62 protein-coding genes and 1 tRNA gene (2 of these 63 only partly in view) are annotated in these 53731 nt (G+C 65.3%); 40 read left to right on the top strand and 23 right to left on the bottom strand.

The genetic code is table 11. The features are described from left to right. The 12 genes in view from EJO66_RS09010 to EJO66_RS08955 are tightly spaced (at most 22 nt apart) and all read left to right on the top strand, a layout consistent with a single transcriptional unit that may run on beyond the window. On the top strand, positions 1-1808 hold the 3' portion of the coding sequence (locus EJO66_RS09010; protein WP_125965072.1) for a phage tail tape measure protein. It extends 910 nt beyond the left edge of the window; the window shows 1808 of its 2718 coding nt (coding positions 911-2718); the start codon falls outside the window, past its left edge; its stop codon occupies positions 1806-1808. Positions 1809-1810: 2 nt separating this feature from the next. Continuing rightward, positions 1811-2206 (top strand): hypothetical protein, encoded by a 396-nt coding sequence (locus EJO66_RS09005; RefSeq protein WP_240648552.1) that lies wholly within the window; start codon positions 1811-1813, stop codon positions 2204-2206. 2 nt (positions 2207-2208) lie between these two features. Then, entirely contained in the window at positions 2209-5793 is a 3585-nt protein-coding gene (locus tag EJO66_RS09000; RefSeq protein WP_125965071.1) for a hypothetical protein, read from the top strand. A 21-nt stretch (positions 5794-5814) separates the two neighbouring features. Then, positions 5815-7029 (top strand): hypothetical protein, encoded by a 1215-nt coding sequence (locus EJO66_RS08995; RefSeq protein WP_125965070.1) that lies wholly within the window; start codon positions 5815-5817, stop codon positions 7027-7029. Between the two features lie 3 nt (positions 7030-7032). Continuing rightward, on the top strand, positions 7033-8535 hold the full coding sequence (locus tag EJO66_RS08990) for a LamG domain-containing protein (RefSeq protein WP_125965069.1): 1503 nt from the start codon (positions 7033-7035) through the stop codon (positions 8533-8535). Beyond that, complete coding sequence (locus EJO66_RS08985) at positions 8532-8933, top strand: hypothetical protein (protein ID WP_125965068.1); 402 nt, start codon at positions 8532-8534, stop codon at positions 8931-8933. The genes EJO66_RS08990 and EJO66_RS08985 overlap by 4 nt, the downstream gene beginning before the upstream one ends. Then, the gene (locus tag EJO66_RS08980) at positions 8926-10818 is read left to right on the top strand and encodes a hypothetical protein (protein WP_125965067.1); all 1893 of its coding nucleotides are present in this window, start codon (positions 8926-8928) and stop codon (positions 10816-10818) included. Before EJO66_RS08985 ends, EJO66_RS08980 begins: the two co-directional genes overlap by 8 nt. 2 nt (positions 10819-10820) lie before the next feature. Continuing rightward, positions 10821-11054: a hypothetical protein gene (locus EJO66_RS08975; RefSeq protein WP_125965066.1), complete on the top strand. Its 234-nt coding sequence runs from the start codon at positions 10821-10823 to the stop codon at positions 11052-11054. A 22-nt stretch (positions 11055-11076) separates the two neighbouring features. Next, entirely contained in the window at positions 11077-11445 is a 369-nt protein-coding gene (locus EJO66_RS08970) for a hypothetical protein (RefSeq protein WP_125965065.1), read from the top strand. After that, entirely contained in the window at positions 11435-11827 is a 393-nt protein-coding gene (locus EJO66_RS08965; RefSeq protein ID WP_125965064.1) for a hypothetical protein, read from the top strand. The genes EJO66_RS08970 and EJO66_RS08965 overlap by 11 nt, the downstream gene beginning before the upstream one ends. Further along, positions 11824-12408 (top strand): glycoside hydrolase family 19 protein, encoded by a 585-nt coding sequence (locus EJO66_RS08960; RefSeq protein WP_125965063.1) that lies wholly within the window; start codon positions 11824-11826, stop codon positions 12406-12408. Before EJO66_RS08965 ends, EJO66_RS08960 begins: the two co-directional genes overlap by 4 nt. After that, a complete protein-coding gene (locus tag EJO66_RS08955; RefSeq protein ID WP_125965062.1) occupies positions 12405-12950 on the top strand; it encodes a hypothetical protein in 546 nt (181 codons plus the stop codon). The genes EJO66_RS08960 and EJO66_RS08955 overlap by 4 nt, the downstream gene beginning before the upstream one ends. A 328-nt stretch (positions 12951-13278) precedes the next feature. Here the strand turns inward: EJO66_RS08955 and EJO66_RS08950 are convergent, their stop codons facing one another. The 4 genes from EJO66_RS08950 to EJO66_RS08935 form a co-directional block, all read right to left on the bottom strand. Beyond that, positions 13279-13545: a hypothetical protein gene (locus EJO66_RS08950; protein ID WP_125965061.1), complete on the bottom strand. Its 267-nt coding sequence runs from the start codon at positions 13543-13545 to the stop codon at positions 13279-13281. A 130-nt stretch (positions 13546-13675) separates the two neighbouring features. Then, positions 13676-13906 carry a hypothetical protein gene (locus EJO66_RS08945; protein ID WP_125965060.1) on the bottom strand — a complete coding sequence of 77 codons (231 nt, stop codon included), beginning with the start codon at positions 13904-13906 and terminating at the stop codon, positions 13676-13678. Then, positions 13893-14240, bottom strand: coding sequence for a hypothetical protein (locus tag EJO66_RS08940; protein WP_125965059.1), 348 nt, complete (start codon positions 14238-14240; stop codon positions 13893-13895). The genes EJO66_RS08945 and EJO66_RS08940 overlap by 14 nt, the downstream gene beginning before the upstream one ends. A gap of 7 nt (positions 14241-14247) precedes the next feature. Next, the gene (locus EJO66_RS08935) at positions 14248-14481 is read right to left on the bottom strand and encodes a hypothetical protein (RefSeq protein ID WP_125965148.1); all 234 of its coding nucleotides are present in this window, start codon (positions 14479-14481) and stop codon (positions 14248-14250) included. Between the two features lie 59 nt (positions 14482-14540). Between EJO66_RS08935 and EJO66_RS08930 the strand changes: the two genes are divergently transcribed. Both EJO66_RS08930 and EJO66_RS08925 read left to right on the top strand, forming a co-directional pair. Further along, positions 14541-14723 (top strand): hypothetical protein, encoded by a 183-nt coding sequence (locus tag EJO66_RS08930; protein WP_125965058.1) that lies wholly within the window; start codon positions 14541-14543, stop codon positions 14721-14723. A gap of 31 nt (positions 14724-14754) precedes the next feature. Beyond that, the gene (locus tag EJO66_RS08925; RefSeq protein ID WP_125965057.1) at positions 14755-15468 is read left to right on the top strand and encodes an SOS response-associated peptidase; all 714 of its coding nucleotides are present in this window, start codon (positions 14755-14757) and stop codon (positions 15466-15468) included. Positions 15469-15581: 113 nt separating this feature from the next. Here EJO66_RS08925 and EJO66_RS08920 read toward each other — a convergent pair whose 3' ends face one another. Beyond that, positions 15582-16166: a hypothetical protein gene (locus EJO66_RS08920; RefSeq protein ID WP_125965056.1), complete on the bottom strand. Its 585-nt coding sequence runs from the start codon at positions 16164-16166 to the stop codon at positions 15582-15584. A 376-nt stretch (positions 16167-16542) separates the two neighbouring features. Between EJO66_RS08920 and EJO66_RS08915 the strand changes: the two genes are divergently transcribed. Together EJO66_RS08915 and EJO66_RS08910 are read left to right on the top strand one after the other, a co-directional pair. Then, complete coding sequence (locus EJO66_RS08915) at positions 16543-18453, top strand: SurA N-terminal domain-containing protein (RefSeq protein ID WP_125965055.1); 1911 nt, start codon at positions 16543-16545, stop codon at positions 18451-18453. Positions 18454-18578: 125 nt separating this feature from the next. Continuing rightward, complete coding sequence (locus EJO66_RS08910; RefSeq protein ID WP_124959265.1) at positions 18579-19253, top strand: histidine phosphatase family protein; 675 nt, start codon at positions 18579-18581, stop codon at positions 19251-19253. Between the two features lie 27 nt (positions 19254-19280). Here EJO66_RS08910 and EJO66_RS08905 read toward each other — a convergent pair whose 3' ends face one another. Both EJO66_RS08905 and EJO66_RS08900 read right to left on the bottom strand, forming a co-directional pair. Continuing rightward, on the bottom strand, positions 19281-19613 hold the full coding sequence (locus EJO66_RS08905) for a hypothetical protein (RefSeq protein WP_124959266.1): 333 nt from the start codon (positions 19611-19613) through the stop codon (positions 19281-19283). Positions 19614-19634: 21 nt separating this feature from the next. Next, a complete protein-coding gene (locus EJO66_RS08900; protein WP_012746934.1) occupies positions 19635-19883 on the bottom strand; it encodes a GlsB/YeaQ/YmgE family stress response membrane protein in 249 nt (82 codons plus the stop codon). Between the two features lie 157 nt (positions 19884-20040). Between EJO66_RS08900 and EJO66_RS08895 the strand changes: the two genes are divergently transcribed. The 3 genes from EJO66_RS08895 (at position 20041) to EJO66_RS08885 (ending at position 21493) form a co-directional block, all read left to right on the top strand. After that, a complete protein-coding gene (locus tag EJO66_RS08895; protein WP_240648551.1) occupies positions 20041-20733 on the top strand; it encodes a YbhB/YbcL family Raf kinase inhibitor-like protein in 693 nt (230 codons plus the stop codon). 75 nt (positions 20734-20808) lie between these two features. Beyond that, positions 20809-20884, top strand: a tRNA-His gene (locus tag EJO66_RS08890). Between the two features lie 264 nt (positions 20885-21148). Beyond that, positions 21149-21493, top strand: coding sequence for an H-NS histone family protein (locus tag EJO66_RS08885; protein WP_012746936.1), 345 nt, complete (start codon positions 21149-21151; stop codon positions 21491-21493). Between the two features lie 87 nt (positions 21494-21580). Here EJO66_RS08885 and EJO66_RS08880 read toward each other — a convergent pair whose 3' ends face one another. Further along, on the bottom strand, positions 21581-22567 hold the full coding sequence (locus EJO66_RS08880) for an NADPH:quinone oxidoreductase family protein (RefSeq protein ID WP_125965054.1): 987 nt from the start codon (positions 22565-22567) through the stop codon (positions 21581-21583). A gap of 128 nt (positions 22568-22695) precedes the next feature. Here EJO66_RS08880 and surE point away from each other — a divergent pair, with 128 nt between their 5' ends. Genes surE through rlmD form a run of 5 tightly spaced genes read left to right on the top strand, consistent with a single transcriptional unit; the run spans position 22696 to position 27643 of the window. After that, complete coding sequence (gene surE, locus EJO66_RS08875) at positions 22696-23454, top strand: 5'/3'-nucleotidase SurE (RefSeq protein ID WP_021006511.1); 759 nt, start codon at positions 22696-22698, stop codon at positions 23452-23454. A 2-nt stretch (positions 23455-23456) separates the two neighbouring features. Then, complete coding sequence (locus tag EJO66_RS08870) at positions 23457-24230, top strand: protein-L-isoaspartate(D-aspartate) O-methyltransferase (RefSeq protein WP_124959270.1); 774 nt, start codon at positions 23457-23459, stop codon at positions 24228-24230. Positions 24231-24241: 11 nt separating this feature from the next. Continuing rightward, positions 24242-25135 carry a peptidoglycan DD-metalloendopeptidase family protein gene (locus EJO66_RS08865; RefSeq protein WP_125965053.1) on the top strand — a complete coding sequence of 298 codons (894 nt, stop codon included), beginning with the start codon at positions 24242-24244 and terminating at the stop codon, positions 25133-25135. A 4-nt stretch (positions 25136-25139) separates the two neighbouring features. Further along, positions 25140-26141: a sigma-70 family RNA polymerase sigma factor gene (locus tag EJO66_RS08860; RefSeq protein ID WP_125965052.1), complete on the top strand. Its 1002-nt coding sequence runs from the start codon at positions 25140-25142 to the stop codon at positions 26139-26141. A gap of 53 nt (positions 26142-26194) precedes the next feature. Further along, positions 26195-27643: a 23S rRNA (uracil(1939)-C(5))-methyltransferase RlmD gene (gene rlmD / locus EJO66_RS08855; protein WP_125965051.1), complete on the top strand. Its 1449-nt coding sequence runs from the start codon at positions 26195-26197 to the stop codon at positions 27641-27643. Positions 27644-27703: 60 nt separating this feature from the next. Here rlmD and EJO66_RS08850 read toward each other — a convergent pair whose 3' ends face one another. After that, on the bottom strand, positions 27704-28405 hold the full coding sequence (locus tag EJO66_RS08850; RefSeq protein ID WP_124959274.1) for a Bax inhibitor-1/YccA family protein: 702 nt from the start codon (positions 28403-28405) through the stop codon (positions 27704-27706). Between the two features lie 165 nt (positions 28406-28570). Here EJO66_RS08850 and EJO66_RS08845 point away from each other — a divergent pair, with 165 nt between their 5' ends. Next, complete coding sequence (locus tag EJO66_RS08845) at positions 28571-28978, top strand: GlcG/HbpS family heme-binding protein (protein ID WP_124959275.1); 408 nt, start codon at positions 28571-28573, stop codon at positions 28976-28978. 178 nt (positions 28979-29156) lie between these two features. On the opposite strand, the gene hemP is transcribed toward EJO66_RS08845, so the two are convergent. The 6 genes from hemP to bfr all read right to left on the bottom strand — a co-directional run bounded on the left by hemP (position 29157) and on the right by bfr (position 32560). Then, the gene (gene hemP / locus EJO66_RS08840; protein ID WP_018903010.1) at positions 29157-29369 is read right to left on the bottom strand and encodes a hemin uptake protein HemP; all 213 of its coding nucleotides are present in this window, start codon (positions 29367-29369) and stop codon (positions 29157-29159) included. Positions 29370-29464: 95 nt separating this feature from the next. Beyond that, positions 29465-29878 (bottom strand): ExbD/TolR family protein, encoded by a 414-nt coding sequence (locus EJO66_RS08835; protein ID WP_125965050.1) that lies wholly within the window; start codon positions 29876-29878, stop codon positions 29465-29467. A gap of 4 nt (positions 29879-29882) precedes the next feature. Beyond that, positions 29883-30599, bottom strand: coding sequence for a MotA/TolQ/ExbB proton channel family protein (locus EJO66_RS08830; RefSeq protein ID WP_125965049.1), 717 nt, complete (start codon positions 30597-30599; stop codon positions 29883-29885). A gap of 22 nt (positions 30600-30621) precedes the next feature. After that, positions 30622-31323 (bottom strand): energy transducer TonB, encoded by a 702-nt coding sequence (locus EJO66_RS08825; RefSeq protein ID WP_420856670.1) that lies wholly within the window; start codon positions 31321-31323, stop codon positions 30622-30624. Positions 31324-31431: 108 nt separating this feature from the next. After that, on the bottom strand, positions 31432-31704 hold the full coding sequence (locus EJO66_RS08820; protein WP_018903007.1) for a (2Fe-2S)-binding protein: 273 nt from the start codon (positions 31702-31704) through the stop codon (positions 31432-31434). A gap of 379 nt (positions 31705-32083) precedes the next feature. After that, entirely contained in the window at positions 32084-32560 is a 477-nt protein-coding gene (bfr, locus tag EJO66_RS08810) for a bacterioferritin (protein ID WP_025569326.1), read from the bottom strand. A 261-nt stretch (positions 32561-32821) separates the two neighbouring features. On the opposite strand from bfr, the gene ahpC reads away from it, so the two are divergent. Next, positions 32822-33385, top strand: coding sequence for an alkyl hydroperoxide reductase subunit C (gene ahpC / locus EJO66_RS08805; protein ID WP_007830764.1), 564 nt, complete (start codon positions 32822-32824; stop codon positions 33383-33385). Positions 33386-33474: 89 nt separating this feature from the next. Next, positions 33475-35046, top strand: a complete 1572-nt coding sequence (gene ahpF, locus EJO66_RS08800; RefSeq protein WP_124959279.1) for an alkyl hydroperoxide reductase subunit F — start codon at positions 33475-33477, stop codon at positions 35044-35046. Positions 35047-35080: 34 nt separating this feature from the next. Here ahpF and ppsR read toward each other — a convergent pair whose 3' ends face one another. Beyond that, on the bottom strand, positions 35081-35902 hold the full coding sequence (ppsR, locus tag EJO66_RS08795) for a posphoenolpyruvate synthetase regulatory kinase/phosphorylase PpsR (RefSeq protein WP_124959280.1): 822 nt from the start codon (positions 35900-35902) through the stop codon (positions 35081-35083). 190 nt (positions 35903-36092) lie between these two features. Here ppsR and ppsA point away from each other — a divergent pair, with 190 nt between their 5' ends. The 7 genes from ppsA (at position 36093) to dnaB (ending at position 42377) form a co-directional block, all read left to right on the top strand. Then, on the top strand, positions 36093-38486 hold the full coding sequence (gene ppsA, locus EJO66_RS08790) for a phosphoenolpyruvate synthase (protein WP_124959281.1): 2394 nt from the start codon (positions 36093-36095) through the stop codon (positions 38484-38486). A gap of 216 nt (positions 38487-38702) precedes the next feature. Then, the gene (locus tag EJO66_RS08785; protein ID WP_124959282.1) at positions 38703-39218 is read left to right on the top strand and encodes a hypothetical protein; all 516 of its coding nucleotides are present in this window, start codon (positions 38703-38705) and stop codon (positions 39216-39218) included. A 114-nt stretch (positions 39219-39332) separates the two neighbouring features. After that, complete coding sequence (gene rpsF / locus EJO66_RS08780; protein WP_012746958.1) at positions 39333-39707, top strand: 30S ribosomal protein S6; 375 nt, start codon at positions 39333-39335, stop codon at positions 39705-39707. Between the two features lie 4 nt (positions 39708-39711). Further along, entirely contained in the window at positions 39712-40029 is a 318-nt protein-coding gene (gene priB / locus EJO66_RS08775) for a primosomal replication protein N (protein WP_223262280.1), read from the top strand. Positions 40030-40050: 21 nt separating this feature from the next. Continuing rightward, complete coding sequence (rpsR, locus tag EJO66_RS08770) at positions 40051-40332, top strand: 30S ribosomal protein S18 (protein WP_007830781.1); 282 nt, start codon at positions 40051-40053, stop codon at positions 40330-40332. Positions 40333-40344: 12 nt separating this feature from the next. Then, complete coding sequence (gene rplI, locus EJO66_RS08765) at positions 40345-40797, top strand: 50S ribosomal protein L9 (protein ID WP_007830783.1); 453 nt, start codon at positions 40345-40347, stop codon at positions 40795-40797. 170 nt (positions 40798-40967) lie between these two features. Continuing rightward, a complete protein-coding gene (dnaB, locus tag EJO66_RS08760; protein WP_018903000.1) occupies positions 40968-42377 on the top strand; it encodes a replicative DNA helicase in 1410 nt (469 codons plus the stop codon). Between the two features lie 13 nt (positions 42378-42390). Here the strand turns inward: dnaB and EJO66_RS08755 are convergent, their stop codons facing one another. From EJO66_RS08755 to EJO66_RS08725, 7 genes are all read right to left on the bottom strand, one after another. Continuing rightward, on the bottom strand, positions 42391-43104 hold the full coding sequence (locus EJO66_RS08755; protein ID WP_124959283.1) for a helix-turn-helix transcriptional regulator: 714 nt from the start codon (positions 43102-43104) through the stop codon (positions 42391-42393). Between the two features lie 55 nt (positions 43105-43159). After that, entirely contained in the window at positions 43160-43627 is a 468-nt protein-coding gene (locus EJO66_RS08750; protein WP_125965047.1) for a GyrI-like domain-containing protein, read from the bottom strand. 23 nt (positions 43628-43650) lie between these two features. After that, the gene (locus EJO66_RS08745) at positions 43651-44100 is read right to left on the bottom strand and encodes an EVE domain-containing protein (RefSeq protein ID WP_124959285.1); all 450 of its coding nucleotides are present in this window, start codon (positions 44098-44100) and stop codon (positions 43651-43653) included. Positions 44101-44108: 8 nt separating this feature from the next. Next, positions 44109-44480 carry a VOC family protein gene (locus tag EJO66_RS08740; RefSeq protein ID WP_125965046.1) on the bottom strand — a complete coding sequence of 124 codons (372 nt, stop codon included), beginning with the start codon at positions 44478-44480 and terminating at the stop codon, positions 44109-44111. 152 nt (positions 44481-44632) lie between these two features. Further along, positions 44633-46417, bottom strand: a complete 1785-nt coding sequence (locus EJO66_RS08735; protein WP_125965045.1) for a PhoH family protein — start codon at positions 46415-46417, stop codon at positions 44633-44635. A 211-nt stretch (positions 46418-46628) separates the two neighbouring features. Further along, on the bottom strand, positions 46629-47105 hold the full coding sequence (locus EJO66_RS08730; protein WP_007830801.1) for a peroxiredoxin: 477 nt from the start codon (positions 47103-47105) through the stop codon (positions 46629-46631). 133 nt (positions 47106-47238) lie between these two features. Then, complete coding sequence (locus tag EJO66_RS08725) at positions 47239-47619, bottom strand: Mth938-like domain-containing protein (protein ID WP_012746966.1); 381 nt, start codon at positions 47617-47619, stop codon at positions 47239-47241. A 102-nt stretch (positions 47620-47721) separates the two neighbouring features. Between EJO66_RS08725 and EJO66_RS08720 the strand changes: the two genes are divergently transcribed. From EJO66_RS08720 to moaD, 6 genes are all read left to right on the top strand, one after another. After that, positions 47722-48951: a pyridoxal phosphate-dependent aminotransferase gene (locus EJO66_RS08720; RefSeq protein ID WP_124959289.1), complete on the top strand. Its 1230-nt coding sequence runs from the start codon at positions 47722-47724 to the stop codon at positions 48949-48951. A gap of 73 nt (positions 48952-49024) precedes the next feature. After that, the gene (locus tag EJO66_RS08715) at positions 49025-50347 is read left to right on the top strand and encodes a homoserine dehydrogenase (RefSeq protein WP_125965044.1); all 1323 of its coding nucleotides are present in this window, start codon (positions 49025-49027) and stop codon (positions 50345-50347) included. 21 nt (positions 50348-50368) lie between these two features. Further along, entirely contained in the window at positions 50369-51784 is a 1416-nt protein-coding gene (thrC, locus tag EJO66_RS08710) for a threonine synthase (RefSeq protein WP_125965043.1), read from the top strand. 83 nt (positions 51785-51867) lie between these two features. After that, positions 51868-52413 (top strand): molybdopterin-guanine dinucleotide biosynthesis protein B, encoded by a 546-nt coding sequence (mobB, locus tag EJO66_RS08705; RefSeq protein WP_124959291.1) that lies wholly within the window; start codon positions 51868-51870, stop codon positions 52411-52413. Beyond that, entirely contained in the window at positions 52406-53683 is a 1278-nt protein-coding gene (locus EJO66_RS08700; RefSeq protein ID WP_164547794.1) for a molybdopterin molybdotransferase MoeA, read from the top strand. Before mobB ends, EJO66_RS08700 begins: the two co-directional genes overlap by 8 nt. 12 nt (positions 53684-53695) lie before the next feature. After that, positions 53696-53731: the start of a molybdopterin converting factor subunit 1 gene (moaD, locus tag EJO66_RS08695; protein WP_124959293.1), read on the top strand. 216 nt of this gene lie beyond the right edge of the window; the window shows 36 of its 252 coding nt (coding positions 1-36); it begins with the start codon at positions 53696-53698; its stop codon lies beyond the right edge, outside the window.

Below are 53731 nucleotides of genomic sequence, written 5' to 3'. Positions count from 1 at the left end.
CGAACCTCAATGGCGCGCTGAATGCCCTGCGCACCGCGTGGGACTCGACGCTCAACGCGCTCACGACGCCCATCCTTCCGGTGCTGAAGCAAGGCGTCGAGCAACTGTCCGGCGCACTCCGTGCCGCGGTCGCTGACGGCACCGTAGGCAAGTTCGGCGCCGCGTTGGCGCTGGCGTTCCAGAACGGCATCAAGTGGGTGCAGGCCTTTGTGGCGAGCGTCGATGTGCCCGCCCTCGTGGCGAAGGCGCAGGCGATCGCTGACCGTGCGGGGGCGCTGCTCGACAGCTTCGGCCAGAAGGCGCAGACCACCGGCAACATCGTGCAAACGGTGTGGGGCGTGATGGTGGCCGGCGCCAACGTGGTGCTGGCGGCGATCTACAAGCAGGCCGAAGGCATGGCAATGGTGGTCAGCGCCGTGCAGACCGGCATCGCCACCATCATTGCTGGTCTGGCAAAGATCACCTTCGGCGACCTCTCGGCGGCGTTCAAGTCGGCGGCCGAAGAGGTGCGCCTCTCGGCCGAGGCCACCGGCGCGGTAGCTGATGCATTCGGCGAGAAGGCCGGTGCTGCCTTCGACCGCGCCGCCGAAGGCGCCGAGCAGGCGCGCGCCGGATGGGCGGGCCTGACCGGCAGCGCCGAAACGACGACGGCCGCGGCCACCAGCGGCGCTGCGGCCTTCGCGGACATGGCCGCGGAGATGAAGGCCGCCGGCGACAGCGCGCAGGAAGCCGGCCAGAAGGCCGCCAGCGCGGCCGAAGCGCAGCGGGCGAAGGCAGAGGAAGCCCGGGCCTCGGTCGAGCGGCTGCGCGGCGAATACGACCAAGCCATCGCCACCGGCAATCTCGAACTGGCCGTGCAGAAGCTCGGCGAGCTGAAGAAAGCGAACCTCGCCGCAGCCGACGCGGCGGGTGCCAACAAAAAAGCCCAAACGGAAGCGGCGGCGGAGATTGCTGCGGCCTTTCAGCGCGCCGGCGTGGAAACCAAAGAGCAGCTGGAGATTGCCGCCAAGACCGCGCTGCGCGACTTCGAGCTGATCCGCGACAGCGGGCAGGCGACGGCCATCGGCCTGGGCGAGGCATGGAAGCGCGCCGCCGAAGCGGCCATCGCCGCGGGCAACGGCGTGGCGCCCGGATGGGTGCAGGCGCAGGCCGCGATGCGCGGCTTCGAGGTCGTGCTCGACAGTGCGGGGCGCTCCACGTTGAAGCTGCGCGACGCGCAGAACGATGCGATGCAGTCGGCGTTTGGCCTGGCCGGCGCGCTGCGCGAGGTCACGAACGCGCGCGAGCGCGACATCGAAGCCCGCGAGAAGGCCAACGCCCTCAAAGAGCGCGAAACCGCGCTGGAGAACAAGCGCCTCGGCCGGGATGCGGCCGGCTTCTCCACCGACAAGAACGGCAAGACCGTCAACGCCGGCAGCGACCTGGGCACCTTGACGGGCATCGCCGCGTTCCTGAAGGCCGCGGGTGTCAGCGACGAGAAGCGGGCGCGCGAGATCGCGAAGGAATTTGCCGACGCCAAGGGCGACATCCCCTTCTTCAACAACCCCGGCCAGAAGAAGTACGGCGGCGACACGCTGAGCTATGCGCTGCTGAAGGCGGCCGAAAAAGAAACCTTCTTCGGCAACGGGAGCAAGCCCACCGCGATCCCCGTGCCCGAATCCAACCGCACCGTGAACCTGCACCTCAACCTCAACGGCCGCGACTACGGCACGGTCCAAACCAATGCCGCCGGCGCCGATGCCATCGAAGACCTGCTCGCGCAGCTCGGCGCCGCGGCCGGCACGTCGTCCAACCGCCCGGGCCGATAGACATGGCCACTTCCAAGTTTCACACGCTCGCCGGCCTGCAGATCCCGCGCGGCATGGTTTGGATCGATGAGTTCGGATGGAGCCGCGTCGAGAAGAGTCTCGAGTTCTCGCTCACCGGCGCTGCGCTCATCGATGCCGGCGTGCGCCTGGCCGGCCGGCCGATCACCTTGCAGGGCGAGGTCGATGCCGGATGGATCCGCCGCGGCGCACTCACGGCGCTGCAGGCCCTGGCCGAGGCCAATGCCATCGGCGTGCACGCGCTGGTGCTGGCCGATGGCCGCACCTTCAACGTGCAGTTCGCGCCCGGCCTGCCCATCGAAGGCAAGCCGCTCGCGCGCCCCGAGCTGCCTGTCGAGGACTACCCCTATGTCGCCACCGTGCGGCTCATCACCGTTTGACCATGACCATTCTCGAATCCGACATCAAGCTCGTCACCACGCAGGTGATGGATGACGTGCCAGAGGGCGGCGGTGCGCCGACCTCGACCGTCATCCCGGATGGCAAGAGCAACGCCATCATGAAGGACATCAGCGAGGTGGACCGCGCCCAAGGCGATGTGTCCATCATGAAGGTGGCCGCCACGGTGCAGACGCTCAACACCGACACGGCCCTCGGCGGAACGGTCGGCATCACCCGGCCGCCGCTCGACCCGAACGTGTCGGTGACCCTGTTCGTCACGAACGACTTCTTCGACCGCCGCGCCGCGATTCAGAGCCGGATTGAGGCCTACACGACGCCCGGCGAGGAATTCACCGGCTACCTGCTGGCGAACCATGTGCAGGGGCAGCGCTCCATGCTGATCTTCCAGCGGCCCGGCGCCACCCCGCCGAACGTGAACAGCACCCTGCAGATCAGCGGCGGCGGCGTGAGCGAGGCCGTGCGTCTCACCGAAGTGAAGGTGGAGGACCGCACCTACAGCTATTCCACGGGCAGCGGCTTCGTGGACTATCAGGCGCAGGTGTGCGTCTGCGAGCTGCAGGACGGCCTCAAGCACGACTACGCCGGCACCGCGGCCAACCGCCTCTTCGAGCGCACCCAGACCGCGGCGACGATCAATCGCATGCTCGTGGCCGATGCGGCGCGCTTCTACGGCGTGTCCCGGCTGGTGGTGAACGCCACCACCGGCGACCTGTCGGTGAAGGTGGACCGCATCGACACCCAGCTTGCGCCGACCTCGACCACCGAGATCTCGATCACCGACACCTCGGCCGCCGGCTCTTCCATCGCGCTCGTGCGTTCGGGTGCCGGCATCGTCACGCTGACCACCGGCGCGCTCTTCGGTCCGAACGCCACGTTCACGCTCGGCAATCCCTTCTATGCCGGCACGCTGTCCATTGCGACCGGCGCCGGCACGATCACCGACGACGGCGGCCGGCTCAAGCTCGGCGCGCTCACCATCGGCACGGCCTCCTATGTGGGCGGCACGTTGACCTTTGCGAGCGATGCGCCGCAGATCGGCGGCACGAAGGCCATCACCTTCGGCCCGGCCGCGGCGCCGATTGAGCTGGCTGACTCGGCATCCATCGCCGTCAATGCAGAAAACCGCCGCGTCAACTATCCGCTGACCATCCTGCCGCCGCCGGCCCCTGGCACCTTGCGCGTGGCCTACCGCGCCGGGGCCAACTGGTACGAGCTGGCCGACGACGGCGCCGGCCGGTTGCGCGGCGCCGATTCGAGCATCGGCTCGGGCACCGTGGACTACACGACGGGCACCGTCGCGCCCACGCTCGGCGTGCTGCCGGACGTGGGCAGCGAGGTGCTGTACTTCTGGGGCGCGAAAGCCAACTACCGCGACCGCAGCGGCGTTCTGCCTTCGGCGGTGTTGATCCGCCTGGCGCTCGACAACCAGGCCGCGCAGGCGAGCACCATCGCGGTGGACTGGAACGACGGCGCGGCCCGCCACGCGAGCGACAACGGCAGCGGTGTGCTCACGGGCGACGCCACCGGCCCGGTCAACTACGCGACCAGCAGCATCGACCTGAAGCCGAACACGCTGCCGGCGTCGTCGGTGGCCTTCACCGTGGCCTACAGCCACGGCCTGCCCGAGGCCAAGGCGTTCCCGGCGCCGGCGCGGGATGTCGATGGCGGCATCACCTTGAACCTCGGCAAGACCAACATTGCGCCGCGCTCGCTGGCGCTGAGCTGGAATCTCGTGCTGATGTCCACCGGCGGCGTGCCGGCCGACCTCTGGGTGCCGCAGAACTTCGCCTCGACGAAGACCATCACCGACGACGGCAGCGGCAAGCTCGTGGATGGACTGGGCGTCGAGTTCGGCACGATCACCTACGCGACCGGCGTCGCCAAGCTCTACCCGGAAGCGGTCGTGACGGTGCCGGTGCCGCAGTGGGCCGTGAACCAGCTGGGCATCCTGGGCACGGTGCTCTCGCCGGCGCTGCCTGGCGCCTTCCGCAACACGCTGACGGGCTACACCTACGTGCCGCTCAATGCCACGCTGCCGGCGGACGCCTCGGCGCTGGTGACGGCCGATTTCCGGGTCGCCGGCGCCGGCACCGCGAAGAGCCAGGTTTTCAATCAGCCCAAGCTTTCCATCCAGCTCCTGCCGAACGCGAGCGAGGTCGGCGTGCCGGGCAGCGTGAATTTCACGGTGGGCGGGAAGACCTACTTCGACCGGGCGGGTGCGCTGTACACCGACCTCGACCCGGCCACCGGCGCGGCCACACAGGCGGGCAGCTACGACTACGCGACCAACACCGCCAGCCTCGATGCGTGGCCGGCTTCGGCATCGAGCACGGTCACGGTGAATAGCTTGCTCACGGCGCTCAGCGGCCAGCCGGTGGAGTACGTGGTGTTCCGCACGCCCGTGGCGCCGATCAGCCCGGGCACGCTGCAGCTCCTGGCAACCAAGCTCAACGGCGGCACGGTCAACGTCACGGCCGACCTCATGGGTCTCATCAGCGGCGCCAATGTGCGCGGCACCGTGGACGCCTCGACGGGCGTCGTCAAGGTGCGTTTCGGGGATTGGGTGACGGCCGCCGGCAATGAGTCGGAGCCGTGGTACCACGCCGATGCGGTCGGCAGCGACGGCAAGATCTGGAAGCCGGTTCCCGTGTTCGCCAGCACGATTCGCTACAACGCGGTCGCGACCACCTCGCTGCCCGTGGATGCGACGTTGCTCGGCCTTGACCCGGTGCGCCTGCCGGCCGATGGCCGCGTGCCGATCTTCCGCAAAGGTGGCCTCGTGGTCATCGGCAACACCAAGCGCCTGCCGGCGGCCGTGGTGTCGAACGGCCAGACGCTCAGCGCCGGCCGCGAACGGCTCTCGCGCACTCGCCTCATCGGGGCCGATGGCCTCGCCATCGAGACGGGGTACACGCGCAATCTCGACGCCGGCGAGCTCACGATCACCGACGCCTCGGCCTTTGCGCAGCCTGTCGTCTACGAGCACACCACCGAGGACATGCTGACCCTCACCGATGTGTCGATCGATGGGCGCCTGTCGTTCGCGAGCCGCCTGTCGCACGACTACACGGCCGGCGACACCTACGTGAGCAGTGTGGTCCGCATGGGTGACGTGAAGGCCCGTGTGTCGCTCCTGTTCGACCAGCAGAGCTGGACGGGCCAATGGTCCGACAGCCTCATCGGCAACCCGGCCGATCCGACCTTCAACGACATCGACTACCCGATCACCGTCACGAACAAGGGCGCCGTCACCGAGCGCTGGCGCATCCAGATCAACGGCAGCGGCACGGCCTACAACCTGGTCGGCGAGCACGTCGGCCAGATCGTGACGGGCCAGAGCCTGACGGCGGACTGCGAGCCGGTCGGCCCTTCGGGCGTGCCGTACATGCGCATTCCCGCGGCCGGCTTCGGCTCGGGCGGCTGGCCCGCCGGCGCCGTCATCCGCTTCAACACCGTGGCGGCCACGTTCCCCTTCGTCGTCATCCGCACCGTGCAGATGGGCGCCGAGACCGTGCTCGATGACTCGTTCGAGTTGCTCGTGCGCATCGGCGTGGACCGTCCCTGATTCAAGAGAGAGCAAATCCGTATGACTTCCCCTGTAGACACCAGCGTCAAATACTTCACGAGCCAGATGTCGGGTGCGCCGGCACTGTCCGGTACCGCCGGCTCCATGATTGCCCTGCTCGATGCATGTCTGAAGGATGGCTTCGACCTCAAGACGCTCGGCTCTCTCACGGTTGCCGGTGGGGTGGCGACGGCTGCATACACCGGGGACCACGCGGCCCTTCCCGATGCCGTGGTGCTGATTTCCGGAGTGACCGGCGGCCCGACTGGATGGGCGGGAATGAACGGCGAGCAGAGGGTAATCGGCAAGCCGAATGCCAACGCCGTGACTTTCGTGACCAGTCTCCCGGACGGCGCATACACCGGGACCATCACGATGAAGATGGCGCCGCTCGGTTGGCTGAAGCCATTCAGCTTTGCCAACGGCGGCGCGTACAGGTCGGCCGATCCCGCCAGCTTCGGCATGTTCCTGCGGGTCGATGACGCTGCGCCGACTTTCGCGCGCGTCATCGGCTACGAATCAATGTCAGATGCCACCACCGGCGTCGGGCCGTTCCCGAGCGCGGCGCAGATTGCCGGCGGCGGCTATTGGCCGAAGAGTGCAAACGCGACAGCGACGGCGGTGGCTTGGACGCTGGTGGGCGATACGCGAGCCTTCTACCTGTTTGTCGCGGTGCACTCTTCTTCAAGCAGCACGTGGAGCTCAGGGTGGGTTCGCGGCTTCGGCGATATGCTGCCGCTGCGTCCCGGTGGGGATCCCTATGCGTGCATGCTCAACTATTCCAACGAGTCCAACTCGATGAGCATGTACGAAGGCGGCATCGATGGTCATACAGGTACCGCTCTGGCTCGTAGTGCATCTCCGCGGGACTTCACCGGCCTTGGCTCGGCTGTGCGTCAGTGGGTCTACAACTACACCGGCGCTTCGGCCCCAATGTCCGGCGCAGATCCGACGCTCGGCCAGTTCCCGAGCAAGATCGACGGCACGCTGAAGCTGTCACGGAAATACCTCACGGCTGACGGCAACCACCCCCGTGCGGATATTCCTGGCCTGTATCACCAGCCGCAGACGCTCGCGTTCGACACTTTCAAGCATCTGGACACCGCTCCGGGCACCGATGCCCTTGCCGGTAGAACCCTCATGGCGCTCCAGACGGGGAACCCGAACACGAACACGCAGCCAAACAGCACCAATTCCGGGTGCCTGTGGGTTGACCGTACAGGGCCGTGGCGCTGAGCGATGGCAGCCCATCGCTATTGGCGCGCGGCAGCGTTGCAGACCTACGGATCTGCAGGCCTCGAGCTGTCCGAGTTTCACCTGCTCGCGGGCACCGTCCGGGTCGATGAGCCGGCTTTGCTCGCGAGTTCCATCGCTCCGAGCGAAGGGGCGCTGCCCAGCTTGAAGGATGACGACCTTGCGACCAGCGCGACTTGGTCGGCCGCCGCGGTGCCCATGTTGGTATTGACCTGGGACTTCGGAGCGGGTGGGGACGTGGAGGTCACCGACATCCGACTCGGCGGGGGCGGATCGGCCGTGCGCTTCTTGCTCGCCGCGCGAATCCAGTACTCCGACGACAGTAGTTCGTGGACCGACTACGCTGTTCTGTCGGGCATTGCGTGGCCGGGGATTCGACACAAAACGGTCAGCCGCCGGCGCCCCATCGATCCTCTGAAGGGGACCGTGCTGATGATGAACTTCGATGGAGGCGTCATCGCCAACGAGGCTCTCGAAGGCGCAACCTTGACCGTTGGCAGCAATGCAGCGTTGAGCGCGAACGCAAGGTTTGGCACGGGCGCCTTGCAGGCTGGTGGCACCACGCCATACGGGTCCAACGGCGTGACGCTGACCAACGTGAAAGACACCTACGCGTTTGGCTCCGGCGATTTCACCGTAGAGACGTTCTTCAAGTCTCGCGTGGCCGGTACCGGGGTTCGAGGTCTCATCATGAACGGATACGCCTTCGGCCCAGGACATTGGCGCTTCGTCCTGGCTGACGGGAAGATGCAGATGCCTGCGCTCAACTCGTCGTTCTTCTCGACCAATACGACCAGTGCGATGGATGGGGCGTGGCACCACCTGGCGTACAGCAGGCAGTCGGGCGTCGGTCGCTTCTTCTTTGACGGCGCAGCAGCGGGAGAGCTCGCCGACACGGCGGTGTATGGCGTCGGCGAAGGCGTCCTCCGCATCGGTGAGTATGTCGAGAGCTATGGCGGAAATCTGAACCCTGCCGACGGCTTCTTCGACTGCGTGCGCGTCACCAAAGGCATCGCGCGATACACCGTCCCGTTCATGCCTCCTGCCGCAGCGCTGCCCCAGGACAATCCGATGCTCATCGACGTGTCTCCGGCGGCGGGCACATCGCTCTCGGGCTTGCTCCGGGTGCCGACCCCCTTGAGCGTGCCGATGCTGTTGGGGCGCACCAGCCTCGAAGCGTTGCGTCGCGGACGAAAAGACTACTTGACCGGGTTCCTCGGGCGAGGTGTCGGCCGCGTGCGCGGTGCCACGCTCGACTATGTGAACCCGCTCAACAAGCCCTATCCCTGCCGCGTTCGCTTGGTGCGTGAGGTCGATGGCTTGGTCGTGCGCGAGACATGGAGCGGCGCAGACGGTTCCTACGACTTCCAGTGGATCGATGAGCTGGAGAGCTACACGGTCCTGGCCTACTACCAGGCGCATGGAAAGCGTGCCGTAGTGGCGGACGGCCTCACGCTCGCGAATGGCAAGGTGGAGGTGATGCCATGAACGTTCTTGCCATCAACGCCATGTTGCAAGGCCTCGTTGGGCTGCTCGGTGAAGCCGCGCGCTTCGTCGTGTGCGATGGCGTGAAGCCGTCGGACGGCGGCGCAATCACGACGCGGCTCGCCGCGGCGGTCCTGGCCGTGCCGGCGGGTGCCATCGAGGCGGGGCAGCTCACGCTCGTGCAGGCCGACGCCGGGGGCGACATGGCCGAAGCGACGGGTATCGCGTCCTGGGGTCGCGTCGAGCTGGCGGATGGCACATGGATCGCGGATTTCACCGTGAGCGGGCCATCTGGCTCGGGTCAGGTGAAGATCGAAGTCATCGACCCGCCGGCGAGCGATCCCGAGGGGAAGATCTATCAGGGCGGGCGCTTCTACCTGGGGAGCGTGGTCCTTGGTTGAAGACCTGATCTTCCGTCGGCCGCCGCCCGGCGGCCCGCCGAACATCCTCATCTTCGGCGAACCTGACGCGCCTTCGAGCGGCGGGGCCGTGGCGAGCGGGACGATTCCGCTGCCGGCGTTCATGGTCGCAGGGAACATCTCTGTTTCGCTGCCGCCGCGCGCGACCGCCTCGGGCGCCATTCCGCTGCCGGCTTTCATGTTGAGCGGCGCGGTGCGTTACGACAGCGCTACGCAGCGCCCGCTCGTGGGCAAGGTGTCGTCGGGGTGGCAGGTGGCGGCGCCGGCGAGCGCCGGGACCGTGGCGCGGCACCAGGGCGCCGCACGCGGGAATGTCGGTCGGGTGTCGCGCTGGCAGCGTGCCGAGCTGCGGGCGGGCGTGGCGGCGTCGGTTTGGCAAGAGGCGGGCCGTGCGCGCAACCAGGTGGCCGTGCGGCACCAGGCGGCCGTATCGGTCTCGACCTCGACCGGACTTCGCTGGCAAGAGGCAGGCCGTGCCCGCAACGCGGCGCGCGTGCGGTGGCAGGCGACACAGCAGCTCGCGCCGGCGGCGCTGGGGGTGCGCTATCAGGAAGCCGAGCGCATGCGGCGCGCCGTGCACTCGCCGTGGCAAGAGGCCGCGAACCTCGCGCATCGTCATGGCGAAGGCTTCGGCGTGGCGCAGCTCATCGAGCGGGGATGGCTGGTGCGCTGGCAGGCGGCCATGGCGCCGCGGCCGGGGCGTTCGGTCCTCGTGCCGCCCGAGGTCGATCCCTGCTATGTGCCCTCGACCAGGCTCGAGTTTCGTGAGCTGCAGAAGCACGCCACCACGCTCATTTTCTTTTGCGAGCGGCACGCGCCGCCGCCTGGCACCGGGCAAACGGTCGTGGTGCCCGTCTTGGAGGTCTATTCCGTGGAAAACAGCATTGCGCTCACGCGCGTGAATGGCGGACAAGTCGTCGAGGCCAGAGGCTTCTCGATGTCACTCGATGCCGACTCGTGGACCTGGCAATGGAGCGCGACGCTGCCGGGCTCGGCGCTGCCGCTGGTGCAGGAGGACAGCAACGGCGATCCGGCCGAATTGCTGGCGATGGTCAACGGCGTGCCTTATCGGCTCGTGGCCGACAACCCGGCGCGCGAGCGGCGCTTTGCGCGCGCGGATGTACGCGTGCGGGGCAAGGGCCGCGCCGCGCTGCTCGACCAGCCTTATGTGTCGGAGCAGAACTTTGCATCCGCCTCGGGGCGCACGGCGGCGCAGCTCATGGCGCTCGCCATGACGATCAACGGCGTGAACAACGGCTGGGCCATCGACTACCGCATCGGCGATTGGTTTGTGCCGGGTGGGACGTGGGCCTTCCAGGGCACGCCGATTGCGGCGGTGCTCGACATCGCCACGGCGGCCGGCGCCATCGTGCAGCCGCACAACACCGAGCCGACACTGCGCATCCTGCCGCGCTATCCGGCCGCGCCGTGGATGTGGCACACGCTCACCCCTGACTACGTGCTGCCCGCCGATGTGGTCTCGGTGGAGGGCATCGAGTGGGTCCGGCGGCCCGCCTACAACCGCGCCTTCGTCTACGGCACCACGAGCGACGGCGTGCGTGGCGACCTCACGCGCAGCGGCACGGCCGGCGACTACGCGGCGCCCATGGTCACACATCCCTTGATGACGCACGGCGATGCCGCCATGCAGCGCGGCCTGGCCGTGCTGAGCGACACCGGCCGGCAGGCGCATGTGAGCCTGCGCATGCCGGTGCTGCAGGAAACGGGCTTGATCCTGCCGGGCTCGCTGGTGCGCTACGACGGCGGCGATGCGTTGCGCCTGGGCCTTGTGCGCAGCATCGCGCTCGATGAGGCCTGGCCGACGTTGCGCCAGACGCTCACCGTCGAAACGCATGTGGAGGTCTGAGCATGAGCCGCAATCCCTACAGCGTCTTCCTTGAACTTCTGCCGGCCACGCCGCTGCAGATCGCGACCGTGACGGCCATCGATGGCGATATCGCGCGGCTGGTGCTGCCTGGCGGCGGCGTGCTCACGGCGCGCGGCGTGGGCGACCGGGCCATCGGCGCCGAGGTGTTTGTCCGCGACGGCGTGATCGAGGGCGACGCGCCCGCCGGCATGCCGCTCGTGCAGTTCGAAATTTAAGACGGAAGAGAAGAGGCACCTCATGGACATGGGCGACATCGCCGGCAATCCGATTGCGCAGTTGGCGTTCCTCATTCTTTCGGCCGCCGGCGGCTATCAGGTGTGGCGCAAGCAGCAGCCCACCGATGCGAAGGAGCGGGCCGACAGCGAAGGGCAGATTGCGGCGCTCGGGACGTGGAAGGAACTGCTCGAAGGCGAGCGCGCCGCGCGCCTGAAGGCCGAAGAGCGGGCGGACAAGTTCGCGGCCGAGCGCAACGAAGCCTTGAAAGAGCTGTGGGAAATGAAGGGGCAGCTTAAGGCCATGAACGAAACCCTCGCCGCGCAGACCGCTGAGCTGGCCTCGCTGCGCGACCAGGTCCGCCAATTGAAGGAGCAACTGCATGCACAGTGATTCGCACATCGATTCGGATCGCGCGCCGCTCGAAGTTCTGCCGCGCGTGCGCCCACCGCGCCAGTGGCGCCGGTTCTTCGAGACCGTGGGTGTCGTGGGAAGCCTCTTCCTTGGCGGCTTCGGCTCCGGCTATTTCTGGGCCGCCCGCAACGCTGAAGCGCAGATGACGCGCCAGCGCGAAGACCACCTCGCCGAGATTGCGCGGCTGCGCGAGGCCTTCGGCGACCGCCTTTCTTCTCTCACTGGCCGCGTCAACCGCGCGGCCGACACCGCGGCGAGCGCTGCGCAGACCGCGGGTGAAGCCGCAAGCACTGCGCAGACCGCCGCACAGGTCGCCAACCAGGCCGCGAAGACCGCGGCGAAGGAACTCAAGAAACCATGATCGACACCCAGACCCTTATCGACTGCACCGGTGCCGCACGCGCCGACGCCGAGCGCTACACCCTGCACCTGGCGGACGGCATGAACCGCTTCGGCATTCACTCCGTCAACGCGATGGCGGTCTTCCTCGGGCAGCTCGCCATCGAATCCGACGCGCTGCAGAAGGTCGAGGAAAACCTCAACTACACGACGCCGGCGCGGCTGCGCGAGATCTTCCCAAGCCTGTTCGTCAAGGGTGGCTATCGGGCCGAAGAGTACGTGCGCAACCCCCGAGGGCTGAGCATGCTTCGCTACAAAGGCTTCCACGGCCGCGGCCTCATTCAGCTCACTTGGGAAGACGCCTACGTCGCCGCGGGCCATGCGCTCGGCGTGGACTTCCGCCGCCATCCCGAGCTGCTGCTGCAGCCGCAATACGCGGCGCACTCGGCGTGCTGGTTCTTCGCGGTGTTCAAGGACTGCATGCCGGCGGCCGAGCGTGGCGATGTCTACGACGTGACCGGGCGCGTGAATGGACCCGCGCGCCTGAAGCTCGCGGAGCGCAAGACGATCACGGCGCGCGCGTACAAGGTGCTGAGCCAATGAAGTTCCTCGACATCGTGCCGTCGTGGCTGTGGGCGCTGCTGCTGGCGTTGGCGCTTGCTGTGGCAGGCGTCGAGCGCACGCAGGTACTCAAGGCGAGGGCCGATGTGTCCAAGGCACAGAAGGCCGTCTCCGATGAAAAGCTTGACCGTCAGGCCGAGAACACCCGCCGCGCGCTGGCCGCGCTCGAAGACCTGCAGCGCGTGCTCGCGATGCAGGCCGCCCATGCCAAAGCCCAAAAGGAAAACGTCGATGCCTACGAAAAGAAACTGGCCGTGCTCGACGGTCGCCGACGCGCTGCTGCTGGTGATGCTGAGCGGATGCGCCAGCAGTTCGCAGCTTTCGCCGCCCGTGATCGGGGCCAAGCCGCAAGTGACCCCGCTGCCTGCCAGCGTATCGCGGATCGATCCACGGTCCTCGGAGACTTGGCTGCGCGAGGTGCAGAGCTACTTCGAAGCGGTCGATTCATCGTTGAGCAGCGAGACGCAGAAGTAGAGCTCCTACTCTCCACGATCAGCAACGACCGCAAGCTGTCCGCGCCCTGACTTTAGGCTGCACGATGCCAAGGGTTGGGCCGCCCGCTTCACATTCAGATGATGAACCACAAAGCGAGGAACACCAGCAAATACGAAGACACCAAGAGCTGAGCGAACTGTTTGGCCATGTGCGTTCTCCAGTGAGGTGGACAACCGGCGCCGCTTGTTTGTCAGTCTTGGAGCAAGGCGTTTCGCCGTGAAGTCACTGTAGAAATTGCGCCGCACGCGCGCATGAGCGGTACGCACCTTTTCCAGGGAGACAAATGCCCTCACTGCTGCTGCCCACGACAAAGAGCCTCCCGGAGGCCGGAATGAACGGAGTCGGAAGATCAGCCTTCTACGAAAGATCGGTGCTCTGCCATGGCTCAAAGGGAAGCAAGCCGAGGATCTTCGCGTCCATTTCGCTGCGCAGCCGGTCGGCCGTGTATTCCAATTTGCGAAGTCTGTCCAACCGCGTGACGGTTGGAGGAATGCCCGCGCCAAAGAGGCACTTGATCAGGGCAACCGTCGTCTCACTGCGCGCTTTGCGAGCGCATCGGTCCGCTTTGTTCCAGCGCAAGTAAAGCTTTTTCCAGGTCTCGAACACTTGGGGATCGACTTCCATCGCGTGCTCCATCGCAAAGCGAGATGCTTCATGCCGCAACTCTCGCGCGAAGCGCTGAGGGCTACCACTATCAGAAGTGATAGGGCTCAGAGCGCGCGAGGTACTGCATTTCCAGGCGCCACGCCCCAACTCAGTCGTGGCAGTGCTTTCCGGTCACGCGCGCGTCGCGCAAGACTTCGACCGGCCCGATGCCGCTGTAGACCGTGGAACCGTCCTTGAGCGAGGTCACCGTCCAGCGTTCCCCTGGCGTGACCTTGTAGTCGCCGGGCGCCAGCGGCAATTCCCGGTCTTCGTGACTGCCCAGCCATGACGGCATGCGAAGGATGGTGGCGGGCCCGGTAAAAAATTCAGTTTGGTTCATGGTTCATTGTCGAGGCCGCTTGCAGCAGTTCGAGGGAGAGAGGGGAGGGCAAGCCATACGCTTCGCAATACCAGACCTGATAGCACCATCGCCCATTGGCTTGCTCAGTCCCGGCAAAACTGATGGTGTCGAATGCGCAGGCGACCAGTTCGGGACGCCAGAGGATGCCCAAAGGCGGCTGCATATCACCCGGACTTGCGTGCCACAGGCCCAGTTGAGTCCGCCCTTCCACGGTCTGCAGCGTCAGCATTCCGCACAGCCACGGCTGATCGACAAATTCCCGCTTGCTGAGCCGGGTGCCTCCGCGGTATCGCGGTCTCATCTTCACTCGCATGATGGTCTCAGTCGCTGGCTCGCGGCTTCGGCATCAATGCAGGGAAGCCGTGCATCACAGCGCGGATGTGGTCGCCGGCATTCCGGTCCCAGTCGCCGTATTGGTCGCCGATCTGCGCGCACTTGCCTGACACTAGATCGGCGAACGCGAGGAGCGTCGGCCGCAGCGGCTCGCCTTCGGCGAGTTCGCCGGCCCGGCGCGCCATTTCGGCGAGTTCTTCTTCAATGGGAGGCTCGGGCATCACGGGCTTTAGTACCTTTGTACTGTACAAATATACAGTATCTGGGTCACAATGAGGCCATGGAAAACGTGCCCGCACCCCTTTGGATTGCCGCCTGCGCGCATCGGCTGCAGCAGCAGTGGCATACCGTCGATCCACTTGAGTTGGAGGATGTCGCGCGCGATCTGTGGCGCGACGAACGGCTGCGAACGTTGTCTCCCGAGGCGGCGGCAGTCGAGTGGCTGAGGCCAATCACCGAGTGACACCGCGCGATAGCGCCGCAAGAATGAGCTGATGTGTACTCGCTACATCAGCCCGGAGCAGCGCGAGATCGAGGCCTTCTGGCGAATCGACCGAAGGTCCAACCAGCGCAAAGATTGGGAGAATCTGCTGACGGTGTTCCCGCTGTCGCTGGCCAGCTTCATCCGGCGGGCCGACGAGGTGGAGTACGCGCGCGAGCTCGTGGTCGGGCAGTGGGGGATGATCCCGCCGTGGTCGAAGACGCACGTGCCGACGACCGCGCGCGGCACGCGCCTGAGCACCGTGAACGCTCGCACCGAAGGCATGGAGAAATCTCCGACCTACAAAGACGCCTGGGCCCGCGGCAAGCGCTGCATCATCCCAGCCGCCAGCTTCGACGAGCCGAACTGGGAGACGGGTAAGAACGTCTGGTGGCGCTTCCGGCGCGCCGACGGTGCGCCATGGGGCCTGGCCGGCCTGTGGAACACCTGGACCGACAAGGAGACGGGTGAGGTGTGGGACAACTACACGATGCTGACGCTGAACGCCGACGGTCACTCGCTGATGGGGCGCATGCATAAGCCCGATCCAAAACTGCCACCTGATCAGCAGGACAAGCGCAGCTTGATCCCGATCGAATCGCACGACTTCGACCGCTGGCTGACCTGCACAGTCGAGGAAGCGAAAGAGATGCTAAAGGTGCCATCGGTCGAACTGTTCGATGCCGGGCCTGTGCCGGCGGCCGGCGCAGAAGCCGACCTTGTTTGAGACACGAGGGGCGGTGCCCGCTACCGATCAGGCGATGCCGTCTCGAAGAAAAAGAGGATGCCCGGCGTCGGCGTCCGTTCGATCTGCTGGCGTAGCGCGCAAGTTGCGTGATTTCAGATTGGCACGGTCCTGAGCACTAGGAGTTGGACTAAGACAATGAATCCGTAGACCAGTGTCGCTAATCCTAAAAAGCACAGGAACTGCACAAAGGTGATGCGCCATTGCGGAACCCATCTCGTCCAGCGCATGCCAACCACCTGCGCGACGCACTGGTCGCTTCTAACTGAAACTATTTCGGGCAGAGCGGCGTTGATCGACATCACCTCAAACCCGCCTTCTTCTTTCGGCGCGAAAGAAGAAAACGTGAACGTGCATCGGCCATCCGGATCGACAGACTCTTCGTACTTGCGGATGGGCCATACATTTACGTAGCGCGGTTTCCAGTTGAAAACCACCTGAACGTTGGTCGCAGCTTCTCTTCCGGTGTTCACCAAGCGGTATGACGCCGTGTACACATTTTGCAGATCGGCGACCTTCTGCCCATCAACAATTTGGGGTTCGGCGATGAGAAAGGTAAAGCTATGTGGCTTGGCCCAGAGGAGTTTTGCTTTGGACTTGATTCCTACGTTCAGGATCCAAGTCACTACCGGAACCAGCAGCGCGACGACTTCTTTCCCCCATGATTCCAAGAACGTCATTCCGACTCCCCATTTTTCTCAAAATGTTACGGGGGGGAGCATAAATCATGCTGAGCGATGAGCGTCAACAATGGGGCGCGAATCCTGCGGGTGCGCCATCTGCGATTTTGCCGGCGGCGCGTTGGGCGACTCGGCGCTGCAACGGTCTTCCCCATGCAGGCCGCCGAGTAGAATCGCCTTTCGCGCATCGCGCCAGTTGGTGGTGATCGGCTGGCAGTTTGCCTAAGTCTTTGATAGGTAAGGATATTCTTATCCCTTACAAGGCGTAGGTCGGGGGTTCGAGCCCCTCAGCACCCACCACCACCCGATGCAAAGGCGAACACAGGTTCGCCTTTTTTATTGCCGTCCGACATCCGTCGCTAAAGAGTGTTCAAGCATGTTTGATTTCTTCCGCAGGTACAACAAGATCGTCCTGATTTTCTTGTTCTTGCTGATCATTCCCTCGTTCGTCCTCTTTGGCGTGGAGCGCTATCAGGGCTCCGGCGGCGAAGAGAAGGTTGCGCGGGTCGATGGCCAGAACATCACCCGGCCCGAGTGGGATGCACAGCATCGCCTCGAGACCGACCGCATCCGCCAGCAATCGCCCAACGTCGATCCGACGCTGCTCGAATCCGACGTGATGCGCTATGCCACGCTGGAGCGCATGGTGCGCGATCGCGTGCTGGCCGCGGCGGCGGCCAAGTCGAACGTGACGATCTCCGAAGAGCGGCTGTCACGGATCTTTGCGCAGGACGCGGGTCTTGCGGCGTTCCGCACGCCCGACGGCAAGTTCGACCGCGAGAGCTTCCAGCGCGTCACCGGCCGCACGCCGGAGCAGTACGAGGCGTCGATGCGCGCCGAGCTGGCCACGCAGCAGATGCTGCTGGGCATCACGAGCACGGCGTTCACGCCGCCTGCACTGGCTGCGGCAACCATCAACGCCTTCTACGACCGGCGCGAGATCCAGGTCGCGCGCTTCAACCCCGAGAGCTTCGCGTCGAAGGTGACCGTGAGCGACGCCGACGTCGAGACCTACTACAAGGACCATGCGGCCCAGTTCCAGGCGCCCGAACAGGCCAGCATCGAATACCTCGTGCTCGACCTGGAAGCGGCCAAGAAGAACATTTCGGTCAACGAGGCCGACCTCAAGACCTACTACGAGCAGAACACGGCACGCTTCGGCACCAAGGAAGAGCGCCGCGCAAGCCACATCCTGATCACCGCGCCGGCCAGCGCATCGGCAGCCGACCGCGCCAAGGCCAAGGCCAAGGCGGAGCAACTGCTCGCCGAAGTGAAGAAGGCGCCCGCCACCTTCGCCGACGTCGCGCGCAAGAATTCGCAGGATCCTGGATCGGCGGAGAAGGGCGGCGACCTCGACTTCGTGACCCGCGGCGCGATGGTCAAGCCTTTCGAAGACGCGATGTTCGCGCTCAAGAAGGGTGACATCAGCGACGTGATCGAAACCGAGTTCGGCTATCACATCATCCGCCTCACCGACATCAAGCCGGCCGTGGTGCCGCCATTCGAGCAGGTGCGCGCCACCATCGAGAATGAAGTTCGCGCGCAGCAGGCAACGCAGGAATTCGCGAAGGCCGCGGAAACCTTCACCGATGCGGTCTACCAGCAGCCCGACAGCCTCAGGCCCGCGGCAGAAAAGCTGAAGCTCACGATCCAGACGGCGAGCAACGTGGTGCGCACCCCGGCACCGGGCGCCACCGGCGTGCTGGCGAACCGCAATTTCCTGAGCGCGCTGTTCGCGGCCGATTCGCTGAACCGCAAGCAGAACACCGAAGCCATCGACGTCGGTTCCAACCAGCTCGCGGCGGGCCGCGTGACCCAGTACACGCCCGCGCATCCGGTGCCCCTGGCCGAAGTCAAGGAAAAGATCCGCGCGCAACTCGTCACCGAGCGTGCCGCGGTGATGGCCAAGGCCGAGGGCGAAGCCAAGCTTGCCGCCTGGACCGCGAAGGCCGACGGCGCCACCTTTGGCGCGCCGGTCACGGTTTCGCGCCGCGAGGTGCAGGCCCAGCCCATTGCCGTCATCGATGCGGCGCTGCGCGCCGACGCGTCCAAGCTGCCCGCGCTGATGGGCGTGGACCTGGGCACGCAAGGCTACGCGGTGGTTCGCGTGACCAAGGTCGTTCCGCGCACGCCGTCGGCGCCTGAGCAAGCGCAGCAGGAGAACGCGCAGGTCGGCCAGTCGGTGACCGCAGCGGAAGAAGTTGCGTACTACAACCTGCTGAAGGAACGCTTCAAGGCGGAGATCCTGGTGCCGAAGCCGGCGGAGACGCTGCCTGTGGCCCGTTGACCTGGGCCTGCTGAACCGGGCGTGATGCACGCCGTGTCGCGTCCGGGTCAGCGGCCAGCACCCGACCGCGCGTTTCGTCGCACGTGGGACAAGCGCAGGATGCGCTTGTCGCCAGAATCCCATGCATGGGAACCCTCTATCTCGTGCGCCACGGCCAGGCCAGTTTCGGCGCTGCCGACTATGACAACCTGAGCGAGCTCGGGCACAGGCAGTCCGTGCGCCTCGGCGAGTACTGGAGGGAGCGCGGCATGCATTTCGATGCCGTGATCACCGGCACCCTGAAGCGCCATCGCCAGACCTGGGAAGGCATTGCCGAGGGGCTCGCGCTGAAGCGCGACGATGTGCTCCCGTGGCCCGGGCTCAACGAGTACGACAGCGAAGCGGTCATTGCCACTATCCACGAGGGCAAGCTCGAAAAGCCCGATTCGCCGGAGATGTACCGGCACCACTTCCGCCTCTTGCGCGATGGCCTCGGCGCCTGGATGCAGGGCCGGACGCAGCCCGTCGGCATGCCGAGCTATGTCGACTTCCTGGCGGGCGTGACGACGGCCCTCGACCATGTGCGCGACCGCCACCACGGCGCCAAGGTGCTGGTGGTGTCGAGCGGCGGACCTATCAGCACGGCGGTCGGCCATGTGCTGGGCACGAGCCCCGAAACGACGATCGAACTGAATCTGCGCATCCGGAACACCGCGGTAACGGAGTTTGCCTTCACGCCCAAGCGGCACATGCTTGTCACATACAACACGCTGCCGCACCTGGACGCTGCGGCTTACGAGAACTGGATCACCTACGCCTGAGGCCTCGGCCCAGGGGAGCTATCGGCCTCAGGCCTGCCAGACACCGTAGCCGCTCTGGCGCAGCGCGATGCCGAGCTCGACCTCCATCGAGCGCGCATCCTCGTAGCTCATCGGGTTGTAGCGTTCGTAGAGGGCGGGCAGCAGCCTGAGGCCGAAGGCCTGAACGAAGCTGTTGGCCTGGATGCCGGCCTTGTGCTTGTCGAAACGGATGTCGGGGTCGAGCCCGGTCATTCCGACGTAGACAAAGGGCTTGCCGAGCTGGTAGCCGGGATTGGCGCGCCTGAACCGGCCATGATTCCAGACGCGGTCATCGAGTTCGACCACGTAGACGTGGTGCCTCGCCCGTGGTTTGCGCGGCATCGATCCGCACTGCCGGCCGGATCAGCTCTTGCGCTTGATCAGGCCGTACAGGATCAGCAGCACGATCGCGCCCAGCACCGAGGCGATGAAGCCCGCACCCTGGCCCGCCGTATACCAGCCGAGTGCCTGGCCGACATAGGTCACGATCAAGGAACCCGCCACGCCGATCAGCGTGGTCACGATGAAGCCGGCGGAATCGTCGCCTGGCTTGACGGCCCGCGCCACGAGACCCACGATGAACCCGATCAGGATGGTCCAGACGATGCTCATGAAGAAATTCCTTTGGCGGTGAATTGGAAAGTGGCGGTCGCGGCGAAAAGCGCGAACCGTCGAAGCAAGCGGCGCTCATGATAGCGGAGCAACGCCATAGCCGAAGCCGGCTGAATTCACATGCGGCCCGAGTCCGAGAACTTTGGCGCAGACGGCCATGTCGTGGTTGCTGTTGTGTCCTACAGGGTATTTCGCGGTGCAGCGCTATACCGGAGCCATGCTGGAAAAACTGCCTGAAGTCATCGGCCACGCGCTGCAGGGGATGCGCGCGGGCTTGGACAAGATCGTCTTCAATACGCTGGGCATGCGGCAGGGCATGGCGTCGATCGCCTTGAGCAGCGTTGCGTTCGCGGACCACGCACCCTTGCCGTCGCGCTATACGGCCGATGGCGAGGGCCTGTCGCCGCCGCTGCAATGGGCCGAGCTTCCGGCGGGCACCGAATCGTTGGTGCTGGTGGTCGAAGATGCCGATTCGCCGACGCCGAATCCGCTCGTGCATGCAATCGTCGTCGGCCTGCGGCCGAACGAGGGCAAGCTCGACGAGGCAGCCATACCGAGTCGGGACAATGCCGGCGCTGCCGGTATGCGCGTGGGGCGCAACTCCGGGCTGCAGGTCGCTTGGCTGCCCCCCGATCCGCCTCCGGGACACGGCGCTCACCGCTACGCCTTTCAGCTGTTTGCGCTCGATGACACGCCCGCGTTTTCCGCCGCGCCAGGGCGGGACGAGGTGTTCGACGCCCTGCGGGAGCACGCGCTCGCGAGCGGCCTGCTGATCGGCATCTGCGAAAGGCCGGACGGCTCGATCAAGATCAAGAAGACGGCCCCGGCAGGGCCCCTCGCCACGGGTTGAGAAGAATTTCAGGCCAGTTCGCATGCACCCGTGGCGAAAACCGGGGTTTTTGCCGCTACAATTGAAGGCTCTGCGGTGGCTGTAGCTCAGCTGGTAGAGTCCCAGATTGTGATTCTGGTCGTCGTGGGTTCGAGTCCCATCAGCCACCCCAAAAATACCTTTCCCGACTGCTATTGCGCAATAGCGTCCACGGGAACACAACGCCGGGCCAGTCCCGGCGTTGTCATTTCCGGCTCCCGCGGCCGGCGCAGCGCTCTTCCTTTGGTTTGATAAAAAGCGCCCAAACCGGTGCGCGCTGCATTGTGCGCTGCCGCAAACCTGGCGCAGGGCCCTCAATTTTCCCGCGACCGCCCGCTTGTAATAAATTGGAATTGAATTAAAATCCGCCCCGTTTCCAATTTTCAGGAGTCCAACAATGGCTTCGACCCTTGCCGATATCAATTCCCAGATCAAGAAGTACGACGAGCAGATTGCGCAATTGCGCAAGCAGGCCGAAGACCTTCGCAACCAAGAGCGCGCGGGCGTGATTGAAGATGTGCGCCGGAAGATCGCTGAATACGGCCTGACCGCGTCGGACCTGAAACTCAGTGCACGCGGCGGCTCGGTTAAGCGCAGTGCAGGGGTTCCCGCGGTCAAAGCAGCAGCCAAATACCGTGGTCCGACTGGCGAGACCTGGTCTGGCGGCCGCGGCCGCAAGCCACGCTGGGTGACCGAGGCACTGGCCGCGGGCAAGTCGCTTTCCGAGTTCGAGATCAAGTAGGCGCCCGAGAAGGCCACACGCCAATAAAAAAAGCCCGCGGATGCGGGCTTTTTTATTGGGTGCGAAACCCGGACAAACCCGCAGCGCTCAGTTCACCATCACGAGTTTTCCTTTGACGCCGCGCGATCCCATGTGGGCATAGGCAGCTTTCAATTGTGACATCTGCATCGTGCTGTCGATCACGGGCTTGATCTTTCCTTGTCCGTACCAGTGCGCCAATTCGGCCATCATTTGTGCATTGGCCTTGGGCTCGCGCTTGGCGAAATCGCCCCAGAACACGCCGACCAGGGACGCGCCTTTCAGCAGCGTCAGGTTCAATGGCAGCGACGGAATCGGCCCCGAGGCAAAGCCGACCACCAAATAGCGCCCGCGCCAGGCAATCGAGCGAAATGCAGGCTCGGCGAAATCACCGCCCACCGGGTCGTAAATGACATCGGGGCCTTTGCCGTCGGTCGCGGCCTTGATGGCATCGCGAAAGCCGCCCGGAAGCGCATGCGTCGTGTAGTTGATCGTGGCGTCGGCGCCAATGGAGCGGCAGAGTTCGCATTTCTCGTCGGTAGAGGCCGCTGCAATCACTTTTGCGCCCGCTGCCTTTGCGATTTGTATGGCGGCTGTGCCCACGCCGCCCGCTGCACCGAGCACGAGCACGGTTTCACCGGGCTTGAGCTGTGCGCGATCCATCAGTGCATGCCACGAGGTGGCATAGATCATGATGAACGCCGCCGCGTCGACATGGCCGAAGCCTTCGGGCAGCGGCATGCACAGCGCCGCCGGTGCCAGCGTGTGGGTTGCGAACCCGCCCGTGCCCGACAGGCACGCCACGTTCTGTCCGACCTTCAGGTGGGTGACGCCTTCGCCCACCGACTGGACGATGCCGGCGTATTCCGAACCGGGCACGAACGGCAGCGGCGGCTTGATCTGGTATTTGTTCTGCACGATCAGCAGATCGGGAAAGTTGAGGCTGGCTGCCCTGATCTCGATCAGCACCTGGCCCGGACCCGGCGCCGGCGTCGGCAGTTCCTTCCAGGTCAGCGCATCGACGCCGGTGGGGTTTTCGCAAAGCCATGCGTGCATGCTCGGGTCTCCTTTGAATCAGTCGTGTGTGGGCAATGGATGCGAGGCGATGATAGGGGGCGCGGCAGGGCGCCCTTGTCCCTGCTGCGACGCACGCGGCGCCTACAATCCGGACACTGAAAAGCACCATGAAGATACTTATTTCCAACGACGATGGTTTTCAGGCGCCGGGCATCGTCGCATTGCACGACGCATTGAAGGACATCGCGGACGTCGAGGTGGTTGCACCCGAGCACAACAACAGCGCCAAGTCGAATGCCCTCACGCTGGCGGCGCCGCTCTACGTGCACAAGGCGCACAACGGTTTTCGCTATGTGACGGGCACGCCGGCCGATTGCGTTCACATCGCGCTCAAGGGGCTGCTCGACTACCGGCCCGACCTGGTGGTTTCCGGCATCAACAACGGCGCCAACATGGGCGACGACACCATCTACTCCGGCACCGTGGGTGCCGCCATGGAGGCCTATCTGTTCGGCATCCCGGCCATCGCGTTCTCGCAGATCGAGAAGGGCTGGGCGCACGTCGATGCGGCCGCGCAGGTGGCCCGGAGGCTGGTGCAGCAGATCGAGCGCGAGCGCATGCTGGATGGCGGCGCGTTCCTCCTCAATGTGAACGTTCCGAACCGGCCGCTCGAAGAGCTCAAGCCGATCAAGGTTTGCCGGCTGGGCCGGCGCCATGCCGCGGAGAAGGTCATCACGCAGGAAAGCCCGCGAGGCGAAACGATGTACTGGATTGCAGGTGCCGGAGGCGCCAAGGACAGCGGCGAAGGCACCGACTTCCACGCAACCGCCGCCGGCCACATTGCATTGACGCCGCTGCAGATCGACTTGACCGACCATGCCAACCTGGGCCAATGGCGCGAGACGGTTGCCCGTCTCGGTAATTGAGCATGGCCACGCAACGGCCTGGATTCCCGGTTCGCCTTACACCCACCGCCTCGGCCGCCACGCGCGGGCGCCTGCCCGCCGTGCCTGCCAAGCCAATGGTGCCGGCCACGCCTTCGATGGCCTCTGACGCCGTGCGGGCGCGCATGGTGCAGAAGCTCGCCGCCCAAGGCATAGCCGACGCGCGCGTGCTCCGCGCGCTGAGCGCGGTCGAGCGGCATCGCTTCGTCGACAGCGCGCTTGTCAACCAGGCGTATGAAGACACGAGCCTGCCCATCGGGCTGGGCCAGACCATCTCCAAGCCGAGCGTGGTCGCCCGCATGATCGAGCTCCTGCTGGGCGCGCCCGCACTGGTCGGCAAGCCGCAGGACCGTCTCGGCCGTGTGCTGGAAATCGGCACCGGCTGCGGCTACCAGGCCGCGGTACTGAACCACGTGGCTACGGAGGTCTACAGCATCGAGCGCCTGCGCGGGCTGCACGAGCGCGCGCGCGCCAACCTGCGGCACTTCCGGCTGGCCACGGTTCATCTGATGCTGGGCGACGGCATGGTCGGCTATGCCAAGGGTGCTCCCTATGCCGGCATCATCGCCGCGGCAGGCGGCGAAGCGGTGCCGCAGGCCTGGATCGAACAACTCGCCGTCGGCGGGCGCATCGTGGCGCCCACGCACTCGGCAGGCGGTGGGCAGGCGCTCGTCGTCATCGATAAAACCGCCCGTGGACTCGAGCGCCGCATTCTTGAGGCGGTTCACTTTGTCCCCCTAAAATCGGGCATCGCTTGAAGGAACAACAAATGCAGGGTTTTGGCAATCGGAGTTGGTGCGCTGGTATCACGTTGGCCGTTGTGCTCGTGATCGCGGGCTGCGCCGCACCGCGAGGGCCGGCACCGGTCGAAGACCGGGGCACGATGACGCGTGCGCCCAATGCGGCACCCGGTGGCCCGCTCATCACCACCGACGCTTCGGGCAAGCCGCTTCCAGGCATCGAGAACTACGGCAAGCCGGGCTATTACGCAGTGCGGCCCGGCGACACGATTCGCCGCATCGGAAACGAAACCGGCCAGAGCTGGCAGAACATCGTTCGCTGGAACAATCTTGAAAATCCCGACCTGATCGAAGTCGGCCAGGTGCTGCGCGTGGTGCCGCCCGTGGGGCCGGCCACCGTCGTCGCAACCGCGCCTGCTCCTTCTTCCGAGGGCGTGGTGACCAAGCCTGTCACGCCGCCGTCGGCGGTGGTGCCTGCGGCGCCTGCCAGCACGGCGGTCGGCAAGCCACCGGTCACGGCGTCGCCGTCGGCGCCGGCAGCAAGCTCGGGCGACGAAGACCTCGGCTGGATCTGGCCTGCGCACGGCACGCTGCTCGCGGGGTTCGACGACGCCAAGAACAAGGGCTTCGACATCGGCGGCAAGGCGGGCGACGCCGTCCTCGCAGCCGCCGACGGCCGGGTAGTCTATGCCGGCGCAGGTTTGCGCGGCTATGGCAACCTGATCATCCTGAAGCACAACAACACCTACCTCACGGCCTACGCGCACAACCAGACGCTGCTCGTGAAGGAAGACCAGTCGGTGCAAAAGGGTCAGAAGATCGCCGAGATGGGCAACAGCGACGCCGACCGCGTCAAGCTGCATTTCGAAATCCGCCGCCAGGGCAAGCCCGTCGATCCGGCGCGCTACTTGCCGAGCCGGTGATGCCATGGCCGCTTCCAGCCCCCGTCGCGCACTGCCCGTGCGTCGTCCGGTGGGCCGGGGCAGGACAGTAGAGAACGGCCAACGAGGGTCGCCTGAGAAGCCTGCTGCACTTGCTGCAGATCTGATTGCCGCAACCGATTCGCCTGGCGGCGAGGGCGCCGATGCCCTGACGATCTACCTGCGCCAGGTGCGGCGTACCGAACTCTTCACGCCTGAAGAGGAATACCAGACCGCATGCGCCGCGCGCGCCGGCAATTTTGCAGCGCGGCAATCGATGATCGAGCACAACCTGAGGCTGGTTGTGAACATCGCCAAGGCCTATCTGGGCCGGGGCGTGCCGCTTTCCGATCTCATCGAGGAAGGCAATCTCGGCCTGATGCACGCCATCACCAAGTTCGAACCCGAACGGGGCTTTCGCTTTTCCACCTATGCGACCTGGTGGATTCGCCAGTCGGTCGAGCGCGCAGTGATGACCCAGGCCCGTGCGATCCGCCTGCCGGTGCATGTGGTGCGCGAACTGCAGCAGGTGCTGCGGGCCCGCCGCACGCTTGAAGGCGATGCCGAGTTCCTGGCGCATCGGCCCGATGGCGTGCGCGTGGAGGATGTCGCGGCATTTCTGGGACTGGACGTGCAGGCGGTCGCGGAACTGCTGGCGTTGGCCGAGGCGCCGCGTTCGCTCGATGCCGGCGATGCGCACGGAGATGAAGGCTTCACCCTGGCCGACATCGTGGCGTCCGAGGATGGCCAAGGCGATCCGACCGACGTCACACACACCCACGAGGTCGCGCGCTTGCTCGATCAATGGGTCCACGCACTCGATGCGCGTGAGCGCGAGGTGCTGGAGGGCCGCTACGGCCTGCACGACCGCGAGCCCGAGACGCTCGAGGTGCTGAGCGTGCGCCTCGGGCTGACGCGCGAGCGCGTGAGGCAGATCCAGAACGAGGCGCTGGCCAAGATGCGGCGCCAGCTGATCCGTTCCGGCGTGGGGCGCGACGCCCTGTTCTAGCAGGGCTCTGCCGTGGCCGCGAAGGGCCGGGCCGGCGCTGAGACAATCGGGGAATGACGGAATCCAACGAAGAAAAGAAAGTCCCCGCGAAAACCCCGGCAACCGCGGCGGGCGAATGGCTCAAGGTCGAGTCGCTCGACCTCGACGCGCAAGGCGTTGCGCACAACGCCGAAGGCATGGTCGTGTTCATCGAGGGCGCCTTGCCTTTCGAGGAAGTGCAATTCAACGTTCATCGCCGCAAGAACAACTGGGAGCAGGGCACGGTCACGGCCATCCGGCGCGAATCGTCGCAGCGGGTGCGGCCTGGCTGCCCGCATTTCGGTTTGCACACCGGTGCGTGCGGCGGCTGCAAGATGCAGCATCTGGACGAGGCGGCGCAGGTTGCGGTGAAACAGCGCGCCCTCGAGGACAACCTGTGGCACCTTGGCAAGGTGCGGCCCGAAAACGTGCTGCGGCCGCTGGAAGGGCCGGCCTGGCACTACCGCTACCGCGCCCGGCTCTCGGTGCGCCATGTGGTCAAGAAGGGCACTGTGCTGATCGGCTTTCACGAGCGCAAGAGCCGGTATCTCGCCGACATGCAGGTCTGTCCGGTGCTGCCGAAGCAGGTCAGCGACATGCTGATGCCGCTGCGCGCCTTGATCGGTTCGCTGGACGCCCGCGAAACCTGCCCGCAGATCGAACTCGCCTGCGGGGATGCGCCCGGTACCACCTCGCTCGGCACGATCGCTTTGGTGCTGAGGCACCTGGAGCCGCTCTCCAATGCGGACGTCGGCCGCCTGAAGGCCTTCGCGGCGCAGAACGCCGGCGTCCAGTGGTGGCTGCAGGCCAAGGGGCCGGACACGGTGAAGCTGCTGGAGGAGGGCGGCATGACGCTGTCCTACGAGCTGCCCCAGTTCGGTGTGACGATGCCGTTCAAGCCCACAGATTTCACGCAGGTCAATCCGCACATCAACCGTGCCCTGGTGGGAAAGGCGCTGCGCCTGCTCGACGTGCAGGCCGACGAGCGCGTGATCGACTGGTTCTGCGGCCTCGGCAACTTCACCCTGCCGCTGGCCAGCCGTGCGCGCGAGGTCCTGGGCATCGAGGGCAGCGACACCCTGGTCGCGCGCGCGAGCGACAACTTCAGGAAGAACCAGCCCGCCACCTCCGCCAGGCGGGCGCTGTCGGCAACCCGGTTCGTGGCCCGCAACCTCTTCGAAATGACTCCCGCCATGCTGGTGGCCGATGGCAGTGCCGACAAGTGGCTGGTCGACCCGCCGCGCGAGGGCGCCTTCGCGCTGGCCAAGGCCATGGCCGACCTGCACCTGCAGCCCGAACTGCGAACCGATGGCTGGACACCGCCCAGGCGCATCGTCTACGTGAGCTGCAATCCGTCCACCCTGGCACGGGACGCCGGCCTGCTGGTGCACCAGGCCGGCTACCGCTGCACGTTCGCGGGGGTGATCAACATGTTCCCGCACACGGCGCACGTCGAGTCGATTGCTGTGTTCGATCTGGCATGAAAAAAGGGCCCGCCGGGCCCTTTTTTCATTGGCGCATGCGGCGCCTCGTGCGTTGTTCGCTCAGTCGCGTTCGCCGCCGGCGAGCCCCAGCAGGGCCAGCAGGCTCTGGAACACGTTGAAAAGGTCCAGGTAAAGCGCGAGCGTGGCACTGATGTAGTTGGTTTCGCCGCCATCCATGATCTGCTTCAGGTCATACAGCATGAAGGCCGAGAAGATGCCGATGGCTGCCACCGAGATGGCCATCATGCCGGCGCTCGAGCCGACGAAGACGTTGATGATGGCACCCACCATCAGCACCATGGCGCCGACGAAGAGCCACTTGCCCATGCCCGACAGGTCGCGCTTGATCACCGTGGCCAGCGAAGCCATCACGAAGAAAACGCCGGCGGTGCCGCCGAACGCGGTCATGATGAGCTCGGAACCGTTCTTGAAGCCCAGCACCATCGCGATCAGCCGCGACAGCATCAGGCCCATGAAGAAGGTGAAGGCCAGCAGCACCGGCACGCCGGCGGCCGAATTCTTGGTTTTCTCGATGGCGAACATGAAGCCGAAAGCGCCGCCGAGAAAGACGATGAGGCCCAGCCCACCCGTGAGCGAACTGGTAATGCCGGTGGCGACGCCGATCCAGGCGCCCAGCACGGTAGGCAGCAGGCTCAGCGCGAGCAGCCAATAGGTGTTGCGCAGGACGCGTTGGCGCTCAGCCTGCGGCAGCGCCTGGCCGTAGCCGGCGGAAGTGTCGAGGGTGGTAACGCGGTCGTTCATGGCCGTAGCTCCTTTGGTTGCTGCAATGATGCAGTTGGGCGCATTCTAGGGGTCTGCAAGAGGGGGGCGGCACAAAGACCGTATGGACGATGGTCCTAAGCGCCGCGGCGGTCCCGGGCCGGTTGGCCGTTATGCTGTCGGGTTTTACGCAACCTGATTCTCAACATGAAGACCAAGCCCTTCCTCGAACTCGCCGATGTCAAGGCCATTGCCGCCGCTGCCGAAGCCGAAGCCCTCAAGAACAACTGGGCGGTGACCATTGCCATCTCCGACGATGCCGGCAACCTGCTGTGGCTCCAGCGCCTCGATGGCGCCGCGGCACTGTCGTCCCACATCGCGCCTGCGAAGGCGCACACCGCAGCCATGGGACGCCGCGAGAGCAAGGTCTACGAGGACATCATCAACGGTGGCCGCAGCGCGTTTCTCACGGCGCCCGCCGTACAGGGCCTGCTGGAGGGCGGCGTGCCCATCGTGAAGGACGGCCAGGTGATCGGCGCCGTCGGCGTGAGCGGCGTGAAGTCGAACGAAGATGCCCAGATTGCCAAGGCAGGCATTGCAGCCCTCGGTCTTTGAGCATTATTCGAAGCACCAAAGCAAAACGCCGACTTCGAGTCGGCGTTTTTGTTGGATATCCAGCGTGAAAAAAAGCTTGGCTAGTCGGCGAACCGTTGGCTAGCAAAAAACGACCCTCGGAGATGAATCTCCTCAAGTCGCCCCACGATGAAACTTGCGCGAAGGGCGGGCTGACGGCTTATTTGGTAAGAATCAGCTTGCCGAGTTTGGTGGCCTGGAGCCGATAGAGGGAACCGTTGTGCATGATGCCCACGGTCTTGCTTCCCTTGAGAAGCTCCGTGCTTTCGACCATCGGCGCCGGGCGCGGTGCCTGGATGGACGCATGTCCGCCACCCGATTGGTCGAGCGAAGGATGGCTCAGAACAGAAAAGGCGTTCGGTTTGGCTTGCATCTGAAATTCCCTTATCGAAGCGATGCGTGAATGATAATGATTCGCAATAAAAAGTCAATCGCCGCGATCAACTTTTTTTAGGACCATTCAGTGGCTTACTTCGCGTCGGGCTCGGTAATGAAGCCGATCTTGCGCACCCCTGCCTCGCGGGCTGCCGACATCGCCTTGGCCACGCGCTCGTAGCGCACTTCCTTGTCGCCGCGGATGTGCAGCTCGGGCTGCGGGTTCTTGGCGGCTTCGGCGGCGAGTCGGCCGGGCAGATCGGCGTCGTCGATCTTCTGCTCGTTCCAGTAGTAGTCGCCCTGGGCAGAAATGCTGAACAGGATGTTCTCCGGCTTGGCCTGCTCGGGTTCGCTGGTGGCGCGGGGCAGGTCGATGTTGACTGCGTGTTTCATCACCGGCACCGTGATGATGAAGATGATCAGGAGCACCAGCATGACGTCGACCAGCGGCGTCATGTTGATCTCGTTCATCACCTCATCGGGTTCGTCCTGGGTTCCGAAAGCCATGATCTCAGCCCTTCTTGAGCGGAACCACGATGGCGTCGCTGCCGCCGCTTTGCACGCGCGCGCCCGTCACGAAGTAGGCGTGCAGGTCATGGGCAAAGCTGTTGAGCTTGGTGAGAACAAACTTGTTGCCGCGCACCAGTGCGTTGTAGCCCAGCACCGCCGGAATGGCCACCGCAAGGCCCAATGCCGTCATGATCAGTGCTTCGCCGATGGGGCCCGCCACCTTGTCGATGGTGGCCTGGCCGGCCGATCCGATGCTCATGAGCGCGTGATAGATGCCCCAAACCGTGCCGAACAGGCCGATGAACGGCGCCGTCGAACCGACCGATGCCAGGATGGCGAGGCCGGTTTGAAGGCGCGCAGTGAACGCATCGATGCCGTTGCGCAGCGAGCGCGTGATCCAGTCGCTCACGTCCAGTGCATCGTGCAGATGGGCCTTCGTGTTGCGATGGTGCGCAGCCGCTTCGCGGCCTTCGAGCGCGAGCGCGCGGAAGGGGTTGCTGTCGTCCTTGCCGAGCTTGTTGAGGGCGGTTGCGAAGTCCTCGCTGTGCCAGAAGTCCTGCGAATGGCTGGCAAGACGCTTGTACTTGATGACGTCGAGCGCCTTGATGATGATCACGATCCACGACGCAAGCGACATGCCGATCAACAGCAGCGCGACGGCCTTGGTGACGAAATCGCCCTGGTTCCAGACGTTCATCAAGCCGAATTGGGAATCCATACGAAGTTGCTCCAGAGAAAAATTAGTTCAGTTTGAATGAGAAGGGAGCCCGCAGCAGGTAGGTGGTCTGTGCGTTGCCTCCCGTTTGCCTGAAGGGCGTGACCTGGGCGGTGCGGGCGGCGCTGAGCGCGGCTTCGTCCAGGCGTTCGAATCCGCTGGACTTGAAGAGTTCGACGCGCTTGGCAAAGCCTTCGCTGTCGAAATAGATCGAGACGACGGTGGTACCCGACTCGCCCAGGCGCCTGCTCATGCTGGGATACACGAGCCTGGGCTCCCTGACGTACCGCGTCTGGCCTTCCGAGATTTCGATCGTCCGTGGTGCGGGCGGCGCCGGCGGCGGGGCCGGGGGAGCGGGCGGCGTGGGAGCGGGAGCTTCCGCGACGGGCGCGGCGGGTGGAGGCTCGGGCACGCCGACCGGCGCGCTGGGCGCCGGTGTCGGCTTCGGTTCGCGGATGGCCACCGGGCGAGGCGGGGGCTTGACGGCCTCGGGCTTGCGCTGCGGAGGTGGCGGTGGGGGAGGAGGCGGCGGCTCGGCCGGCTTGGGCGGCTCGACGAACTGGCTCAGGATTTCGACGGGGATCACCACTTCGGCAGCGCGGCGCAGCAGGCCGCTTTGCAGCGCCCACAGCGCGGCTGCATGAAACAGGATCACGCCCCCGGCAATGAGTGCATTGCGCGAGAGGCCCAGAACGGAAGGAGGGGGGGCAAAGCGGTCAGACACGATCAACCAATTCGAATGCGGGCACCCACGGAGCGTGCCTCGATTGCAGCAAAACCGCTACGACTACTGTTTACTTACGAAAGATCCACCAGACCGAGCCTGCAACGAGTATCAGGCTGCCGCCGAGTGCCGAGAAGAGTTCCATGCCTTGCTTTCCGAGATGGAGGTGGCAAGCTGGATCGCACTCGTTCCCGATTCGCGGTTCAACGCGGCGACCGGGTGAGAGGCGCTGCACTGCGCGACGATATCGCGCGCACAGCCTTCACACTGGCCACATTGGGTGGCCACGCCAAGTTCGAACTGGACTTCGTCGAAGGTCATGCCCGCCCGCACGTGACGTGCGATTTCGCGGTCGGAGACTCGGCGGCAGACGCAAACGATCATGGTGGTGAAAGCGGCAGTTGGCTGGCTGGTTGGGTACGAGCCGATTATAAATACGAATCTCTCGCATTTTCAATAACTATCCCCGCAGGAGGTCTTCCGTACTGATTTTCGGGAAAAGCTCGGGCGCGAAAGCGCCATCCGGGCCACAACCCGCTGGGTGGCTGGATGTGCTCGCTCGACATGTTCTGGGATTGGCGTCGGTGGGATGGATCCACCGCAGCTTGGCCTGGACACTGGTGGCGCTGATCGCCCTGTATCTGGCCGGTGTTGTTTTCGCGAACTGGCGGCACAGGGCAAACCTGCCGCCATGATCAGCGGGCGCCGGCGCCCGCAGGAACCGGGTGACGTCGACTGAGAACGTCGCCCCGGTTCGGTCCGATCAGCTGACTTCGCCCATCTGCGACTGCAGATAGTTCTGCACGCCGACCTTGTCGATCAGGTCGATCTGGGTTTCGAGGAAGTCGATGTGCTCTTCCGTGTCGTCCAGGATTTCCTGCAACAGGTCGCGCGAAACGTAGTCGCGCACCGTCTCGCAGTAGGCGATGCCATCCTTGATCGTGGCTTGCGCGCCGGTTTCGGCGCCCAGGTCGCAGCTCAGCAGTTCGGGCACGTCTTCGCCGATGTTCAGCTTGCCCAGGTCCTGCAGGTTCGGCAGGCCGTCGAGCATGAAGATGCGGTCCATCAGCTTGTCGGCGTGCTTCATTTCGCCGATCGATTCCTCGTATTCCTTCTTGGCCAGCTTGTCCAGGCCCCAGTGCTTGAGCATGCGGTAGTGGAGGAAGTACTGGTTGATGGCGGTGAGCTCGTTCTTGAGCTGCGCCTGCAGATGTTCGATGACCTTGGGGTCGCCCTTCATGATTGTTTTCCTTGTTCTGAAAGCAGGGATTGTGAGAGGGGCGAGCGAGCTCTTGCAAGCAATCCCATGCTGCGCCGGTCTGCATGCGTTTGATGGTGATACACGTTCGTATTCGAGCAGGAGGCGAGGGCGACGGCCCTTTGTCTTTCATAGGCCTCAGCGATGTGGTCGATAGCTCTTTACTATGAATTTGTCCTATTTGGTAGCTATACTCATGGCTCGCACTTATTTTTGTCCACCCGCAGCATCCAAGGAATCACCATGTCCCTGATCAACACCCAAGTCCAACCCTTCAAGACCCAGGCCTACCTCAACGGCAAGTTCATCGATGTGTCCGACGAGACGCTCAAGGGCAAATGGTCCGTGCTGATCTTCATGCCGGCGGCCTTCACCTTCAACTGCCCGACCGAAGTCGAAGACGCGGCCGACAACTACCCCGAGTTCCAGAAGCTGGGTGCCGAGGTCTACATCGTGACCACCGACACGCACTTCTCGCACAAGGTCTGGCACGACACGTCGCCCGCCGTCGGCAAGGCCAAGTTCCCCCTGGTGGGCGACCCGACCCACACGCTGACCAACGCGTTCGGCGTGCACATCCCCGAAGAAGGCTTGGCACTGCGCGGCACCTTCGTGATCAACCCCGAAGGCATCATCAAGACCGCCGAAGTGCACTCCAACGAAATCGCCCGCGACGTCAAGGAGACCCTGCGCAAGCTGAAGGCAGCGGTCTACACCGCCGCCCACCCGAACGAAGTCTGCCCGGCCAAGTGGAATGAGGGCGACAAGACCATCGCACCGTCGTTCGACCTCGTCGGCAAGATCTAAGCTTCCCGCGCGAAAGCCCGGGCGCTCACGAGGCCCCGGGCTTTTTTGTCCCCAGTTGATAGTTTTCAGTTATCGAAAGAGAGTCCGTCATGCTCGACGCCAGCACCAAAGCCCAATTGAAGAGTTACCTCGAGCGCGCCACGCAGCCGATCGAGATCGTCGCCTCGCTCGACGACAGCAAGGCCTCGGGCGAAATGCTGTCGCTGCTGAAGGACGTCGCAGAAGCGTCGCCGCTGGTCAAGTTGACCGAAAGCCGCGACGACAACCATCGCAAGCCTTCTTTCTCGGTCAACCGCCCGAGCGAGAACCATGGCCCGCGCTTTGCCGGCCTGCCGATGGGCCATGAATTCACCTCGCTGATCCTTGCGCTGCTGCAGATCGGCGGCTATCCGCCGAAGGTCGAGCAGGCGGTGCTCGACCAGATCCGCGCGCTCGACGGCGACTTCGAGTTCGAGATCTACGTTTCGCTCACCTGCCACAACTGCCCCGACGTGGTCCAGGCTCTGAACCTGATGGCCATCCAGAACCCGCGCATCCGCACCACGATGATCGAGGGCGGTACCTTCCAGGAAGAGGTCAAGGAGCGCCAGGTGATGGCGGTGCCCACCGTGTTCCTGAACGGCACCGAGTTCGGCCAGGGGCGCATGAGCCTGGAAGAGATCCTCGCGAAGATCGACACCAGCGGCGTCGAGCGCGAGGCAAAGAAGATCGCCGCCAAGGACCCGTTCGACGTGCTGATCGTCGGCGGTGGCCCGGCCGGCGCGGCGGCGGCCGTGTATGCGGCGCGCAAGGGCATCCGCACGGGCGTGGCGTCGGAGCGCTTCGGCGGCCAGGTGCTCGACACGCTGGGCATCGAGAACTTCATCTCGATCAAGGAAACCGAAGGACCGAAGTTCGCCCACGCCCTTGAAGAGCATGTGCGCGACTACGACGTCGACATCATGAACCTGCAGCGCGCCAAGGCGCTGGTTCCGGGCAAGGACCTGATCGAGGTCCAGCTCGAGAGCGGCGCTTCACTCAAGAGCAAGTCGATCATCATCTCGACCGGTGCGCGCTGGCGCAACATCAACGTGCCCGGCGAGCACGAGTTCAAGAACAAGGGCGTGGCCTACTGCCCGCATTGCGACGGCCCGTTGTTCAAGGGCAAGCGCGTGGCCGTGATCGGCGGCGGCAATTCGGGCGTCGAAGCGGCCATCGACCTGGCCGGCATCGTTGGCCACGTCACGCTGATCGAGTTCGACACGCAACTGCGCGCCGACGCCGTGCTGCAGCGAAAGCTCAAGAGCCTGAAGAACGTCGACGTGTTCACCAACGCGCAGACCACCGAGATCACCGGCGACCAGAAGGTCAACGGCCTGGTCTACAAGGACCGCGCGACGGGCGAGCTGAAGAAGGTCGAACTCGAAGGCGTGTTCATCCAGATCGGCCTGGTGCCCAACACCGACTGGCTCAAGGGCGTGGTCGAGCTGACCAAGCACGGCGAGATCGTGGTCGACGCCAGGGGCCAGACCTCGGTGCCGGGCGTGTTCGCCGCGGGCGACGTGACGACCGTGCCGTTCAAGCAGATCATCATCGCGGCCGGCGACGGGGCGAAGGCGGCGCTCGGTGCCTTCGATCACCTGATCCGGACCTCGGCCCCGGCCGAGCAGGCGGCCGCCTGAACGGCGCCTGCGGCGGCCTGGCCGAGCGGCTGGCTCAGTAAACCAGCCGCTCGGGCTTCAGTTCCTGCAGGATGGTGGTGGCAATTTCCTCGATCGACTTGGTCGTCGTCGAAAGCCACCGGATGCCGGCGCGGCGCATCATGGCTTCGGCTTCGCTCACCTCGTTGCGGCAGTTCTCGAGGCTGGCGTAGCGCGAATCCGGCCGGCGCTCGTTGCGGATCTGGCTCAGGCGCTCGGGCTGGATCGTGAGGCCGAAGATCTTCTTGCGGTGGGGCATCAGCGCTGGCGGCAGCTGGCGGCGCTCGAAGTCTTCCGGAATCAGCGGGTAGTTGGCCGCCTTCAGGCCGTGCTGCATCGCCAGGTAGAGAGAGGTCGGCGTCTTGCCGCTGCGGCTCACGCCCACCAGGATCACGTCGGCGCCCTCGAGGTCCCGGTTGCTCTGGCCGTCGTCGTGGGCCAGGCTGAAGTCGATGGCCGCAATGCGGGCGTCGTATTCCTTGCTCTTGCTGACGTCGCTGAAGCGGCCGATGCGGTGGTTCGACTTCACCGCCAGCTCGATCTCCAGCGGCCGCACGAAGGTGCCGAACATGTCGAGCAGCATGCCCTTGCAGCCGGTTTCGATCACCTCCAGCACCTCCATGTTCGCCAGCGTCGTGAAGACGATGGGGCGCACGCCCTCCAGTTCGGCCGTGTGGTTGATCTGCCGCACCGCCTGGTGCGCCTTGTCGACCGTGTCGGTGAAAGGCAGCCGCACGTGGCGCGGCTTCATCTCGAACTGGGCCAGCACGGCGTTACCGAATGTTTCGGCGGTGATGCCGGTGCCATCGGAAATGAAGAAAACGGTGCGTGTATGCATGGTGTTGCTCTTGCGGCCTTGTCCTGCGGCGCGTGCAATCTCGCCACGCCTACAATCCGGGCCATTATCGGGAATCCGCTTTCCCACCCCCAATTCTTTCCATGCACACCGCGCCCGCACCCAGAGCAACGACAACGATCGTGCCGCGCCGTCTGCATGCAGCACCGGTTTCAACTTCTGGAGCTTTCCCATGTCTGCACTTTTCGACGCGACCGCCCTGGTCGTACCGTTTGAAAACCTGAGGATGACCGACGTCGAGTCGGTCGGCGGCAAGAACGCCAGCCTCGGCGAAATGATCTCGCAGCTGCCGCAGGGCGTGCGGGTGCCCACGGGCTTTGCGACCACGGCGCATGCGTTCCGCCAGTTCCTGGCCCACGACGGCCTGGCCGACAAGATCAGCAAGCGGCTCGCCGCACTGGACACCGAAGACGTGCGGGCGCTGGCCGTGGCCGGCGCCGAGATCCGCGCCATGGTCGAGGCCCAGCCCTTTCCGGCCGATCTGCAGAAAGCCATTGCCGATGCGTTTGCGGAACTGAGCGCCGGCAACCCCGCCGCCTCGTTCGCCGTGCGCTCCTCGGCCACGGCCGAAGACCTGCCCGACGCCTCGTTCGCGGGCCAGCAGGAAACCTTCCTCAACGTGGTCGGCATCGACGACGTGCTGCACAAGATGAAGGAGGTGTTCGCCTCCCTCTACAACGACCGCGCCATCAGCTACCGCGTGCACAAGGGCTTCGCGCACGACGTGGTGGCGCTCTCGGCGGGCGTGCAGCGCATGGTCCGTTCCGACCTCGGCGCGGCCGGTGTGATGTTCACCATCGACACCGAGTCGGGCTTCGAGGACGTGGTGTTCATCACCTCCAGCTACGGCCTCGGCGAAACGGTGGTGCAGGGCGCCGTGAACCCCGACGAGTTCTATGTTCACAAGCCCACGCTGCGTGCCGGCAAGAAGGCCGTGATCCGCCGCAACCTGGGCTCCAAGCTGATCCAGATGGAGTTCGCGTCGCCCGAGGAGAAAAAGGCCACCGGCAAGCTGGTGAAGACCACCGACGTCAAGGCCGAGCAGCGCAACCGCTATTCGCTGAGCGACGCCGACGTCGAGCAGCTCGCCAGGTATGCGCTCGTCATCGAAGAGCACTATGGCCGCCCGATGGACATCGAGTGGGGCAAGGACGGCACCGACGGCCAGCTCTACATCCTGCAGGCGCGCCCTGAAACCGTGAAGAGCCAGCAGCAGGGCAAGGCCGAGCAGCGCTACAAGCTGCTGGGCAAGGGGGCGGTGCTCGCCGAAGGCCGTGCCATCGGCCAGAAGATCGGCACCGGTCCCGTGCGGCTTGTGCACAACATCAGCGAAATGGACAAGGTCCAGGCCGGCGACGTACTCGTCACCGACATGACCGACCCCAACTGGGAGCCGGTGATGAAGCGCGCCGCCGCCATCGTCACCAACCGCGGCGGGCGCACCTGCCACGCGGCCATCATTGCGCGCGAGCTCGGCATTCCGGCCGTGGTCGGTTGCGGCGACGCCACCGACCTGCTCAAGGACGGTACGCTGGTGACCGTGAGCTGCGCCGAGGGCGACACCGGCTTCATCTACGACGGCCTGCTCGAAACCGAAGTGACCGAAGTGCAGCGCGGCGTGATGCCCGAGATCGACATCCAGCTGATGATGAACGTCGGCAACCCGCAGCTGGCCTTCGACTTCGCTCAGCTGCCGAACCACGGCGTGGGCCTGGCCCGCCTCGAGTTCATCATCAACAACAACATCGGCGTGCATCCGAAGGCGATCCTGGACTATCCGAACGTCGACAACGACCTGAAGAAGGCCGTGGAGTCGGTGGCCCGTGGCCACGCCTCGCCGCGCGCCTTCTATGTCGACAAGGTCGCCGAAGGCATCGCGACCATCGCTGCGGCCTTCTGGCCCAAGAAGGTGATCGTTCGCCTGTCGGACTTCAAGTCGAACGAATACCGCAAGCTGATCGGCGGCAGCCGCTACGAGCCGGAAGAAGAAAACCCGATGCTCGGCTTCCGTGGCGCCGCGCGCTACCTGAGCAAGGATTTCGGCGAGGCCTTTGCCATGGAATGCGAGGCGCTCAAGCGCGTGCGCAACGACATGGGCCTCGTCAACGTGCAGATCATGGTGCCCTTCGTGCGCACCCTGGGCCAGGCCGAACGCGTGACCACGCTGCTCGGCGAACATGGCCTGAAGCGCGGCGAGAACGAGCTCAAGCTGATCATGATGTGCGAGGTGCCGAGCAATGCCGTGCTGCCCGAAGAGTTCCTGAAGTTCTTCGACGGCTTCTCGATCGGCTCGAACGACCTGACCCAGCTCACGCTCGGCCTGGACCGCGATTCGGGGCTCGAACTGCTCGCTGCCGATTTCGACGAGCGCGACCCGGCCATCAAGGCGCTGCTGAGCCGCGTCATCAAGGCCTGCAAGGCCGAGGGCAAGTACGTCGGCATCTGCGGCCAGGGCCCCAGCGACCACCCGGACTTCGCGCTCTGGCTGGCGGAGCAGGGCATCGAGTCGATTTCGCTCAATCCGGACAGCGTCATCGACACCTGGCAGCAGCTCGCCAAGCGCTGACAATTGAAGAGCGGCGGGGGCGCGCGCCCCGTCACGCGGTAGCCTTTGCGGGGAGTCCCTCACCGGGGAATTCCCGCTTTGGCACGTCGCTTAATTGAATCAGAATGTGTTACTCGTGTCAGACTTGCGACATTCGCAGGCTGGCGGGTTGCTTGCGGATTGCATGGCGAAGCCGCTCGTCGCCGCATCCGCCGGTTTTTCGCGGAAGAAACCATCATGATTCTTGTCAAGACAGACGCCGGACAGCAGGTTCTCAAGGATCGCTCGGTGCCGCTTTCGCCGCGCCAGCGCACCGCGTTCATCCTGTTCGACGGCAAGCGCTCGGTCGACGAGGTGCTTGCCTCCGGAACGGGCATCGGGCGAGAAGAAATCGACCAGATGATCGAACTGGGGCTGCTCGGGCCGGCGGCGGGAAGCAAGCCGGCTGCGCCGGCGCCAGCCAGGCCGCCCGTGCCCGAGGCGCCAGCGCCGGCGGCTGCAAGCAAGGCGCCCGCGGCGCCAAACCCGGCCGAACCCGCGCCGCCCTCCGGGCGCAGCAGGCAGCAGCGCTACAAGGATGCCTACCCCATTGCCACCCAATTGACTGGTGCGCTGGGCCTGATGGGCTTCAGGCTCAACCTGCAGGTCGAAGGCACCGCCAGCTACGAAGACCTGGTCGCCCTGGCGCCCAAGATACGCGCCGCGGTGGGCGCGGAGAAAGCCGCGGCGCTGGACCGGGCGCTGAACGACTGACGCTGGACACGCGTGGCGCAAGCAGTGCTACAATAGCCGGCTTTGCCTTGCCACACTGCGCCCGACGCTGCAGGTGGCTTTTCCTCTTCCACGGAAGAATCCACAAGGAGTGCCATGCGTCACTACGAAATCATTTTGCTGATCCACCCGGATCAGAGCGAACAAGTTCCGGCCATGCTGGAGCGCTACAAGGGCCTCATCACGGCCGGCGGCGGCAAGGTCCACCGCGTTGAAGACTGGGGCCGCCGCCAGCTGGCCTACCAGATCAACAAGCTCAGCAAGGCGCACTACCTGTGCGTCAACATCGAAGCCGAGCAAACCGTGATGGGCGAACTGGAACACGCGTTCAAGTTCAATGACGCCGTGCTGCGCCACCTCACCGTTCAGAAGAAGAAGGCCGAAACCGGTCCTTCGTCGATGATGAAGACGGTCGAGCGCGAAGAAGCCCGCAAGGCTCAGCAGGCCGAATACGCCGCCAACAACAGCTGATGGCGTGACCGCTGCCGCTGCTGCGGCAACCGGAGTCAATCAGCTTGTGCTGACCGCCTCGGTTGCCGAACTCGGAGCCTTGCGATACACGCCCGCCGGCCTTCCCGCCATCGATCTGAAGCTCGAACACGAGTCGACGCTCCTGGAGGCAGGAAAAGCCAGGCAGGTGAAAGCGGCCCTCAGGGCTGTTGCCTTCGGCGCCATCGCCGAACGGCTCGCAACGCAGTCGATGGGAAGTCTCTGGCGTTTTCAGGGCTTCCTCGCGACACCGGGCAATGGCAAGCATCCGGTCCTGCACATCCAGGATTTTCAGCAAGATTAATTTTCGACAAGAGGTCCCCAAATGGCCACGTTCAAGAAATTCAACAAAGACAAGCGCCCGAAGCGCAACACCCAGTCGCTGCTGTTCAAGCGCAAGCGCTTCTGCCGCTTCACCGTCGCTGGCGTCGAGGAAATCGACTACAAGGACATCGACACGCTGCGTGACTTCATCAGCGAAAACGGCAAGATCATCCCCGCCCGCCTGACCGGCACGCGCGCGATCTACCAGCGCCAGCTGAACACCGCCATCAAGCGCGCGCGCTTCCTGGCCATGGTGCCGTACAGCGACCAGCACCGCGTCTAAGGAGCCGTCACCATGCAAATCATTCTTCTGGACAAGGTCCTGAACGTCGGCGGCCTCGGCGACATCGTCAAGGTCAAGGACGGCTACGCACGCAACTTCCTGATCCCGACGGGCCGCGCCCGCCGCGCCACCGCCGCCAACAAGGCCGAATTCGAAGCCAAGCGCGTCGAACTCGAAAAGGCTGCGGCCGCCAAGCTGGCCGAGTCGCAAGCCCAGGGCGAAAAGCTCGGCGGCACGACCGTCAAGCTGACCCAAAAGGCTGGCGTGGACGGCCGCCTGTTCGGCTCGGTCACCAACGGCGACATCGCCGAAGAACTGGGCAAGCAAGGCTACAAGGTTGCCAAGTCGCAAGTGCGCCTGCCCAACGGCCCGATCAAGGTCGTCGGCGACAGCACCGTGAGCGTGGCGCTGCACACCGACGTGGTGGTCGACATCACCGTGACCGTCTACGGCGAAACCGCCTGATCGTCCACAGCGCCTTGTGCGCTGCCGCAAAAGCCGCCTCCGGGCGGCTTTTGTCTTTCTGCGCACCGGTTTTCCAGCGCGATGCACCGAAAGATCACTGTTTATTCACAACCTTGTCCACACACGCCAGCGCGTGCGCGGCTTAGCATGCAGGGTTGCAAGGGAAGTCCATGTCCGCCGTTTTTTCCTATGCCGACAATGACCCGTCGGCCGATCGTCAAGTTGCCCAGCTTCGCATTCCGCCTCACTCGATCGAGGCCGAGTCGAGCGTGCTCGGCGGCCTGCTGCTCGACAACGGCGCCTGGGACCGCATGGGCGACCTGCTGGTGGATGGCGACTTCTACCGCCATGAACACAAGCTGATCTATGCCGCGATCGGCGGATTGATCAACGCCAGCAAGCCGGCCGACGTCATCACGGTCTACGAACAGCTGCAGGGCCTGGGCAAGGCCGATGAAATCGGCGGCCTGGTTTACCTCAATTCGCTCGCGCAGTATGTGCCGAGCGCGAGCAACATCCGCCGCTACGCGGAGATCGTGCGCGAACGCTCGATCCTGCGAAAACTCGTCTCCGCAAGCGACGAGATCGCGACCAACGCCTTCAACACGCAGGGCAAGTCGGTCGACAAGATCCTGGACGAGGCCGAGCAGAAGATCTTCAACATCGGCGAAGAGGGCACGCGGATGAAGCAGGGCTTCCAGAGCATGGATGCCCTGGTGGTCGAACTGCTCGACCGCGTGACCGAGATGGCGGAGAACCCGAACGACATCACCGGCGTGCGCACCGGCTTCTACGAGTTCGACAAGATGACCTCGGGCCTGCAGCCGGGCGACATGATCGTGCTGGCCGCGCGTCCTTCCATGGGCAAGACCTCGCTGGCCATCAACATCGCCGAGCACGTGGCGCTCAACGAGGGGCTGCCGGTTGCGGTCTTCTCGATGGAAATGGGTGCGTCGCAGCTGGCGGTGCGTATCGTCGGCTCGATCGGACGCATCGACCAGGGACACCTGCGCACCGGCAAGCTCAGCGACGAAGAGTGGCCGCGGCTCACGGAAGCGATCGAGAAGCTGCGCAACGTGTCGCTGCACATCGACGAGACCCCTGGCCTGACCACCAGCGAGCTGCGTGCCAACGCGCGCCGCCTGGCGCGCCAGTACGGGCGCCTCGGCCTGATCGTGGTCGACTACCTTCAGCTCATGAGCGTGTCGACCAGCATGAACGACGAGAACCGCGCCACGGCCGTGGGCGAAATCTCGCGCGGCCTGAAGATGCTCGCCAAGGAGCTCAAGTGCCCGGTGATCGCGCTGTCGCAGCTGAGCCGCGGCGTCGAAAGCCGCACCGACAAGCGCCCCATGATGAGCGACCTGCGCGAATCCGGCGCCATCGAGCAGGACGCGGACATCATCATGTTCATCTACCGCGACGACTACTACGACAAGAACAGCAAGGAGCCGGGCGTGGCCGAGGTGATCATCAGCAAGCACCGCAACGGGCCCACGGGCACCGTCAAGCTGACCTTCCTCAAGCCGCTCACCAAGTTCGAGAACCTGGCCAGCTACGGCAGCAGCGACGACTACTGACGCCGCCGCATCTTCATTTCTGCTGCTCTGGCAGCTTCGCTTCGGCCGTTCGCGCCTTCACCTGGCGCAGCATGTCGGCCAGCGTCTTGCCCGCTTCGTCGCGAAAGCGTTCGGGCAGCACGTCGACCGCGTCCATGCGGTCGATGCGAAAACCGCGGAAGTCGTTGCGCAGTTCGCACCAGGTCGAAAGCGTCCAGACCTTGCCCCAGTAGAAGCAGCCGAGCGGGCGCACGGTGCGTTCGCTGGCATCGCCCGACACGTCGCGATAGTGAAGGCGCAGTTTCTGGCGCGCCTGCACGGCTTCGCGCAGGGTCTGCAGCCGCGCGCGCAGGGCGTCGCCCAGGCCCAGTGCAGGCGCGTAGAGCGCCAGCGCTTCGGCCGAGACGCGTGCCGCCGGCGGCAGCACCGAGAGGATCTTGCCGAGCCCGGTTTCGATGTCGCGCGCGAGTGCCGGATCGACCCAGCTCTGCGCCAGGCGGGCGGCGGCCACGAGCGCCGAAGCCTCGTCCTGCGTGAACATCAGCGGCGGCAGCTCGAAGCCCGCACCCAGCCTGTAGCCCACGCCGGCCTCGCCCTCGATCGGCACGCCCTGGTGCTGCAGGTCGGCCACGTCGCGGTAGACCGTTCGCTCCGACACCTCCAGGCGCTGCGCCAGGAAGGCCGCCGTGGTGAGCCGGCGCCCGCGGATGATCTGCACGAGCTGGAACAGGCGGTCGGCGCGGCGCATCAGCGTGCTCCCCGGGATGGTCCGGGAAGCGTCTCGTGCCGGCCCTGGGCTGTGCTCATGAAACTCCGATATGGATCGCCACTTTGTCCGGCCCCTCGTAGGCTTCGAAATCGCTGCGGTAGCGGCGCGCGATTTCCGGGTGTGCTTCGAAATGCTGCCAGATGCGCTGCCAGGCGGCGATCACCATCTGCGGCATCTCGCCCTGGCCCATGAAGACGAGGTAGTCGCCGGCCTCGATGGCCACGCTGCCCGTTGCGCCCGAGACAGCCACACCCACGGTCACGTCGAAGGCGCCATGCGCGTCGGATTCGTAGCCGGAGTAGACGCCGAAGATGCGGGCGTCGCCGGTGCGGCCGGGCGTCGACCGGTACGTCTCTTCGCCGAAGAAGCGATTCCACAGGGCGCCGATGCGGGCGGTTGCGGGGTCGTCCTCTTCGCGGTTGGTGGTGCGCACCGTGAGGCCTGCGACCTGGAAAGCGTCGTGGTGCCGGCGGATGGGTTCCATCGGGGTTGTCTTCTGCATGGATGATGTGGGGATTGTGGCGCTCAGAGCGCGAGCGCCTTCAGGTCGGCTTCCATGGCACGTGCGATCAGCATCATGTCGGCGTCGGAGACATCGAACAGCCCGAAGCGGAACTTGTAGCCCCACTGCCTCGGGTTCTCGATGAATGCCAGTTGCTCCAGCAAGGGCGCGATCGGCGTTTCGCGGGAGGCCGCGTAGGCCACGTCGAGCCGGCACGGAACAAAGCCGTTGCCCATGTCCGCTTCATACGGCGCGCCCGGCTGCACGATGCCGATCGAGACGAAGCTCTGCAGCTTGTCGGTGCCGCCAAAGACCGTGGCCGGCGCGTAGTAGGCGACGCGGTCGCCCGCCGCAACCCGCTTGAGCGGACCGAGCTTGCCGTGGCCGACTTGCATGAAGCCGAGCGGCTTGTGGTCGCGCCCGCGGCGGGCGTGTTCCGCGCTGGCGACGGCGACCCAGTTGCGCTGTGCCATGGTGCGATTCAGGCGAGCGCGTGAAGGCCGACTTCGTTGCCTTCGGTGTCGCGCAGATGGGCGATGAAGCCCATGCCCGGCGGCAGCGCGGACTTGGGCGCGACGATCTGGCCGCCTGCCGTTTCGACGCGCGCCAGCACGGCGTCGATGCTCGGCATGCAGTCGAGGTAGATGCGGATGCCGCTGCCAGCACGTGCGCTGGCGTTCGCGCCGGCCTGCAGGGCGCCGCCGGTGGCGGGGTTGTCGTACGGAAAGATGGCCAGCGTCTGGCCGCCGAAGTCTTCGCGGCGCAGCGTGCGGCCGAGCACGGTTTCGTAGAAGGCCTGGGCGCGGTCGATGTCGGTGACGGGAATCTCGAACCAGTTGATGGCGTTTTGCATGAAGGACTCGCTTTCGTTGTGTTGAAGGAGCCTTGATGGTGCGGGCCGCCTCCTGACAGCGTGTTGTCAGGAGCCTGTCATCGCGGACGAAAAAAGGCCCGCAATGCTTCGGGAGCGTTGCGGGCCTTTGGACGGCCGTGGACCGGCGGCTCTCAGAGCACGTCGCTCGCGAAGTCGGCCAGCCGGGAGCGCTCGCCGCGTGCCAGCGTGATGTGTCCGCCGTGCGGCCAGCCCTTGAACTTGTCGACCGCGAAGGTGAGGCCGGAGGAGCCTTCCGTCAGGTACGGCGTATCGATCTGCGCAAGGTTGCCCATGCAGATGATCTTGGTGCCCGGACCGGCCCGGGTGATCAGCGTCTTCATCTGCTTGGGCGTCAGGTTCTGCGCCTCGTCGATGATCACGTACTTGTTCAGGAAGGTGCGGCCGCGCATGAAGTTCATGCTCTTGACCTTGATGCGGCTTCGGATCAGCTCGTTGGTGGCCGCGCGGCCCCATTCGCCGGCGCCGCCGCCATCGCCCTTGGCAAGGAATTCGAGGTTGTCGTCGAGCGCGCCCATCCATGGGCCCATCTTCTCTTCCTCGGTGCCGGGCAGGAAGCCGATGTCCTCGCCCACGCTCACCGTGGCGCGGGTCATGATGATCTCGGTGTAGCGCCGGTCGTCGAGCACCTGCGTGAGGCCCGAGGCGAGCGCCATCAGCGTCTTGCCGGTGCCGGCAGTGCCGGTGAGCGTGACGAAGTCGACTTCCGGGTCCATGAGCAGGTTCATCGCGAAGTTCTGCTCGCGGTTGCGGGTGTTCACGCCCCAGACCGCGTTCTTGCCCGAGCTGTAGTCCTTGAGGGTCTTGAACACCGCGGTCTTGTCGCGGATCTCGGTGACGCGCGCGTACATGCTCGGCTCGCCCGGGGCTTCGAAGTAGACGAACTGGTTGATGTACAGGTTGGGCACCAGCGGTCCGCTGACCCGGTAGAAGGTGTTGCTGCCGCTTTGCCAGCTCTCGACCGTCTTGCTCTGGCGCGTCCAGAAGTCGGCCGGCAGCGCGAGCGAGCCCGCATAGAGCAGGTCGCCGTCCTCGAGCGTCTTGTCGTTCTGGTAGTCGTCGGCGGCCAGGCCCAGGGCGCGCGCCTTGACGCGCATGTTGATGTCCTTCGACACCAGCACCACTTCCTGCTTTGCACGGCCGGGCTGGTCATTGGCGTAGAGGTCGCGCAATGCCTGCACCACGCCGAGGATCTGGTTGTCGGCCTTGCCCTGGGGCAGGCTGATCGGCAGCGAATAGTCGAGCGGCGCGGTCTGGAAGAACAGCTTGCCGCCGGCCTCGCGATGGCCGGTGGTGTCGAGCTTCAGGCCCTTGGCAATGTCGGCGTCCTGGGCGGCGGCCAGCGCGTCGAGCGTGCGGCTGGTCTGGCGGCCGTTGCGGGCGACTTCCGTGGTGCCTTTCTTGTGGCCGTCCAGTTCCTCCAGCACGATCATCGGCAGGAAGATGTCGTGCTCCTCGAAGCGGAACAGGCACATCGGGTCGTGCAGCAGCACATTGGTGTCGAGCACGAACAGCTTGGCGGGGCCGTTGGATTTGCTGCGCTTGGGTCGCGCCGGAGCCTGCGGCGCTGCAAATTGCTGCTGCTGCGGCGCAGGCGCATGGACGGCGGGTGCCGGCGCCTCGGGCTCCCGGCGCGCAGCGGGCTGCTGCCGCTGGCTGCGGGAAGGAGCGGGTTTCGACCTTGCGCGCATCGGCGGCGCGGCCTCGGTACCGCCGCCCACCGCATCGGCGGCGTGGCGGTCGAACAATTCCAGTGGCTGGGAGCCGCTCGACGACGCCGAATCGGCGTGCGATTCGCCCGAGCGGCGCGATCCCCTGTGCGAGGAACGGGCGGGTGCATCGTGCGCATCCGGCGAGAGCAATGCGGCGCGTTTCGTGGGGGCGGGAGGCAATGGCATGTGTCAGGTCGCTCGCAGGAAGTGGAAACCAGAAAACGAAAAAGCCGCCTGTAGACCAAGGCGGCTTTGTTCGGGGGATGCGGTCGTGGAGCTCAACGGCATGAGGCCATTATGCACACCGGCGGCGACGCGTCTCGCGCTCTTTGCACAGTCCGTTGGGCATTCCCCACGGCGCGATGCAAAAGCGCACAGACGGCGCTTCTTGTAACGGTCAGGCAGCTTTCTTGAGCGCCTTGACGGCCTTGAGCACGTCGTCGACGTGGCCCGGGACCTTGAGGCCGCGCCATTCGGCCTTGAGGATGCCGTCTGCGCCGATCAGGAAGGTGCTGCGCTCGATGCCCTTGACCTTCTTGCCGTACATGATCTTGTTCTTGACCACGCCGAACATGTGGCACATTTTTTCTTCGGTATCGGCGATGAGTTCGAACGGGAGTTCGAGCTTGGCCTTGAACTCGTCGTGCGACTTCATGTTGTCGCGGGACACGCCGAACACCGTGGCTCCGGCCTTTTCGAAGTCCTTGTAACGGTCGCGAAACTGCATGGCTTCGGTCGTGCAACCCGGAGTGTTATCTTTCGGGTAAAAATACATGACCAGCACGTGGCCGAGATGAGAGGTATTCGAGACTTTCAGTCCGCCCGTGGCGTTGGCGTCGAATTCAGGAATGGGTTTGTTGACAACGATCGCCATGAAACTTGTTTTCTCCGTTGGTTTCCATTGATCGGGCGCTTTGCAGCACACTCGGCGAATGGAGGATTGGTCGTTGCTAACTGGAGCAGCAGGCCTGTTCGCAACCCGGTATTTTACCCCGAAAAGCCTTCTCTCACCGCTCGGGCGGTTCCACGAGGAGGGCGGCTATCACGTGGCGGCCTTCGCCGGCCAGGATGTTGTAGGTGCGGCAGGCTGCGGGGGTGTCCATGGTCTCCACGCCGGTGCGCCTGGCCATCAGGGGCTGGAGCCAGGCAGGCTGCGGGAACCGGATGCGCGATCCGCTTCCGAAAATGACCAATTCCGCGCCAAGCGACGCAAGCTGGGCGAAATGCTCGGGCCCGAGCTGGTCGAAGCGGGAGCAGTTCCATTCGAAGCGCTCGCCACGGGAGCCCACCACCACGCTGCCCTCGACCTTTTCGTTGTTGATTGCGACCCACCCGGGGCCGTGCGCGGTAAGGGACTGGGCGTCGGATTTGTCGGGCTGGAGCTTCATCGGGGCACTGGGAACTGTGGTCAAATTATAGGTTTTCCCAGTGACACGAGGCCTTCCAGGGCCTTTCGACCTCGAGTAGTAACCCGCGCCCGGGAGGGCCCTTTGAAGCAGTTCAAGAAATCGGCCAAGCTGGCCAACGTGCTCTACGACATCCGCGGCCCCATCATGGACGCCGCGAAGCAGATGGAGGAAGAGGGCCAGAAGATCATCAGGCTCAACATCGGCAACCTGGCCGTTTTCGGCTTCGATGCGCCGGAAGAAGTCCAGCAGGACATGATCCGCAACCTGCCGGGGTCGGCGGGCTATTCGGACAGCAAGGGCATCTTCGCGGCCCGCAAGGCGGTGATGCACGAAACCCAGAAGCAGGGTGTTGCAGGCGTCACGCTGGAGGACATCTACCTGGGCAACGGCGCGAGCGAGCTGATCGCCATGGCCACCAACGCGCTGCTGAACGACGGCGACGAAATGCTGCTCCCGGCCCCCGACTATCCCTTGTGGACGGCCGCCTCGAGCCTCTCGGGCGGCAAGCCGGTGCACTACCTCTGCGACGAAGCCAACGGCTGGATGCCCGACCTGGACGACATCCGCGCCAAGATCACGCCCCGCACCAAGGGCATCGTGGTCATCAACCCCAACAATCCGACCGGTGCGCTCTATTCCGACGAACTGCTCAAGAGCATCGTCGCCATCGCGCGCGAGCACCACCTGGTGATCTTCGCCGACGAGGTCTACGACAAGGTGCTGTACGACGGTGTCCGCCACACCGCGATCGCGAGCCTGTCGACCGACGTGCTCACGCTGACCTTCAACTCGCTGTCCAAGAGCTACCGCTCGTGCGGCTACCGTGCGGGCTGGATGGTGGTTTCGGGCGACAAGGCGCGGGCGCAGGACTACATCGAGGGCCTGAACATGCTCTCGAACATGCGCCTGTGCGCCAACGTGCCGGGCCAATGGGCCATCCAGACCGCACTTGGCGGCTACCAGAGCATCAACGACCTGGTCGGCGACGGCGGCCGCCTGCGGCGCCAGCGCGACCTGGCCTACGAGCTCATCACGGCCATTCCGGGCGTGAGCTGCGTCAAGCCGAGCGCCGCGCTCTACATGTTCCCCAAGCTCGATCCCGAGGTCTACCCCATCTCCGACGACCGCCAGTTCTTCCTCGAGCTGCTGAGGGAAACCAAGGTGATGCTGGTACAGGGCACGGGCTTCAACTGGGCGACGCCGGACCACTTCCGCATCGTGTTCCTGCCCCACGAGGACGACCTGCGCGAAGCGATCAACCGCATTGCCAGGTTCCTGGAGCTGTACCGCCTGCGCAGCAAGACGGATTGACGGCGCGGCCGCACGCCTGGCGGCCTGCGGCCCCTTTCTTTCCCCCTTTACGAACCATCCACGCGAATCTCCAATGAAACCCATCCAAGTAGGCCTGCTCGGCGCAGGCACGGTCGGCAGCGGCACCTTCAAGGTGCTGCTGCGCAATCAGGAAGAAATCAAGCGACGTGCAGGCCGGGGCATCGAGATCACGATGGTGGCCGACCTGGACGCGGCGCGTGCGCGCGAAGTGGCCGGCGAAGGCGTGAAGGTGGTTGCCGACGCGCGCGAAGTCATCGCCAACCCGGACATCGACATCGTCATCGAGCTCATCGGCGGCTACGGCATTGCGAGGCAGCTGGTGCTCGAGGCGATTGCAGCCGGCAAGCACGTGGTCACGGCCAACAAGGCGCTGCTTGCGGTGCATGGCACCGAGATCTTCGCGGCCGCGCATGCCAAGGGCGTGATGGTGGCTTTCGAAGCGGCCGTGGCCGGCGGCATCCCGATCATCAAGGCGCTGCGCGAGGGCCTCACGGCCAACAGCATCCAGTGGCTGGCCGGCATCATCAACGGCACCACCAACTTCATCCTCTCCGAGATGCGCGACAAGGGGCTCGACTTCGCCACCGTGCTCAAGGAGGCCCAGCGCCTGGGCTACGCCGAAGCCGACCCCACCTTCGACATCGAGGGTGTGGACGCCGGCCACAAGGTCACGCTGATGAGTGCCATTGCCTTCGGCATTCCGGTGCAGTTCGACAAGGCGCACATCGAGGGCATCACCAAGCTCGCGGCGCAGGACATCAAGTACGCCGAACAGCTCGGCTACCGCATCAAGCTGCTCGGCATCACCAAGCGCACCGTGCAGGGCATCGAGCTGCGCGTGCATCCCTCGCTCGTGCCGTCGAAGCGCTTGCTTGCGAACGTCGAGGGCGCCATGAACGCCGTGGTGGTGCATGGCGACGCCGTCGGCACCACGCTGTACTACGGCAAGGGCGCGGGCAGCGAGCCGACCGCCAGCGCGGTGATCGCCGACCTCGTCGACATCACGCGCCTGCACACGGCCGATGCCGCGCACCGCGTGCCGCACCTGGCCTTCCACCCTGACGCCATGAGCGACCTGAAGGTGCTGCCGATGGCCGAGGTGGTCACCAGCTACTACCTGCGCCTGCGCGTGGCCGACCAGGCCGGCGTGCTTGCCAAGGTGACGGGCCTCCTGGCCACCGCGGGCATCAGCATCGACGCGGTGCTGCAGCGCGAGGCCGACGAAGTGGGCGGCGAGGGCTCCACCCAGACCGACCTGATCATCCTCACGCACGACGCCCGCGAAGGCACGGTGAACGACGTGCTTGCGGAACTGCAGGCACTGCCCACGGTGCTGCAGCCGATCGTGCGCATCCGCAAGGAAGAGCTGTCCTGAGGACGGCGCAAGAGACATACCGTGAACTACCTGAGCACCCGCGGCCACCCCGACCGCAAGCGTTTCTGCGAAATCCTGCTTGAAGGCCTCGCGCCCGATGGCGGCCTGTACCTGCCCGAGCACTATCCGCAGATCGACACCGCCACGCTCGCCAGATGGCGCGAGCTGCCGTATGCGGAACTGGCGTTCGAGATCCTCTCGCTCTACATCGACGACATTCCGCCGGCCGACCTGAAGGCGATCTGCGCCAAGACCTACACGGCCGAAGTGTTCGGCAGCGACGAGATCGTGCCGCTGCGCGAGCTGGAAGACGGCGTGTACCTCGAAGCCCTGTCCAACGGCCCCACGCTGGCCTTCAAGGACATGGCGATGCAGCTGCTGGGCAACCTGTTCGAGTACGAACTGGCCCGCCGCGGCGCCGAACTCAACATCCTGGGCGCCACCAGCGGCGACACCGGCAGCGCGGCCGAGTACGCCATGCGCGGCAAGAAGGGCGTGCGCGTCTTCATGACCTCGCCCGACGGCCGCATGAGCCCGTTCCAGCAGGCACAGATGTTCAGCCTGCAGGACCAGAACATCCACAACATCGCCATCAGCGGCGTGTTCGACGACTGCCAGGACATCGTCAAGGCGGTGTCGAACGACCTGGGCTTCAAGCGCAAGTACCGCATCGGCACGGTCAACTCGATCAACTGGGCGCGGCTGCTCGCGCAGGTCGTCTACTACTTCGCGGGCTACTTCCAGGCCGCGGCCAGCAACGACAAGCCCGTGAGCTTCACGGTGCCTTCGGGCAACTTCGGCAACGTCTGCGCGGGCCACGTGGCGCGCATGATGGGCCTGCCGATCCAGACGCTCGTGGTTGCCACCAACGAGAACGACGTGCTCGACGAGTTCTTCCGCACCGGCATCTACCGCGTTCGCGCGGCGGCCGACACGCACGAAACCTCGAGCCCGTCGATGGACATCAGCAAGGCCAGCAACTTCGAGCGCTTCGTGTTCGACCTGGTGGGGCGCGATGCCGGCAAGCTGCGCTCGCTGTTCGTGGACGAGCTGGGCCGCCACGGCCGCTTCGACCTGAGCGCCGATCCCGCCTTCAGGCAGGCTGCGGAGCGCTTCGGCTTCAAGAGCAGCCGCAGCACCCACGCCGACCGCCTGGCCACCATCCGCGACACCGACAGGCGCTTTGCCACGCTGGTCGATCCGCACACGGCCGACGGCCTCAAGGCCGCACGCGAACACCTCGCGCCCGGCGTGCCGATGGTGGTGCTCGAAACCGCGCTGCCGATCAAGTTTGCCGCCACGCTGGTGGAGGCGCTGGGCCACGAGCCCGCGCGCCCGGCCAGGTTCGAAGGCATCGAGGCGCTGCCCAAGCGGGTCGTCAAGCTGCCGGCCGATGCCGAGGCCGTGAAGGCCTACATCGCGCAGAACTGTGATTGACCCTTGCCGCACGCCGCGCCCTGAAGCGGCTGCCCCGCACATGCATTCGGCGGCCGCATAGACGGCCGCCACAGGAACTCGACATGAAGGTGATCGGCTTTTCCGGGTATTCGGGTTCGGGCAAGACCACGCTGGTCGAGCGCCTGATTCCCGTGCTCAAGCTCCATGGCCAGCGCGTGTCGGTGGTCAAGCATGCGCACCACAAGTTCGACATCGACCATCCCGGCAAGGACACCTACCGCCATCGCGAGGCGGGGGCTTTCGAGGTGGTCGTGGCGTCGGACAAGCGGCTCGCGCTGATCCGCGAATTCGAGCAGCCCGCGCAGCTGTCGGTGCACGACCTCATCGCCGAACTCCATGACGGCGTCGACTGGGTGCTGGTCGAGGGCTTCAAGCACAGCGACCTGCTCAAGATCGAGGTCTGGCGCGCGCCCGAGGACGGCAAGCCGCCCCGGCCCTCGCAGTACATCGAGGACGCCTTCGTGACCGCCATTGCCACCGACGCGCCCGCGAGCCTGCCGGTGCCCACCAGCCTGCCGCTGTTCGACCTCGACGACATCGAGGGCATCGCGCAGTGGTTGATCGACAGCGCAAGCCGCTTCGAATACAACCCCGAACACCATGGCTGATTCCGTCACTCCCCCGCGCCCGCCGCTGATGGCGCTCGACGAAGCCCTTGCGAGCCTGCTCGCGAAGGCGCTGCCGAAGCTGCCCTCCGAAAGCGTTGCCACCTTCGATGCGGACGGCCGCGTGCTCGCGCAGGACATCGTCTCCGCGCTCACCGTGCCGCCGCGCGACAACAGTTCGATGGATGGCTATGCGGTGCGCGTGGCCGACTGCGCCGCGCCGGGCGCCGTGCTGCAGGTCGCACAGCGCATTCCCGCCGGCACCGTGGGCACGCCGCTGGCGGCCGGCACCGCGGCGCGCATCTTCACCGGCGCCCAGATCCCCGAGGGCGCCGACGCCATCGTGATGCAGGAGGACACCCGGCCCGTGCCGCAGGAGGGCACGCTCGGCGCGGTGCGCATCGAGATCGCTCCAGCGGCCGGCCAGTGGATTCGCCGCGCCGGAGAAGACGTGGCCGCCGGCGACGTGGTGCTGCGCCAGGGCGAGCGCCTGACGCCCGCCGCGCTCGGGCTCGCCGCCAGCGTGGGTTTCGACCGGCTCCAGGTGGCGCGGCGGCCCCGCGTCGCGCTGCTGTCCACCGGTGACGAGCTGGTGATGCCCGGCGAGGTCGCGCCCGAGGCCATGAAGCCCGGCGCGATCTACAACTCCAACCGCTTCTTCATGCGCGCCTTGCTGCACCGGCTCGGCTGCGATGTGACCGACCTGGGCATCGTGCCCGACAGGCGCGAGGCCACCATCGATGCACTGCGCGGTGCGGCCGAGACCAGCGACCTGATCATCACCACCGGCGGCGTGTCGGTGGGCGAGGAAGACCACATCAAGGCCGCGGTGCAGGCGCTGGGCGAGCTGCAGCTGTGGTCGCTCTCGATGAAGCCCGGCAAGCCCTTCGCCTACGGGTCGATCGCAAGGGCCGGTGGCGAGGCGCAAGGGCGCTGCCACGTCACGGGCCTGCCCGGCAACCCCGTGTCCAGCTTCCTGACCTTCCTGCTGCTCGTGCGTCCGTTCCTGCTGACGCTGCAGGGTGCCAGTCGCGTGGCGCCCGAGCCCGTGCAGATGCGCGCCGACTTCGACTGGCCGCGCGCCGACCGCCGCCGCGAGTTCCTGCGCGCCCGGCGCAATGCCGCGGGCGGGCTCGACCTGTTCGCCAACCAGAGCTCGGGTGTGCTGACCTCGATGGTCTGGGGCGACGGCGTTGTCGACAACCCGCCGGGCCGGACCATCCAGGCCGGCGACACGGTGAATTTCATTCCCCTGGCCTCGCTGCTGGCCTGACCGAAGCTGTCCATGAAGGTCCAGATCCGTTACTTCGCCTCCGTGCGC

The sequence above is a fragment of the Variovorax beijingensis genome (assembly GCF_003951285.1).
Taxonomy (GTDB): Bacteria; Pseudomonadota; Gammaproteobacteria; order Burkholderiales; family Burkholderiaceae_C; genus Variovorax; species Variovorax beijingensis.
This window is presented reverse-complemented; position numbering and strand designations above follow the sequence as displayed.

What these genes read in the sequence shown, in the direction of transcription:
- EJO66_RS08845 (WP_124959275.1), top strand. Translation starts at nt 28,571, where the DNA reads ATGAAGACCAAGCCCTTCCTCGAACTCGCCGATGTCAAGGCCATTGCC.
- surE (WP_021006511.1), top strand. Translation starts at nt 22,696, where the DNA reads ATGAAGATACTTATTTCCAACGACGATGGTTTTCAGGCGCCGGGCATC.
- EJO66_RS08920 (WP_125965056.1), bottom strand. Translation starts at nt 16,166, where the DNA reads ATGACGTTCTTGGAATCATGGGGGAAAGAAGTCGTCGCGCTGCTGGTT.
- EJO66_RS08730 (WP_007830801.1), bottom strand. Translation starts at nt 47,105, where the DNA reads ATGGCGATCGTTGTCAACAAACCCATTCCTGAATTCGACGCCAACGCC.
- EJO66_RS08910 (WP_124959265.1), top strand. Translation starts at nt 18,579, where the DNA reads ATGGGAACCCTCTATCTCGTGCGCCACGGCCAGGCCAGTTTCGGCGCT.
- EJO66_RS08700 (WP_164547794.1), top strand. Translation starts at nt 52,406, where the DNA reads ATGGCTGATTCCGTCACTCCCCCGCGCCCGCCGCTGATGGCGCTCGAC.
- dnaB (WP_018903000.1), top strand. Translation starts at nt 40,968, where the DNA reads ATGTCCGCCGTTTTTTCCTATGCCGACAATGACCCGTCGGCCGATCGT.
- EJO66_RS08735 (WP_125965045.1), bottom strand. Translation starts at nt 46,417, where the DNA reads ATGCCATTGCCTCCCGCCCCCACGAAACGCGCCGCATTGCTCTCGCCG.
- EJO66_RS08835 (WP_125965050.1), bottom strand. Translation starts at nt 29,878, where the DNA reads ATGGCTTTCGGAACCCAGGACGAACCCGATGAGGTGATGAACGAGATC.
- EJO66_RS08950 (WP_125965061.1), bottom strand. Translation starts at nt 13,545, where the DNA reads ATGGAAGTCGATCCCCAAGTGTTCGAGACCTGGAAAAAGCTTTACTTG.
- ahpC (WP_007830764.1), top strand. Translation starts at nt 32,822, where the DNA reads ATGTCCCTGATCAACACCCAAGTCCAACCCTTCAAGACCCAGGCCTAC.
- ppsA (WP_124959281.1), top strand. Translation starts at nt 36,093, where the DNA reads ATGTCTGCACTTTTCGACGCGACCGCCCTGGTCGTACCGTTTGAAAAC.
- EJO66_RS08945 (WP_125965060.1), bottom strand. Translation starts at nt 13,906, where the DNA reads ATGAACCAAACTGAATTTTTTACCGGGCCCGCCACCATCCTTCGCATG.
- EJO66_RS08745 (WP_124959285.1), bottom strand. Translation starts at nt 44,100, where the DNA reads ATGGCACAGCGCAACTGGGTCGCCGTCGCCAGCGCGGAACACGCCCGC.
- EJO66_RS09000 (WP_125965071.1), top strand. Translation starts at nt 2,209, where the DNA reads ATGACCATTCTCGAATCCGACATCAAGCTCGTCACCACGCAGGTGATG.
- EJO66_RS08935 (WP_125965148.1), bottom strand. Translation starts at nt 14,481, where the DNA reads ATGCCCGAGCCTCCCATTGAAGAAGAACTCGCCGAAATGGCGCGCCGG.
- EJO66_RS08885 (WP_012746936.1), top strand. Translation starts at nt 21,149, where the DNA reads ATGGCTTCGACCCTTGCCGATATCAATTCCCAGATCAAGAAGTACGAC.
- EJO66_RS08960 (WP_125965063.1), top strand. Translation starts at nt 11,824, where the DNA reads ATGATCGACACCCAGACCCTTATCGACTGCACCGGTGCCGCACGCGCC.
- EJO66_RS08755 (WP_124959283.1), bottom strand. Translation starts at nt 43,104, where the DNA reads ATGCGCCGCGCCGACCGCCTGTTCCAGCTCGTGCAGATCATCCGCGGG.
- EJO66_RS08900 (WP_012746934.1), bottom strand. Translation starts at nt 19,883, where the DNA reads ATGAGCATCGTCTGGACCATCCTGATCGGGTTCATCGTGGGTCTCGTG.
- EJO66_RS08955 (WP_125965062.1), top strand. Translation starts at nt 12,405, where the DNA reads ATGAAGTTCCTCGACATCGTGCCGTCGTGGCTGTGGGCGCTGCTGCTG.
- EJO66_RS08895 (WP_240648551.1), top strand. Translation starts at nt 20,041, where the DNA reads ATGTCGTGGTTGCTGTTGTGTCCTACAGGGTATTTCGCGGTGCAGCGC.
- EJO66_RS08880 (WP_125965054.1), bottom strand. Translation starts at nt 22,567, where the DNA reads ATGCACGCATGGCTTTGCGAAAACCCCACCGGCGTCGATGCGCTGACC.
- EJO66_RS08975 (WP_125965066.1), top strand. Translation starts at nt 10,821, where the DNA reads ATGAGCCGCAATCCCTACAGCGTCTTCCTTGAACTTCTGCCGGCCACG.
- EJO66_RS08785 (WP_124959282.1), top strand. Translation starts at nt 38,703, where the DNA reads ATGATTCTTGTCAAGACAGACGCCGGACAGCAGGTTCTCAAGGATCGC.
- EJO66_RS08820 (WP_018903007.1), bottom strand. Translation starts at nt 31,704, where the DNA reads ATGATCGTTTGCGTCTGCCGCCGAGTCTCCGACCGCGAAATCGCACGT.
- EJO66_RS08990 (WP_125965069.1), top strand. Translation starts at nt 7,033, where the DNA reads ATGGCAGCCCATCGCTATTGGCGCGCGGCAGCGTTGCAGACCTACGGA.
- EJO66_RS08860 (WP_125965052.1), top strand. Translation starts at nt 25,140, where the DNA reads ATGGCCGCTTCCAGCCCCCGTCGCGCACTGCCCGTGCGTCGTCCGGTG.
- ahpF (WP_124959279.1), top strand. Translation starts at nt 33,475, where the DNA reads ATGCTCGACGCCAGCACCAAAGCCCAATTGAAGAGTTACCTCGAGCGC.
- hemP (WP_018903010.1), bottom strand. Translation starts at nt 29,369, where the DNA reads ATGCAAGCCAAACCGAACGCCTTTTCTGTTCTGAGCCATCCTTCGCTC.
- EJO66_RS08970 (WP_125965065.1), top strand. Translation starts at nt 11,077, where the DNA reads ATGGACATGGGCGACATCGCCGGCAATCCGATTGCGCAGTTGGCGTTC.
- EJO66_RS08995 (WP_125965070.1), top strand. Translation starts at nt 5,815, where the DNA reads ATGACTTCCCCTGTAGACACCAGCGTCAAATACTTCACGAGCCAGATG.
- EJO66_RS08915 (WP_125965055.1), top strand. Translation starts at nt 16,543, where the DNA reads ATGTTTGATTTCTTCCGCAGGTACAACAAGATCGTCCTGATTTTCTTG.
- EJO66_RS08940 (WP_125965059.1), bottom strand. Translation starts at nt 14,240, where the DNA reads ATGCGAGTGAAGATGAGACCGCGATACCGCGGAGGCACCCGGCTCAGC.
- rlmD (WP_125965051.1), top strand. Translation starts at nt 26,195, where the DNA reads ATGACGGAATCCAACGAAGAAAAGAAAGTCCCCGCGAAAACCCCGGCA.
- EJO66_RS09005 (WP_240648552.1), top strand. Translation starts at nt 1,811, where the DNA reads ATGGCCACTTCCAAGTTTCACACGCTCGCCGGCCTGCAGATCCCGCGC.
- ppsR (WP_124959280.1), bottom strand. Translation starts at nt 35,902, where the DNA reads ATGCATACACGCACCGTTTTCTTCATTTCCGATGGCACCGGCATCACC.
- rpsR (WP_007830781.1), top strand. Translation starts at nt 40,051, where the DNA reads ATGGCCACGTTCAAGAAATTCAACAAAGACAAGCGCCCGAAGCGCAAC.
- EJO66_RS08865 (WP_125965053.1), top strand. Translation starts at nt 24,242, where the DNA reads ATGCAGGGTTTTGGCAATCGGAGTTGGTGCGCTGGTATCACGTTGGCC.
- EJO66_RS08850 (WP_124959274.1), bottom strand. Translation starts at nt 28,405, where the DNA reads ATGAACGACCGCGTTACCACCCTCGACACTTCCGCCGGCTACGGCCAG.
- EJO66_RS08985 (WP_125965068.1), top strand. Translation starts at nt 8,532, where the DNA reads ATGAACGTTCTTGCCATCAACGCCATGTTGCAAGGCCTCGTTGGGCTG.
- bfr (WP_025569326.1), bottom strand. Translation starts at nt 32,560, where the DNA reads ATGAAGGGCGACCCCAAGGTCATCGAACATCTGCAGGCGCAGCTCAAG.
- mobB (WP_124959291.1), top strand. Translation starts at nt 51,868, where the DNA reads ATGAAGGTGATCGGCTTTTCCGGGTATTCGGGTTCGGGCAAGACCACG.
- EJO66_RS08925 (WP_125965057.1), top strand. Translation starts at nt 14,755, where the DNA reads ATGTGTACTCGCTACATCAGCCCGGAGCAGCGCGAGATCGAGGCCTTC.
- EJO66_RS08750 (WP_125965047.1), bottom strand. Translation starts at nt 43,627, where the DNA reads ATGCAGAAGACAACCCCGATGGAACCCATCCGCCGGCACCACGACGCT.
- EJO66_RS08965 (WP_125965064.1), top strand. Translation starts at nt 11,435, where the DNA reads ATGCACAGTGATTCGCACATCGATTCGGATCGCGCGCCGCTCGAAGTT.
- EJO66_RS08715 (WP_125965044.1), top strand. Translation starts at nt 49,025, where the DNA reads ATGAAACCCATCCAAGTAGGCCTGCTCGGCGCAGGCACGGTCGGCAGC.
- EJO66_RS08725 (WP_012746966.1), bottom strand. Translation starts at nt 47,619, where the DNA reads ATGAAGCTCCAGCCCGACAAATCCGACGCCCAGTCCCTTACCGCGCAC.
- rplI (WP_007830783.1), top strand. Translation starts at nt 40,345, where the DNA reads ATGCAAATCATTCTTCTGGACAAGGTCCTGAACGTCGGCGGCCTCGGC.
- EJO66_RS08905 (WP_124959266.1), bottom strand. Translation starts at nt 19,613, where the DNA reads ATGCCGCGCAAACCACGGGCGAGGCACCACGTCTACGTGGTCGAACTC.
- EJO66_RS08930 (WP_125965058.1), top strand. Translation starts at nt 14,541, where the DNA reads ATGGAAAACGTGCCCGCACCCCTTTGGATTGCCGCCTGCGCGCATCGG.
- rpsF (WP_012746958.1), top strand. Translation starts at nt 39,333, where the DNA reads ATGCGTCACTACGAAATCATTTTGCTGATCCACCCGGATCAGAGCGAA.
- EJO66_RS08740 (WP_125965046.1), bottom strand. Translation starts at nt 44,480, where the DNA reads ATGCAAAACGCCATCAACTGGTTCGAGATTCCCGTCACCGACATCGAC.
- EJO66_RS08830 (WP_125965049.1), bottom strand. Translation starts at nt 30,599, where the DNA reads ATGGATTCCCAATTCGGCTTGATGAACGTCTGGAACCAGGGCGATTTC.
- EJO66_RS08870 (WP_124959270.1), top strand. Translation starts at nt 23,457, where the DNA reads ATGGCCACGCAACGGCCTGGATTCCCGGTTCGCCTTACACCCACCGCC.